49 protein-coding genes (1 of these 49 only partly in view) are annotated in these 57,222 nt (G+C 68.3%); 16 read left to right on the top strand and 33 right to left on the bottom strand.

Going from position 1 to position 57,222, the window contains the following annotated elements; all coding sequences use genetic code 11:
* Positions 1-716, bottom strand: the 5' portion of a protein-coding gene (locus WMN78_RS20290) for an MFS transporter (RefSeq protein WP_340535559.1). The gene continues 664 nt to the left of window position 1, outside the view; only the first 716 of its 1,380 coding nucleotides appear in the window; the start codon lies at positions 714-716; the stop codon falls past the left edge of the window.
* Between the two features lie 134 nt (positions 717-850).
* On the opposite strand from WMN78_RS20290, the gene WMN78_RS20285 reads away from it, so the two are divergent.
* A complete protein-coding gene (locus WMN78_RS20285; RefSeq protein ID WP_340535558.1) occupies positions 851-1,747 on the top strand; it encodes a LysR family transcriptional regulator in 897 nt (298 codons plus the stop codon).
* A 178-nt stretch (positions 1,748-1,925) separates the two neighbouring features.
* On the top strand, positions 1,926-2,666 hold the full coding sequence (locus WMN78_RS20280; RefSeq protein WP_340535557.1) for a GAF and ANTAR domain-containing protein: 741 nt from the start codon (positions 1,926-1,928) through the stop codon (positions 2,664-2,666).
* Between the two features lie 203 nt (positions 2,667-2,869).
* Here WMN78_RS20280 and WMN78_RS20275 read toward each other — a convergent pair whose 3' ends face one another.
* Genes WMN78_RS20275 through WMN78_RS20265 form a run of 3 tightly spaced genes read right to left on the bottom strand, consistent with a single transcriptional unit; the run spans position 2,870 to position 6,807 of the window.
* Positions 2,870-3,784, bottom strand: coding sequence for a fused MFS/spermidine synthase (locus WMN78_RS20275; RefSeq protein WP_340535556.1), 915 nt, complete (start codon positions 3,782-3,784; stop codon positions 2,870-2,872).
* Positions 3,785-3,817: 33 nt separating this feature from the next.
* On the bottom strand, positions 3,818-5,395 hold the full coding sequence (gene rfaE2, locus WMN78_RS20270; RefSeq protein ID WP_340535555.1) for a D-glycero-beta-D-manno-heptose 1-phosphate adenylyltransferase: 1,578 nt from the start codon (positions 5,393-5,395) through the stop codon (positions 3,818-3,820).
* The gene (locus WMN78_RS20265; RefSeq protein ID WP_340535554.1) at positions 5,392-6,807 is read right to left on the bottom strand and encodes an aldehyde dehydrogenase family protein; all 1,416 of its coding nucleotides are present in this window, start codon (positions 6,805-6,807) and stop codon (positions 5,392-5,394) included. The genes rfaE2 and WMN78_RS20265 overlap by 4 nt, the downstream gene beginning before the upstream one ends.
* Positions 6,808-7,154: 347 nt before the next feature.
* Between WMN78_RS20265 and WMN78_RS20260 the strand changes: the two genes are divergently transcribed.
* Positions 7,155-8,348 (top strand): glycosyltransferase family 9 protein, encoded by a 1,194-nt coding sequence (locus tag WMN78_RS20260; RefSeq protein ID WP_340535553.1) that lies wholly within the window; start codon positions 7,155-7,157, stop codon positions 8,346-8,348.
* On the opposite strand, the gene WMN78_RS20255 is transcribed toward WMN78_RS20260, so the two are convergent.
* From WMN78_RS20255 to WMN78_RS20225, 7 genes are read right to left on the bottom strand one after another with little or no spacing between them, the layout of a single operon-like run.
* Entirely contained in the window at positions 8,302-9,027 is a 726-nt protein-coding gene (locus tag WMN78_RS20255) for an SDR family oxidoreductase (RefSeq protein WP_340535552.1), read from the bottom strand. The genes WMN78_RS20260 and WMN78_RS20255 overlap by 47 nt on opposite strands.
* Positions 9,028-9,060: 33 nt before the next feature.
* A complete protein-coding gene (locus tag WMN78_RS20250; RefSeq protein ID WP_340535551.1) occupies positions 9,061-10,449 on the bottom strand; it encodes a PfkB family carbohydrate kinase in 1,389 nt (462 codons plus the stop codon).
* Positions 10,446-11,141 (bottom strand): SIS domain-containing protein, encoded by a 696-nt coding sequence (locus WMN78_RS20245; RefSeq protein ID WP_340535550.1) that lies wholly within the window; start codon positions 11,139-11,141, stop codon positions 10,446-10,448. The genes WMN78_RS20250 and WMN78_RS20245 overlap by 4 nt, the downstream gene beginning before the upstream one ends.
* Positions 11,138-12,388, bottom strand: coding sequence for a glycosyltransferase (locus WMN78_RS20240; protein WP_340535549.1), 1,251 nt, complete (start codon positions 12,386-12,388; stop codon positions 11,138-11,140). Before WMN78_RS20240 ends, WMN78_RS20245 begins: the two co-directional genes overlap by 4 nt.
* A complete protein-coding gene (locus tag WMN78_RS20235) occupies positions 12,385-13,401 on the bottom strand; it encodes a glycosyltransferase family 4 protein (protein WP_340535548.1) in 1,017 nt (338 codons plus the stop codon). The genes WMN78_RS20240 and WMN78_RS20235 overlap by 4 nt, the downstream gene beginning before the upstream one ends.
* A complete protein-coding gene (locus WMN78_RS20230; RefSeq protein ID WP_340535547.1) occupies positions 13,398-14,471 on the bottom strand; it encodes a glycosyltransferase family 9 protein in 1,074 nt (357 codons plus the stop codon). The genes WMN78_RS20235 and WMN78_RS20230 overlap by 4 nt, the downstream gene beginning before the upstream one ends.
* A complete protein-coding gene (locus tag WMN78_RS20225) occupies positions 14,468-15,034 on the bottom strand; it encodes an HAD family hydrolase (protein ID WP_340535546.1) in 567 nt (188 codons plus the stop codon). Before WMN78_RS20225 ends, WMN78_RS20230 begins: the two co-directional genes overlap by 4 nt.
* Before the next feature lie 107 nt (positions 15,035-15,141).
* Here WMN78_RS20225 and WMN78_RS20220 point away from each other — a divergent pair, with 107 nt between their 5' ends.
* The gene (locus tag WMN78_RS20220) at positions 15,142-16,080 is read left to right on the top strand and encodes a glycosyltransferase family 9 protein (protein ID WP_340535545.1); all 939 of its coding nucleotides are present in this window, start codon (positions 15,142-15,144) and stop codon (positions 16,078-16,080) included.
* On the opposite strand, the gene WMN78_RS20215 is transcribed toward WMN78_RS20220, so the two are convergent.
* Entirely contained in the window at positions 16,038-16,865 is an 828-nt protein-coding gene (locus tag WMN78_RS20215; RefSeq protein WP_340535544.1) for a sigma-70 family RNA polymerase sigma factor, read from the bottom strand. The two genes, WMN78_RS20220 and WMN78_RS20215, sit on opposite strands and share 43 nt — an antisense overlap.
* 186 nt (positions 16,866-17,051) lie before the next feature.
* Here WMN78_RS20215 and WMN78_RS20210 point away from each other — a divergent pair, with 186 nt between their 5' ends.
* The 7 genes from WMN78_RS20210 (at position 17,052) to WMN78_RS20180 (ending at position 23,478) form a co-directional block, all read left to right on the top strand.
* A complete protein-coding gene (locus WMN78_RS20210) occupies positions 17,052-18,089 on the top strand; it encodes an NAD-dependent epimerase/dehydratase family protein (protein ID WP_340535695.1) in 1,038 nt (345 codons plus the stop codon).
* Positions 18,090-18,265: 176 nt separating this feature from the next.
* Positions 18,266-19,198: a hypothetical protein gene (locus WMN78_RS20205; protein ID WP_425341185.1), complete on the top strand. Its 933-nt coding sequence runs from the start codon at positions 18,266-18,268 to the stop codon at positions 19,196-19,198.
* The gene (locus tag WMN78_RS20200) at positions 19,195-19,617 is read left to right on the top strand and encodes a phage holin family protein (protein WP_340535542.1); all 423 of its coding nucleotides are present in this window, start codon (positions 19,195-19,197) and stop codon (positions 19,615-19,617) included. Before WMN78_RS20205 ends, WMN78_RS20200 begins: the two co-directional genes overlap by 4 nt.
* Positions 19,618-19,650: 33 nt before the next feature.
* The gene (locus WMN78_RS20195) at positions 19,651-20,247 is read left to right on the top strand and encodes a DUF3618 domain-containing protein (RefSeq protein WP_340535541.1); all 597 of its coding nucleotides are present in this window, start codon (positions 19,651-19,653) and stop codon (positions 20,245-20,247) included.
* A 71-nt stretch (positions 20,248-20,318) separates the two neighbouring features.
* Positions 20,319-21,452, top strand: coding sequence for a YihY/virulence factor BrkB family protein (locus tag WMN78_RS20190; protein WP_340535540.1), 1,134 nt, complete (start codon positions 20,319-20,321; stop codon positions 21,450-21,452).
* 67 nt (positions 21,453-21,519) lie between these two features.
* Positions 21,520-22,398 carry a universal stress protein gene (locus tag WMN78_RS20185; RefSeq protein WP_340535539.1) on the top strand — a complete coding sequence of 293 codons (879 nt, stop codon included), beginning with the start codon at positions 21,520-21,522 and terminating at the stop codon, positions 22,396-22,398.
* A gap of 78 nt (positions 22,399-22,476) precedes the next feature.
* A complete protein-coding gene (locus tag WMN78_RS20180) occupies positions 22,477-23,478 on the top strand; it encodes a zinc-dependent alcohol dehydrogenase family protein (protein ID WP_340535538.1) in 1,002 nt (333 codons plus the stop codon).
* Here the strand turns inward: WMN78_RS20180 and WMN78_RS20175 are convergent.
* Together WMN78_RS20175 and WMN78_RS20170 are read right to left on the bottom strand one after the other, a co-directional pair.
* A complete protein-coding gene (locus WMN78_RS20175; protein ID WP_340535537.1) occupies positions 23,475-26,672 on the bottom strand; it encodes a beta-phosphoglucomutase family hydrolase in 3,198 nt (1,065 codons plus the stop codon). The two genes, WMN78_RS20180 and WMN78_RS20175, sit on opposite strands and share 4 nt — an antisense overlap.
* Positions 26,673-26,778: 106 nt before the next feature.
* Entirely contained in the window at positions 26,779-27,807 is a 1,029-nt protein-coding gene (locus WMN78_RS20170) for a polysaccharide deacetylase family protein (RefSeq protein ID WP_340535536.1), read from the bottom strand.
* Positions 27,808-28,032: 225 nt separating this feature from the next.
* On the opposite strand from WMN78_RS20170, the gene WMN78_RS20165 reads away from it, so the two are divergent.
* On the top strand, positions 28,033-29,991 hold the full coding sequence (locus tag WMN78_RS20165) for a heavy metal translocating P-type ATPase (RefSeq protein WP_340535535.1): 1,959 nt from the start codon (positions 28,033-28,035) through the stop codon (positions 29,989-29,991).
* Here the strand turns inward: WMN78_RS20165 and ppsA are convergent.
* The 8 genes from ppsA to WMN78_RS20125 form a co-directional block, all read right to left on the bottom strand.
* The gene (gene ppsA / locus WMN78_RS20160; protein ID WP_340535534.1) at positions 29,943-32,324 is read right to left on the bottom strand and encodes a phosphoenolpyruvate synthase; all 2,382 of its coding nucleotides are present in this window, start codon (positions 32,322-32,324) and stop codon (positions 29,943-29,945) included. The two genes, WMN78_RS20165 and ppsA, sit on opposite strands and share 49 nt — an antisense overlap.
* A complete protein-coding gene (locus tag WMN78_RS20155) occupies positions 32,317-35,052 on the bottom strand; it encodes a cation-transporting P-type ATPase (RefSeq protein ID WP_340535694.1) in 2,736 nt (911 codons plus the stop codon). Before WMN78_RS20155 ends, ppsA begins: the two co-directional genes overlap by 8 nt.
* A gap of 105 nt (positions 35,053-35,157) precedes the next feature.
* Positions 35,158-35,994, bottom strand: coding sequence for a glycosyltransferase family 2 protein (locus WMN78_RS20150; RefSeq protein ID WP_340535533.1), 837 nt, complete (start codon positions 35,992-35,994; stop codon positions 35,158-35,160).
* Positions 35,995-36,007: 13 nt separating this feature from the next.
* The gene (locus WMN78_RS20145; RefSeq protein ID WP_340535532.1) at positions 36,008-37,375 is read right to left on the bottom strand and encodes a bifunctional PIG-L family deacetylase/class I SAM-dependent methyltransferase; all 1,368 of its coding nucleotides are present in this window, start codon (positions 37,373-37,375) and stop codon (positions 36,008-36,010) included.
* Positions 37,369-38,550: an acyl-CoA dehydrogenase family protein gene (locus WMN78_RS20140; protein ID WP_425341184.1), complete on the bottom strand. Its 1,182-nt coding sequence runs from the start codon at positions 38,548-38,550 to the stop codon at positions 37,369-37,371. The genes WMN78_RS20145 and WMN78_RS20140 overlap by 7 nt, the downstream gene beginning before the upstream one ends.
* A gap of 17 nt (positions 38,551-38,567) precedes the next feature.
* Positions 38,568-39,047 carry a DNA starvation/stationary phase protection protein gene (locus WMN78_RS20135; RefSeq protein WP_340535531.1) on the bottom strand — a complete coding sequence of 160 codons (480 nt, stop codon included), beginning with the start codon at positions 39,045-39,047 and terminating at the stop codon, positions 38,568-38,570.
* Between the two features lie 84 nt (positions 39,048-39,131).
* On the bottom strand, positions 39,132-39,809 hold the full coding sequence (locus WMN78_RS20130; RefSeq protein WP_340535530.1) for an O-methyltransferase: 678 nt from the start codon (positions 39,807-39,809) through the stop codon (positions 39,132-39,134).
* Positions 39,810-39,875: 66 nt separating this feature from the next.
* Positions 39,876-40,226: a thiamine-binding protein gene (locus tag WMN78_RS20125; protein ID WP_340535529.1), complete on the bottom strand. Its 351-nt coding sequence runs from the start codon at positions 40,224-40,226 to the stop codon at positions 39,876-39,878.
* 112 nt (positions 40,227-40,338) lie between these two features.
* Between WMN78_RS20125 and WMN78_RS20120 the strand changes: the two genes are divergently transcribed.
* Positions 40,339-40,974, top strand: coding sequence for a helix-turn-helix domain-containing protein (locus WMN78_RS20120; protein WP_340535528.1), 636 nt, complete (start codon positions 40,339-40,341; stop codon positions 40,972-40,974).
* Between the two features lie 58 nt (positions 40,975-41,032).
* Here WMN78_RS20120 and WMN78_RS20115 read toward each other — a convergent pair whose 3' ends face one another.
* The 5 genes from WMN78_RS20115 to WMN78_RS20095 all read right to left on the bottom strand — a co-directional run bounded on the left by WMN78_RS20115 (position 41,033) and on the right by WMN78_RS20095 (position 43,890).
* A complete protein-coding gene (locus WMN78_RS20115) occupies positions 41,033-41,770 on the bottom strand; it encodes a GAF and ANTAR domain-containing protein (protein WP_340535527.1) in 738 nt (245 codons plus the stop codon).
* Between the two features lie 150 nt (positions 41,771-41,920).
* Positions 41,921-42,283 carry a hypothetical protein gene (locus WMN78_RS20110; RefSeq protein ID WP_340535526.1) on the bottom strand — a complete coding sequence of 121 codons (363 nt, stop codon included), beginning with the start codon at positions 42,281-42,283 and terminating at the stop codon, positions 41,921-41,923.
* A 52-nt stretch (positions 42,284-42,335) separates the two neighbouring features.
* Positions 42,336-42,647, bottom strand: a complete 312-nt coding sequence (locus WMN78_RS20105) for an AzlD domain-containing protein (protein WP_104173786.1) — start codon at positions 42,645-42,647, stop codon at positions 42,336-42,338.
* Complete coding sequence (locus tag WMN78_RS20100) at positions 42,644-43,435, bottom strand: AzlC family ABC transporter permease (protein ID WP_340535525.1); 792 nt, start codon at positions 43,433-43,435, stop codon at positions 42,644-42,646. The genes WMN78_RS20105 and WMN78_RS20100 overlap by 4 nt, the downstream gene beginning before the upstream one ends.
* The gene (locus WMN78_RS20095; protein WP_340535524.1) at positions 43,432-43,890 is read right to left on the bottom strand and encodes a hypothetical protein; all 459 of its coding nucleotides are present in this window, start codon (positions 43,888-43,890) and stop codon (positions 43,432-43,434) included. The genes WMN78_RS20100 and WMN78_RS20095 overlap by 4 nt, the downstream gene beginning before the upstream one ends.
* A gap of 108 nt (positions 43,891-43,998) precedes the next feature.
* Between WMN78_RS20095 and WMN78_RS20090 the strand changes: the two genes are divergently transcribed.
* A complete protein-coding gene (locus WMN78_RS20090; RefSeq protein ID WP_340535523.1) occupies positions 43,999-44,907 on the top strand; it encodes an ABC transporter ATP-binding protein in 909 nt (302 codons plus the stop codon).
* Positions 44,904-46,556, top strand: coding sequence for an ABC transporter permease (locus WMN78_RS20085; protein WP_340535522.1), 1,653 nt, complete (start codon positions 44,904-44,906; stop codon positions 46,554-46,556). Before WMN78_RS20090 ends, WMN78_RS20085 begins: the two co-directional genes overlap by 4 nt.
* A 36-nt stretch (positions 46,557-46,592) precedes the next feature.
* Here WMN78_RS20085 and WMN78_RS20080 read toward each other — a convergent pair whose 3' ends face one another.
* Positions 46,593-47,492 carry a glycerophosphodiester phosphodiesterase gene (locus WMN78_RS20080; protein ID WP_340535521.1) on the bottom strand — a complete coding sequence of 300 codons (900 nt, stop codon included), beginning with the start codon at positions 47,490-47,492 and terminating at the stop codon, positions 46,593-46,595.
* 50 nt (positions 47,493-47,542) lie between these two features.
* Here WMN78_RS20080 and WMN78_RS20075 point away from each other — a divergent pair, with 50 nt between their 5' ends.
* On the top strand, positions 47,543-48,895 hold the full coding sequence (locus WMN78_RS20075; RefSeq protein ID WP_340535520.1) for a DUF445 domain-containing protein: 1,353 nt from the start codon (positions 47,543-47,545) through the stop codon (positions 48,893-48,895).
* Between the two features lie 109 nt (positions 48,896-49,004).
* On the opposite strand, the gene WMN78_RS20070 is transcribed toward WMN78_RS20075, so the two are convergent.
* From WMN78_RS20070 to WMN78_RS20050, 5 genes are read right to left on the bottom strand one after another with little or no spacing between them, the layout of a single operon-like run.
* Complete coding sequence (locus WMN78_RS20070) at positions 49,005-50,228, bottom strand: MFS transporter (RefSeq protein ID WP_340535519.1); 1,224 nt, start codon at positions 50,226-50,228, stop codon at positions 49,005-49,007.
* A gap of 31 nt (positions 50,229-50,259) precedes the next feature.
* Complete coding sequence (gene narI / locus WMN78_RS20065) at positions 50,260-51,126, bottom strand: respiratory nitrate reductase subunit gamma (protein WP_340535518.1); 867 nt, start codon at positions 51,124-51,126, stop codon at positions 50,260-50,262.
* 2 nt (positions 51,127-51,128) lie between these two features.
* Entirely contained in the window at positions 51,129-51,749 is a 621-nt protein-coding gene (gene narJ, locus WMN78_RS20060) for a nitrate reductase molybdenum cofactor assembly chaperone (RefSeq protein ID WP_340535517.1), read from the bottom strand.
* A complete protein-coding gene (narH, locus tag WMN78_RS20055) occupies positions 51,746-53,437 on the bottom strand; it encodes a nitrate reductase subunit beta (RefSeq protein ID WP_340535516.1) in 1,692 nt (563 codons plus the stop codon). The genes narJ and narH overlap by 4 nt, the downstream gene beginning before the upstream one ends.
* Positions 53,437-57,147: a nitrate reductase subunit alpha gene (locus WMN78_RS20050; RefSeq protein ID WP_340535515.1), complete on the bottom strand. Its 3,711-nt coding sequence runs from the start codon at positions 57,145-57,147 to the stop codon at positions 53,437-53,439. Before WMN78_RS20050 ends, narH begins: the two co-directional genes overlap by 1 nt.
* Between the last annotated feature and the right edge of the window lie 75 nt (positions 57,148-57,222).

Raw genomic sequence — 57,222 nt, 5'->3', positions numbered from 1 at the left:
ACGGCCTGCTCCTGCTCCAGCTGGGCTTTCGCTTCCAGGAAGATCGGGGACTCGGAGACGTTGGTGCGGATGTAGTAGCCGACGAACACGATCACCGCGGAGAGCCAGAACGCCACGCGCCAGCCCCAGGCGAGGAAGTCCGCGCTGCTGAGGACGTTGGACATGATGAACAGGACCAGGGTGGCCAGCAGGTTGCCTACCGGAACCGCGGACTGGGGCCAGCTGGACCAGAATCCGCGGGACTTGTTGGGGCTGTGCTCGGCAACGAGCAGGACGGCGCCGCCCCATTCGCCGCCCAGTGCGAAGCCCTGGATGAAGCGCAGGAACACCAGGAGTGCCGGTGCCAGGTAGCCGATCTCGGCGAAGCCGGGGAGGCAGCCCATCAGGAAGGTGGACACACCGATGATCACGATAGTGAGCTGAAGGGTGGGCTTGCGGCCGAGCTTGTCGCCGATCTGGCCGAAAACGATGCCGCCGAGCGGGCGGGCAACGAACCCGACCGCGTACGTGACGAAGGCCTGGATGATGCCGTCCAGCTCATTGCCGGTGGCGGGGAAGAAATACTTTCCGAACACCAGGGTTGCTGCGGTGGCGTAGAGGAAGAATTCATACCATTCCACTACGGTGCCAACCATGGAGGCTGCGACGATCTTCTTGAGGCCGGCGCCCTGTGGGGCGGAAGCGGCCGGTGTTGCAGAGCGTTGTTCTACGCTCATATTTGTTTCTCCTTTAGTGTCCACGTCGACACGTGCTGTGATCCACAGCACTGAATGGGCTCAGATGAGTATTGCCGCAGAAACTCAGTGGTTCAATGGCCAAACCGGCACTCCTTGTGTGCAGAATTGCAGATATGGACACTAACCCTGATGACCTGCTGGTCCTGCTCGCCGTCTCGCGGTCGGCAAAATTCACGACGGCGGCGCAGGCTCTGGGGCTGAACCACACCACGGTTTCGCGCCGGATAGCGGCCCTGGAGAAAACGCTGGGCGGCCGGGTCCTCTCCCGTTCCGCCGGCGCGTGGGAACTGACGGAGCTCGGCGCGGAGGCGGTGCTGGTGGCCGAGCAGGTGGAAAAGGCCGTGCAAAGCCTGGGCCAGCCCGGCAAGGCACCGGACCCCATCACGGGAGTCGTCCGCATGACGGCCACGGACGGCTTCAGCGCCTACATCGCTGCGCCCGCGGTTGCAAGGCTGCGCCGCAAGCACCCCGGGCTCAGCGTGGAGATCGTGACCGTCACCCGTCGGGCCCTTCAGCAGCGCTCCGGACTGGACATCGAGGTGGTGGTGGGCGAGCCCCAGGTGCATCGCGCCGAGGCCTTCAAACTCGGCGAATATGTGCTGGGCATGTACGCCTCGCGGGCCTACCTGGCCGAGAACGGGACGCCGGCAACGGTGGAGGAACTGACGGAACATCCGCTGGTCTATTTCGTGGATTCCATGCTCCAGGTGGATGACCTGGACGCCCCGCGCAGGCTGGTCCCGGCCATGAAGGACGGCCTGAGCTCCACCAATGTGTTCGTCCACGTGGAGGCGACCCGCGCCGGCGCGGGCATCGGTTTCCTGCCCTGCTTTATGGGCGACCTGCACCAGGACCTGGTCCGGCTGCTTCCCGAGGTTTTCTCGGAACGGCTGCCGTACTGGATGGTGCTGCGGCCCGATTCCATGCGGCGGCCGGCGGTTGCGGCCCTGGTGCAGGCCCTCCGGGACCAGACGCTGGAGCAGCGGGAGTCCCTGCTGGGCCGGCGCTGAGGACTATGTTCAGGACCTCCGGCACGGCGTAGTGTCAAAGGAAGGAGATGTCGGAGAGCCTTCGCTGGTGTGAGCGCGTCGAATCTGTGTATATCCACCATCGTGGTTGCGGGCGATCAAGAGTCCGCGGCTTCCGCCCGGCCCCAAAGGGCCCGGCATCTGAAGGATCGAGGCCGTCATGGCTCCCGGCACAGGCGACGTCCCAACCATTGAGCACCTCCAGGACCTGCTTCTGGAAAGCCCGGGATTCACGGAGTTCCTCCTGGGCCTGACCACCATCTCCGCCTCCCGCCTGGGCGGGGCCAACCCTATGCTGTGCGCCATCACGGTGGAGCGGAACGGCAGCCCGGCAACGGTGGCCAGCAGTGACGAAGACGCTCTGCGGATGGACGAGAAGCAGTACGTCTTCGACGACGGCCCGTGCCTAACGGCCCTCCGGCAGCAGCACACGGTGTTGGTCCCGGACCTGGGGAATGACGACCGGTGGAAGCGCTATGCGGAGGCCGTCTCGGGAGAGGGGATCCGGTCCGTCCTGGCCGTTCCCATCCGCACCGATGCCGGCTCCGCCGCCGCCCTGAACTGCTATTCCCGGAGCACGGACGCCTTCGACGACGCCACCGTCGCCTCCGTCGAGGCGCACACGGACTCGATTTCCCGGATCCTCCGCCTTGCGCTCCGTGTGCATCCGGCGGAGATCTATCCGGAGCATCTCCGGTCGGCCCTCAAATCGCGGGCTGTTATCGACGCAGCCGTCTCCTTGGTGATACTCCAGAACCGCTGTAGCAGGGATGAGGCCATGGAACTCCTGCACCTTGCGGCGCAGGCCACCAACGCCAGGCTGCACACCATTGCCTCGGATATCCTGTCCGGCGCAGAACTGCCCGGCGGAGACGTCCGCCAGGACCGCCGGTCGGAATAGAAGTCGGAATATCGGTAAAACTGAAGGAAGCCCCCGCGCGAGTCAGGGAACTCAAGCGCGGGGGCTTCATGCCCTCCGGTCTTGGGGGAAAGCGGAGAGCTTCCACAAACTTACAGCGTGCTCAGGGTCCGGACGGCAAGAACGGCCGCAAACGCCGATTCTTGAGGCAACGTTGCGCCTTTGTTGCGGGCCGGGCGGCTGTCTTAGTCCGCTGGCCCCTGCGACGCCGGTTCGGGGTCGTGGCGGACGGGCGCGCCGGCAGCAAAGGCACGCACCTTCGCGTCATCCCAGATATGCGCCGGGACGCCGCCGCCGAGGAGCCTCCGGGCAAGCGCCGGGTCGTCGTCGAACGGCTGGTCGCTGCCCGCCATCACCATGTTGCCGTAGCGCCGGCCCTTGAGCATGGCGGGGTCGGCGATGATCAGCGTGTACTCGAAAACGGCCGCGATGGTGGCCGCATCCTCGCGGGCGTTCTTCAGATCAGGTGCGTCGCCGGAATTGACCACATAGATCCCGCCGGGAGCCAGGACCCGCCGCGCATGTTCATTGAACTGGGCGGTGGTCAGCGGCCGCGGAGTGAGGGCACCCGCAAACACATCGCGGATGATCACATCCCGCGTCGCCGGCGTCAGCGATTCCGTGACCTCACGCGCTTCGCCCACACGCAGCCGCAGCAGCGGGGCTTTGGGCAGGTCGAACCAGCCGCGGACGTACTCGGCCAGCTTGCCGTCAAGCTCAACCACAACCTGGCGGGCTTCCGGGTACGCGGCGTGGAAGTAGCGCGCCAGCGAGCACGCACCCCCGCCCAGGTGCAAAGCCCGCAGTTTGGGCCTTGTGTCCCGGGGCCACCGCGATTCCACCAGCGCCGACATCCACCGCATGTACTCGAAGTCGAGGAAGAGCGGGTCCGCCAGGTCGATGTGCGAGCTCATCACGCCATTGATGCGCAGGAGCCAGCCGTTCGAATTGTCCTGGTCCGCGATCAGTTCACAGTCCCCGGTGTCGATGTAGTACACACCCTCAACCGGCCCGTCGGGGCGGGTTCCCTTCGGCACTTCCACGACTCCCGGCGTCGAACGTTCAGCGTTCCTGCCGGCAGACCGGCCCTTCCGCGCCACTTAGCCGGCCACCGCGATAATCATGCATCAACCCTAGTTGACCGGCGCCTCGCCGACTGCCGCTCCCTCGCCATTGCGGATGCGCTGCACGACGCCGGAGGTGGACTGGTCCGGGACGTAGTCCAGGATGGTGACCTTGCCGCCGAAGCGTTCCACCGCCTCGGTTTCGGCCAGCATCTCCGGCGTGTAGTCCCCGCCCTTGGCGTAGATTTCCGGCCGGATTTTCTCGATCAGCGGTATGGGGGTCGGGGTATCGAACACCGTCACGTAATCCACGCAACTGAGTGCCGCGATGACCGCTGCGCGGTCAGCCACGGAGTTGATGGGCCGCTCCGGCCCTTTCAGCCGGCGCACTGATGCGTCGCTGTTTAGGGCCACCACCAGGATGTCACCGAGTTGCTTGGCCTGGTTGAGGTAGCGCGTATGGCCGCGGTGCAGCACGTCGAAACAGCCGTTGGTCAGCACGATCCGGCGCCCCTCGGCGCGGTCGCCCTCGATATGGCGGGCGAGTTCGTCGGCGCTGAGGGCCGTGTCGGCGAAACTGGCCAGGTACCGGGTGAGGTCCTCGGAGCTGCAGACAGACGTCCCGGGGTGGTGCACCACCACGTCCGCGGCGGCCTGGGCAAGGTCCACGCTGGTGGTCAGGGGCAATGCGGACGCCCTGGCAACGGTCAGGGCCGCGACGAAGGTGTCCCCCGCCCCGGAGGCCTGCTTCTCCGCGGCCGGCCTGGCCCATGTGCGGTGGACATCGCCGGCCGAGGGCAGCAGCAGGGTCCCGTCCCGGTCCAGCGTGACCACCACCGCGCGCGCACCGGTGGCCTTGGCCAGTTCGTCCCGGCAGGCGGCCAGGAACTCCGCACGGTCCGCGCCGGCGGGCAGCGTCAGGCCCAGCGTCCTGGCAGCTTCCTGCGCATTCGGCGTGGCCAGATCCGGCTGGAGCACCGCCCAGGGCCGCGGATCGTGGGCATCGACCACCGTGAGCGGAGAGCCCTTGCGGCTGCTTGCGGCACCCCCCAGCGCGGCGATGAGGGCACTGCGGACCGGTCCGGCCAGGGCGCCAAGGCCGTAGTCGCAGACCACCACGGCATCCTGCCCCTGCAGGGCTGCGGGGAGGGTGACGGCCAGCGCGGCGAGGGCGTCCTGCGGAACCCGCTGCACCACGTCGTCGAAGCGCAACAAAACCTGGCCGGCGCTGCTGATGCGGGTCTTGGTGGTGGTGACCATGCCGGGGTGTTCCTGGAGGTAGCTGACGTTGACGCCCGCGGCACGGAGCTGCCGCCGCAGTTCCAGGCCGGCATCGTCGCAACCCACCACTCCGGCGATGCGGACGCGTGCCCCCAGGGCAGCCAGATTCATGGCAGTGTTGGCGGCCCCGCCCGGCGCGAAAGCCCGCCGGCTGATGTCCACCACCGGCGCCGGCGCCTCCCGGCAGAGCCGCGCGATGGACCCGTGCCACCAGCCGTCCAGCATGACGTCGCCAACCACCGTCACGGATGGCGCCATGGACGCCAGCCGCCCCGGCAGCCAGTCCGCCAAGGCGCGCTGCCCGGCCAGGCCCTGCTGGTCGTTGCGTGTGGCCTCGCCGGCCTTTTCGGGCGAAAGATTGCTCATGGCTGTCCGCTTTCGCTGCCGGCGGGCGGCGCCGCCACGTGCACCACCTTGACGCGGGTGAACTCGTCCAGCAGCTCGGGCCCGTACCCAAACCCGTGTCCGCTGTCACCGCGCGGCTGGGCTGCCCCTCCGGGCGCGCCGCCGAACACCGCGTTGATTTTCACCGTGCCCACGGGAAGCGAAGCGATGGCCTGCTGCGCGTGCGCGATCCTGCCGGTCAGGACCGTTGCCGCCAGGCCGTAGCGTCCCTCGGCAGCCAGCCGGAGGCCCTCGTCGAAGCTGTCCACCACCTGTACGGGTGCCACCGGGCCAAACGTTTCCTCCGTCATGATGTCCATGTCCGCAGTGCAGTCCAGCAGGACCGTGGCCGGATAATGGGCGCCGGGCCCGGCCGGCACCGACCCGCCCTCGACGGCGCGCGCGCCCTCCCGGAGCGCGTTTTCGACCTGGCGGTGCACTTCATCGCGCAGGCGGACGTCAACCAGGGGTGCCAGCGTGCCCTCCCGGTTCCGTCGGCGGGCTGCCTGTTCGAGGGCCTCACAGAAGGGGGCCGCGATTGCCCGGTGTACATAAATCCGCTCCACGGCCGTGCAGATCTGGCCGCTGTTGCTGAACGCGCCCACGGCCGCCTGCTCCGCCGCCCAGGCGGGGTCCACGTCGTCATCCACCACCAGCGGATCGTTCCCGCCGTTTTCCCGGATGACATGCGCCCCGGTCAGGTTTGATGCCTTGGCAATCCGCACACCTGCCGCAGTGGAGCCGACGTGGGCCACCACATCCACGCCGGCCTGTTCTGTCAGCAGGGCACCCACACCGGAACCGCCGGTCAGCGAAATCAGCACATCGGGCGGGAAAGCCGCACCCAGGATGTCCCCCAGCATGGTCCCCAGGTGGGGGCACCGCTCGCTGGCTTTGTGCACCACGGTGTTACCGGTGACCAAGGCAGCGCCGATGAGCCCGCAGGCCACTGCCACGGGATCATTCCACGGCGTCAGCACCACCGCGACTCCGCGGGGCTCGGCCACGGTGTAGTCCGACGCAAGAGGGTGCCCCCGGAGGCTGTGCCCGCGGTGGACCGGCCCAAGTTCCGCATACTGTTCCAGCGTGGCGATGCCTGCCTCGATTCCGGCCAGTGCCTCGTCCACCGGGCGTCCGGTCTCGCGGTTGTTCATGCGGGCGAGTGCCGGTGCCGCTTCGGCCAGCGCACGTGCGGCGGCCCGGAGGGACGAACCCCGTTCGGCCGGCGGAGTGGCGGCCCATGACTGAAGGGCCGCCCGCGAGGCATTGACAGCCTTGCGGACGTGAAGGGGCAAAGCTTCGGGCACGGCACCCACTTCCTCACCGGTGCGGGGGTCGCGGATGACTATCAATTCATTGGCGCCATGGTGCATGCGCTGGACGATCGCGGACATGGGACTCCTTCCGAAGAGACGGCCGTGGCACCCTTCCGGGCAGGTGCCGGGCCAGACAGGCGGACTGGCCCCTATGAGCAGTCCCGTACCCCGGTACAGTCCCGTTTACACCCGTAGGCCGCCCCGGGTTTTCCCCGGCGGGTTTGCCCGGCGGGTTTGCCCGGCGGTTTTGCCCGGCGGTTTTGCCCGGCGGGCCTTGACGGCGGCGATAGCCATGCGCCCTGATCCGAACTATGGTGGCCCCCACACACCATCGCCGCTCAGGCCACGGACGGCAGCGCGCGGGGTCGTCGGTCAGCGGGCGGCAGCGCCGGCGGCAGCGCCGGCGGCAGGAGAGGAATAACGACTTGGACGGAACTAGTACGGACGATGCGGTGCGCCGGGGCGTGGGTCCCGTGCTCGGAAAGTTCCACGGCGTCTCCCGCATCGCCGTGCTGCGCGGCGGCGGGCTCGGCGACCTGATGTTCGCCCTCCCGGCGGTTTCCGCGCTGAAGGCGGCCTACCCTGGTTCCACGGTGACTGTCCTGGGGACGCCGTTGCATGCCGCACTTGTGCAGGGAACAGCTGGGCCGGTCGACGACGTCCGGGTCCTGCCCTACTCAGAAGGCGTCCGTCCCGGGCAGGAGGATCCGGCCACCTTGGACAGTTTCTTCGCCGACATGCGGCGGGAGGCATTCGACCTGGCGCTCCAGCTGCACGGCGGTGGCCGGTATTCCAACCCGTTCCTCCTGCGGCTGGGTGCCCGCCACACTGTGGGCACGCAAACGCCGGACGCCACTCCGCTGGAGCGCAATCTGCCCTACGCGTACTACCAGCACGAGCCGCTGCGGGCGCTTGAAGTGGCCGGCCTCGCCGGTGCGCCGCCCGTGGTGCTGGAAGCCAGCCTGCGACCTCTGGCCCGGTTCGCCGTCGGGGCCGGGGAGCTGCTGGCTGCGGCAGCAGCCGAAGCGGCCGGAACAGCCGGCTGGAAGGCGAGGCCCGTCGTCGTGATCCATCCCGGGGCGACGGATCCGCGGCGGCGCTGGCCCGCCGGGCATTTCGCCGAACTGGCAGCCGCCTGCGTCGCAGATGGTTGCCTGGTGCTGGTAACCGGCGACCACAGCGAGCGCCAGCTGGCAGCCGACATCGTGGCCGGCGCCGAGTCCGCCGGCGCCGGGCCAGGCCTGGTCCGGTCGATTGCCGGCGACGCGGACCTCGGCACACTGGCAGCGCTCCTGGTCCGCTGTGACGTGATGGTGGCCAACGACAGCGGTCCGCGCCACCTGGCCCAAGCCCTGGGAACACCCACCGTGGGGATCTACTGGGCAGGAAACGTGATCAACGCCGGCCCCCTGGGCAGGGCCCTGCATCGCGTCCAAATCTCCTGGCTGACGCACTGCCCGGAGTGCGGGGCGGACGTCACGCAGGTGGGCTGGACCGCTCCTCGCTGCGCCCACGACAGTTCGCTGGTGGCCGGGGTCCGGCCTGCAGATGTCTACAGCGACGTTCGCCTGCTCACGGCCATGAACCCTCGTCTTCGTGGCAGATCAGCATCTCCCTGACCTCACAACCGCGCGGTTGGGACAAGGCGAAAAGGATCGCCTGCGCCACGTTGGCGGGGTCGTTCAGCCGGGAGTCGTCCTGGGGCTTGTACTTGTCCGCACGATCGTCGAAAAACCGGGTCTTCATGCCTCCGGGGATCATCGTGGTCACGCCGATTTCGCCTCCTGTTTCAGCGGCCAGCGCATGGCTGAAGCCCACCACGCCGAACTTTGAGGCGCAGTACGCGGATGCTTCGGGGAGGGCCCGTTTGCCCAGCGTTGAGGCCACGGTGACCACCCGGCCGCCGGAGGCTTTGAGGTACGGCAGTGCCGCGCGCACCACGGAGACGGTGCCGAACAGGTTCACCAGAACCACCTGCTCCCAGTCCGCAGCCGGGACGTCCTCCAGCTTGCCGCAGCGGTCTATGCCGGCAGCCGTCACCACGGCGTCCAGGCCTCCCAGCGTTTCGGCCGCCTCCTGCACCGCCGCGGTGACTGCAACGCGGTCCGCGACGTCCACCTCAAAAGCTTTCGCGGCAGCGACATTCCGGATCTCCCGGTCCAGAACCACGGGCGTGCCGCCCGCCTGCAGTACAGCCTCGACGACGGCGGCACCGAGGCCGGAGGCTCCTCCCGTCACCAGCACCCTTCCGGGACGGAAAACAGACGCAGCAGAATTGCGGAAAGTCTCGTCGGTCATGGTGTTCCTCTCATTCGGGGTTGGCTTCATGATTCAGCCGACGCGCGACAGCGCGTCAGCGAGGTCGGTGGTGGAGCGCGACGGGTGATAGGGCACAGTGGTGCAGCGTCCGCCCCAGCTTTCCACCAGGGCTGTTTCCGGCAGCTGCGTGACGTCGTAGTCGCCGCCCTTCACCCAGAGATCGGGCTGCAGCGCGGCCAGGCAGGCTTCAGGCGTGTCCTCGTCGAACACCATCACGGCGTCCACGAACTCCAGGGCCAGCAGCAGCTCCGTCCGGTCACCCTGGTTGAGGATGGGCCGTTCCGGGCCTTTGATCCGGCGCACGGAATCGTCAGAGTTCAGGCACACGATGAGGCAGTCGCCGAGGCTGCGGGCGGCGGCCAGGGCACGCGTGTGGCCGGCGTGCAGCAGGTCGAAGCAGCCGCCCGTGGCTACGACGATCCCGCCGGCCTCGTGCACGTTGCGGGCCAGTGCCAGCGCGTCCGTGTACCGTCCGTGCAGCTTGACCGGCTTCGGTTCACCGGCCATTCCGTTAACCCCGCCGTGCCGGAGGAAGGACGCGGCCTCCCGGACGGCCACCACCGCCGCGACATCGAGCGTGTGGCCTTCCATCAGGTGCACGGCAAGGCTGGCCGCCAGCCTGTCCCCGGCGCCGCAGGGATCCGTCACAGTGGTCTTCGGCGCCGGTATGGGCAGGGCAGGCTGGCCGTCGTCGCCTCCGTGTACCAGCAGCGCCCCTTGGCTGCCCATGGTGATCATGACTGCTTTGCCCTGCCATTGCTCCCGGAGGGCCCGGGCGAGTGCCTCGGGGTCATCGTCGCCTTCGGCCTTGCCCGCAGCCAGGGCGAAGCTTCGGGCAAAGGTTCTCGCCTCCGTCAGGTTGGGCGTCACCACAGCCACGCCGGGCACAGGTGGAGCGCCCGCCCGGTGGGGATCCCACACGATGGGAATACGCCCGGCGAGCTCAGCCAGCACGGCCCTCAGCTCCACGTTGGAGGCAAGGCCCCTGCCGTAGTCCGCCACCACGATCACCGCTGCGCGTTCCAGTGCGTGCAGCATGGCGGGCGAGACAACGGGGGGTGGCGGCGGGGCGCATCCTTCGTCGAACCGGACCACCGGGTGGCCCTCGGCCCGAACCCGCGTCTTGACCGGGGTGGGGGCCCCTGAGGCTCCGGCGACCACGGTGATGCCCTCAAGCGCGCGTTCGAGGTGTAAAGCCGCATCGTCGTCGGCGAGGACGGTCAGGAGGGTGACGCTGTGCCCGTCACCGGCCAGCATCCTGGCCACGAGCCCGGCGCCGCCGGCCCGCCGTCGGACGTTCGAAACGTCCACCACCGGGACCGGCGCGTCAGGGCAGAGGCGCGTAGCGTCGCCGTCGATGTCGACGTCCAGCAGCACGTCTCCCACTACGACGATTTTCATGGCATGCTCCCCGGGCAGGAAATGTTCCGGCCCCGCCTCGCCACCTCCGCGTCGAAGGCCCGGCAGACAGCATGCAGGGCAATGAGGTGGCCCTCCTGGGCGTTGGCGGAAAGGGCGTCAATGGTCACGGCCTCGTCGCAGCGGGATGCCAGGGGGTTTGGTCCCGGCCCGGTCAGAGCCCACGTGGTCACGTTCAGTTTGGCTGCAACGTCGGCGGCGCGGAGGAGGTTGGGACTCTTTCCACTCGTGGACAGCAGGATCAGCACGTCGCCCGAGCGCCCGTGGGCCCGGACCTGCCGGGCGAAAAGCTCCTCGAAGCCGTAGTCGTTCGCTATCGCGGTCACGGCGGAGGTCTCGGCATGGAGGGAGATCGCGGAGAACGGCACCCGCTCGCCGTCGAAGCGACCCACCAGTTCCGCCGTCAGGTGCTGGGCTTCCGCGGCCGAGCCGCCGTTGCCGGCAGCGAGCAACCGCTGTCCCCGCAGCAGCCGGCGTGCCAGTTCCTCACCCCATGCCGCCAGGTGGTACGTCTGGCTGCGCAGGGACTCCAGCGCCGGAATCAGGTTGTCGAGGTGTTCCTGGACGGCGCAGACCGAGTCGGGCCTGATGCTTGCTGACACGGCAGGCTGCCGGGCGCTGCGCGGCGGCAGGACCGGAAGTTCGTCCGTGCGGAGGGGCCATTCGGTGGTCACAGCGCCGCCCCTTCCATAGGTTCCAGCCGGGCATCCGCAGTTTCCGCAAGAGCAAGCTGGTAGGCCTTCTCTGTTTCGGCAGCGACGCGGTCCCACGAGTAGCGCGAGCGCGCCCGTTGCTGCCCGGCCCGTCCCAGTTCCTGCCGGAGCTCCCGGCTGGCCAGGAGTTCGCCGACGGCGCGCGCGATGGCTGCAGGATCCCGGGACGGGACGTGAAGGCCGGTGGCCCGGTCCACCACGGTGTCGGTGAGTCCGCCGACGGCGGCAGCCACCACAGGGACGCCGCAGGCCATTGCTTCCAGCGGAACGATGCCGAAGGGCTCGTACCAGGGAGTGCACACCACGGCGTCCGCGCTGCGCAGGATGCCGGGCATGTCCTCGCGGGGCACCTGGCCGCGGAGGGTCACTTGCTCCTGCACGCCGAGCTCCCGGGCCAGTTCGTGGAGGCGCCGCGCTTCCGGATCCGCGCCCAGCACCGCGGCTCCGCCCCCGCCTCCCACAATCAAAAGCTCGACGTCGGCGAACCCCGCCTCACGCAGGAGGGGCAGGGCACGGATCACCAGGTCCACACCCTTGCGCGGAACAAGCCGGCCGACGGTGAGGATCCGGTGGCTGCGCGGCCGGTGTTCGGCGGCTCCGGACGGGCGGAACAGATCCAGGTCCACGCCGCAGGGGGCAATGGAAATTTTGGTGGTGTCGATGCCCATCGCCCTCAGCTCAAACACTTCGTCCGAACAGGTGGCAATGATGCGGTCGGCGGATCGTCCCACGGCCGGTTCCAGCCAGCGCCGCTGCTGGGGGCTGGTGTCCTCCGTTCCCTGGTGGCGCCGCTTGACTGTGCCCAGTGCGTGGAAGGTCTGCACTACCGGCACATTTGTCCCTGTGCGGCGGGAGGCGTCCAGCGCGGCCAGGCCGGACATCCAAAAATGCGCGTGCACGATGTCGGGAGGTGTGGTGGCCCAGTCGTCCGCGATCCCGTCGGCAAGCCTGTCCATGTAGGGAAGAAGCTCATCCTTGGGCACGTGGCGTGCCGGACCCGCCGCGACGTGGACAACCTCAAGCCGCGGCAGGATGCGGACGCGGGGCGGCAGCCCGGCGTCGTCCTTACGGGTGTAGACGGTGACGTGATGACCGAGGCGGGCCAACGCCGTGGACAGGGCGGCAACGTGCACGTTCTGGCCGCCGGCGTCTACCCCTCCCAGTGCCGCCAACGGGCTGGCATGTTCGGAAACCATGGAAATTCTCATAAGAGCTTCCTTTCGTGCGCAGGAATGAGGATCCGGGATTTTCGGAACCGTGGCGAGACCAGATCATCAAGAAGGGCGTCCCAGGCGTCGAGGAACGGAGCCAGGCTGTAGCGTTCCAGGGCTGCCTGGCGGGCAGCCTGCCCCCGCGCCCGGGCTTCGTCCGGGTCGCTGACCAGGATCCCGGCCTGCCGGACCAGCTCCCGGACATCCGTGGAGATTGCACCGGCTTCGGGCGGAACCGCCCGCGCGGCTTCGGTGGTTGCCAGGACCAGCACCGGCATGCCAAGGTGCATGGCTTCGAGCAGCGCCAGCCCCAGGGAGGTCCAGCGGAGGGGGTGGACGTACACCCGGCATCGTGCAAGCTCCCGGTGGAGCGCGGCCGTGGCCAGGTCGCCGCGGACGGTCAGCCGGGAGGGAGGCAGGCCCGTGTGCCCGGGGAGACCGTCCCCGCCCATGCCGAAAACCTGCAACGGCGCGGCCGAGGCAAATTGCGGGAGCAGGTCCGTTCCGGTGACGCGCCCTCGGCGGACGGGTTCGTTGACCACAACGGCGAGCTCCGGAAGCTCTCCGCTGTAGAGGTAGCCGGGGTCCGGCACGCCGTGTTCAATCACTGTGGTGCTGGCTGAACCGCTGTCCCAGAAGAGGGCGTTGAAATGCGTGACGTGTACCAAGGGGATGGCGTGCTGGTCCGCGAGGGGGTGCACGGTAAACGGCACATCGCCCTTGGGGGTGTTGTGTTCGAGGTACACCGCGGGGAGCTCTGCCCCCGGGCGCCGGCCAAGGGCGCGGCCCACCTCGGCTATTTCTTCCGGCCGCTGCAGCACCACGGCGTCGATGCTGTCTGCGTCAAGGCTGTCCAGCGCAACCTCCCGGACGGACGCGGGCCAGTTCCGGCCCGCGCGGCCCAGCCCCCAGGGTCCGCCGCCGGGAAGGAGCGGAAGGAGGTATTCGTGGGGTCCGCGGACGAACGAATCAGTCCAGGACCCGTGCACATGCCATAGCAGGATCCTCATTGGCGAACCTTCCGCCGGGTGGACAGGGAAGAAACTCCGCTGATGAGGCGCTCCACGGCGTCCACCACGTCTTCCGGGGAAACTGACGCGAGGCAGGGATGGCCCGGCACCGGACAGTCGCGGGCCCGGGTCAGTCTGCAGGGTGCGTTCTGGTCGCCCAACAGTTCAAGGGGGACGCCGTAAGGGGCCCACCTGACCGCGGGGACTACAGGCGAAAACAGGCAGGCAACAGGAGTGCCGACCGCAGCCGCGATGTGCGCAGGACCGGTGTTCCCGGTTATGAGGGCGCGTGCCCCGGCAATGACGCCGCTGAGGGTGCGCAGGTCCGTCCGTCCGCCAAGGTCCAGCCCTGACGGGCCGGCCACGGTGGCCGTCAGCTGCGTCTCCCCGGGGCCGCCGGTCACCACCACCCGGTGGCCCGCGCCTTCGAGGAGCTCGACGGCGGCGGCGTGGTGAAGCGGGGGCCAGGTACGGGACGGCGCCGAGGACCCCGGGTGCACCACGATGTAGGGTTCGTCGCCCACGAGTTCACGGGCATCGGGATGGTCCGTTATCCGGAGCCGGCCGTCGTCACCGGGCGGCAGCGCGAATCCGGCGGCCCGGGCGATTCGCAGGGCGCGCTCGGCCTCCGGCTGGTCTTCGGAAAAGTCTTCCCCGGGCCTGAGCCGGAGATCCAGCAACGCGCCGGCGTAGTCCACTGAGGCGCCGGTGATGTGCAGGACCCCCGCCAGCCGGAGCAGCAGGGCCAGCGGAAGGGGCGACTGGTGGAACGACGTCAGGATCACCGCCTCGGTGACCCTGGAGTGTCGGATGAAGGTGACCAGCCGGTCCACGCTCTCCGCGTCGACCGCCGGGGCGGGGCTGACGATCCACGGGCACGCCCAGCTGAACACCTCGGACACGCCCGGCAGCATGCACCCCGCCGCTTCACCCTGCGGGCCGCACAGAAGCACGACGTCGTTCGCGGCTCCGCCGTCGGCCCGCCGTCCGTTGGCTACAGCCCGCACGGCCGGTCCGGCCAGCAGGACGTCCCCCACGCTGTCGAGCCTGGCCACGAGCACCCGGGTCATCGCCGGCTCCCCACGGGCGCTTGCCCCACGGGCGCCGGACCCAGCAGGAGCGCCACGGCGGCGGACAGGTCCGCCGCCACTTCCGGGGCATCCTGCACTTCCTGGTGCCGGGTGAGGGGGTTGGGCACCAAAATCCCCCTCAACCCGGCGGCTTCCGCGGCTTCCATGTCGCTGCCGATGTCGCCAATGTAAACGGCTTCGGCCGCGGCGATGCCGAGGCGCCGGCAGGCGCTGAGGATCATTCCGGGCGCAGGTTTACGGCAGCCGCACCCGTCTTCGGTGCCGTGCGGGCAAATTTCCCAGACGTCGAAGGGACCCAGCAGGGCTTCAATGCGGAGGTTGACGCTGTCCACCTGGCTGCGGGTGAGAAGGCCGCGGGCTATCCCCGATTGGTTGGTTACTACGCCGGTGGCAATGCCCCGGCGGCGCAGCTCCGCCAGGACCTTCCGGGCAGTGGGCATCGGTGCCACGAGGCGGGGATCGCCGTTGTAGGGCACATCATGGATCAAGGTGCCGTCCCGGTCGAAGAGCACAGCCTTGGGTGGATTGCTGGAAGGTCCCATACCCACCTTGTTCCCCTCCGAGGGGCCGCTCAAACACCCCCACGGGCAGCTTTCGGGATTAGACTCCCGAACCAAGGTGTCAGCGCGGACTGGAAAGGAGGGGTTACATGGATTCCACCGGAGCGCCCGACGCCCGGCCAACGCTGCTGGTACTTCGGGCCCTCAAACTCGGCGACCTCCTGGTGGCTGTCCCCGCCCTCCATGCCCTCCGCCGGGCCTTCCCCGGCCACCGGCTGGTGTATGCCGGTCCGGCGTGGCTGGCGGACATCCTTGAACTGGTGGGAGGTTTCGAGCTTCTAAACGCCGCCCTTGACAAGCCGCTCGGCGTGACGCCGGGCACTGTGGACATTGCCGTCAACCTGCATGGCCGCGGACCGGAAAGCACCTCGCTGCTGGAGTCCGTTGGGCCCCGGCGGATGATTGCCCACGGCACCGCAGGCGGCGGACCTCCGTGGGTGGAGCAGCTGCACGAGCGGGAACGCTGGACCCGCCTCCTGCGCTGGCACGGCATCGAGGCCGATCCCCTGGAAGTCCGCTTGGCGCGGCCCAAGGCCGCGGCCAGTGCGCAGCCCGCGGCAGTGGTGCATGTGGGCGCGGCTTACGGCAGCCGGCTGTGGCCCGAAGAACGATTCGCGTCGGTAGCTTCGGCGCTGGACGGCGCGGGACATGAGGTGGTGTTCACCGGCAGTGCCGACGAACGGGACCGGGCCCTCCGCGTGGCCCGGCAGGCCGGGCTCCCGGACGCAGCCGTCGTGGCAGGAACGCAGCTTCTTGCGGATTTCGCCGCCACGGTGGCCGACGCCGGAGTGGTGGTTTCCGCGGACACCGGCGCGGCACACCTGGCCACGGCCTACTCCCGGCCGTCGGTTGTCCTTTTCGGCCCGGCGCCCCCGGAGCGCTGGGGACCGCCGGCCGGCCCCCATGTGGTGCTGACCCGCGCGGAGCTGCGCCGCGGGGACGTCTTCGCGGACGAGCCCGACCCTGCGCTGCTGGGGGTGGGCGTTCAGGATGTGCTCGCTGCACTCCGCGGGCTGGGACTGCTCTGAACTCCTCCTTCCCGTACGCCGTCTTCCCGCGTGTCGCAGTCCTGCAATAGCCGCTGGAGCCGCACCAGGACGCGCGAAAGGCGCCTTGATACCTGCATCTGCGAGACACCGAACCGGCGTCCCAGCTCGGCCTGGCTCTCCTCGCAGAAATAGCGCCGGTACAGCAGCTCCTGCTCCTCCGCAGTGAGCTCGTGGATGGCCTGGTTGAGGCAGATCAGTTCCTCGAGCCGGGCCATCGGATCCTCGCCCGAGGGGAGCGTTTCGGAAAGCGGGGCAGCGTCAGAGTGCGAGTCAACGGCGTCAAGGGAGTCGGGACGCAGACTGGCCGCAGCCACCATCGCTTCGCGCACCGCTACAGGCGAAACGTCCAGCTCCTTGGCCAGTTCCGCCGCCGTCGGGGGCCGGCCCAGCGCCTGTGCCAGTGCCGGTTCCGTCCGCAGGAGCTCCGAACGCAGATCCTGCACCTGGCGCGGCGGCCTCACCACCCAGCACCGGTCCCGCAGGTACCTCTTCAGTTCCCCGGTGATGGTTGGCGCCGCGTAGGACGGGAAGCTGGGTCCGCGGCCGGCGTCGAACCCCCGGGCCGCCTTGACGAGGCCGAGATACGCAACCTGGTTGAGGTCGGCCCGCTCCCGCCCGCGGGCCAGGAAGCGCGCAGCGAGTGCCTCGGCGAGGTCCAGGTGATCAAGTACCAGCTGGTTTTCGAAGGTTTGCCGGATCCGGCCCTGGTGGTTGTGCTGCTGTTCCAGTTGCTGGATCTGTGACGAGTACTGGGATTCCGCCATGGGTGGCTCATTCCTTTGCCCGTGGAGCGACCGAAAGCCTGTGGCAAGACTTAGATCAGTAGAAAACCATAAGGTTGCTTATTAAACAATGGCCGGTACCGTTAAAGCCGAACCACAACGCGCTGGCCGGCTCCGACCGGAAAGGTCGGTCGGGTGCTTTCCAGCCTCTCGGAAGGGCGGACGGGCATGCGGATCGCGATCACTGGCGCCAGCGGAAATGTGGGCACGGCCCTGCTGCGGCGCCTCCAGCAACAGCGGGTAGAGAGGCCGGACACCCTGGAGCTCGTTGGCATCGGCCGGCGGCCGCCGAACCAGACGGCCGCGCCGTACGCCGGCGTGGAATGGCACTCCGTGGACATTGCGGACGACGGCGACGCCGGGTTGTTGCGCGCGGCGCTCGCCGGAGCGGACGCCGTGGTGCACCTCGCGTGGATCCTCCAGCCGAACCACGACCTGACTGCCCTTCACCGGACCAACGTGACGGGAACGGCCAACGTCCTCCGGGCCGCCAAGGAAGCCGGGGTGGGACACGTAGTGTGCGCTTCCTCCGTGGGCGCATACAGCCCCTCGAGCAAGGAAACGCGCCGGGCCGAGGACTGGCCGGCCACCGGCATCCGGGAATCGCACTACAGCCGGCACAAGGCCGAGCAGGAAGCCTTACTGGACCGTTTCGCGGCCGAGAATCCGGCCATCACCGTCTCGAGGCTGCGTCCTGCGCTCACGTTCCAGGCGGAGGCGGGCAGCGAAATCGGCCGATATTTCCTCGGCCCGCTGATCCCCCGGCTCCTGCCGGCGAACCTCAGGCTGCCGATCATTCCGCTTCCCCCCGGGCTGGCTTTCCAGGCGGTGCATGCCGACGACCTCGCGGACGCGTACTGGCGCGTTCTCGACCGCCGCGCGGCCGGTGCGTTCAATATTGCGGCCGAACCCGTCATCACAGCCGTGGAACTGGCGCGGATTTTCCATGCGAGGCGGTGGCTTCCCGTTTCCTTCAGGCTGATCCGCGCGGCCGCGTCCCTCAGCTGGCAGCTTCGCCTGCAGCCAACGGACGCCGGCTGGATTTCAATGGCGGAAGGTGCCCCCGTCATGGACACCAGCCGTGCCAGAGAGGTGCTCGGCTGGGAGCCGCGCACCTCCTCTACTGACGCCATCCGGGAGGTACTGCAGGGGATGGGAGCCGGGCGCGGTACGGCCGGCTCTCCCCCGCTGCACCCGAGGGCATGATCCACGAGCCACATTCAAAAAACCAACAGGCCCGGGAAAACGCCGAAAAAGGCCGGGTCCAAAAAGTAATACACCAAGGGTGCTTACTATTTGATAGTAATCATGCTTACTATCTAAGTGCCAGTTATTTGCTGGTTCTTGATCAGCAGCCGACCTTCTGGAAAGAGAGCGCGAAGATGACAGAGAACCGATGGCCACAGGACGGTAGCTACGGCACCCCTGGGGTTACAGAGCAAACGGCCGTCCCGGTGACGCCGGCAACCGACACCGCCTATCCGGCAACGCCGGGCACACCGTCGAAAACGGAGACGGCAAAACATGAGGCCGGGGATATTGCCCACCAGGCAACGGACTCCGCCCAGCACGTGGCGCAAACGGCCAAGGCCGAGGCGGCAAACGTCGCCGGCGAGGTCAAGGCAAACGCCAAGGACCTGCTCTACCAGGCGAGGACAGACCTGACGGACCAGGCCGGCGCCCAGCAGCAAAAGGTAGCCCAGGGCCTCCATTCCATTTCCGGCGAACTCCGCACGATGGCTGACGCCTCCGACCAGCCCGGCGTGGCCACGGACCTGATCCGCCAGGCTGCGGAACGGTCCGCCTCGGTGGCATCGTGGCTTGAAGGCCGGGACCCCGGCTCGCTGCTCAACGAAGTGAAGTCCTTCGCCCGGCAGCGCCCGGGAACATTCCTGATGCTGGCGGCCGGAGCGGGAATCCTGGCAGGACGGCTCACACGCAGCCTCAGTGCAGGGGCACCGGATTCCACCAGTGCTACGGTCAGCGGCCGCACCAGCGTTCCCGGATATGTTGCCGACACGGGGACAGCGGTTCCGCCGCCGCCGGTGCAGATGCCGGCCCCCGACGCAACCACTGCGGGCCTGTCCGCCGCCGGAGCCGGCGCTGGCGCCTATGCAGGCACCGGGGCTTATGCCGACTCCCGGACCGCTACCGGCGGATACCCGGCGGACACTTACCCGCCCAACCCGTTGGACGACGACGGAACGCAAAAGGATGAGTGGGCAGCAGATCCGCTGGCCAAGGATCCCCTCGCCACCGACCCCCTTGCCGACGATCCGTACCGTGATGATCCCCTCCGCGGAGGGCAGCGATGAGCAGCCAGTATCCCGAAACACCTCCCACGGCCGCGCACGCGAAGGCCGACACAAATTCCCTCGGTGACCTGCTCGGCGATGTGACGCGGGACCTCTCCACGCTGATGCGCCAGGAAGTGGAACTTGCCAAAGCCGAGCTGAAGCAGTCCGCCTCCCGGGCGGGGAAAGGCACCGGAATGCTGGCGGGGGCCGGCGTGGCCGGGCACTTCGTCCTCCTGTTCCTCTCCCTGGCCCTGTGGTGGGCGCTGGGTACGGTCATCGGCCTCGGCTGGTCCGCCGTCGTCGTCGCCGTTCTCTGGGGCATCGTCGCCGCCATCCTGGCATCCGTCGGCCGCAAGCAGCTCAACGCCATCAAGGGCATGCCGCAGACGGCCGAGACGCTCCAGGAAATACCCCCCACCCTCAAACCCAGTCACTAGACCCAGGTACACAGAGAGCTCGAGGTACACACGATGAGTGAAAACCCGGACGCCATCCGCGCCGACATCGAAGCAACCCGCGCGCGGCTCGGCACCAATGTCGACGCCGTGGCGGACAAAGTCACCCCGTCGAACATCGTCCACCGGCAGACGGACAAAGTTAAGGACGCCGTGTTCGGAGTGAAGGAGAAAGTCATGGGAGCAGCGGATCACACCACTGACCGGATGCATTCCGGCGCCGGCGGTGCCGGAGCACACCTGTCGGACGCCGGCGCAGCCATCGGGGACGCGCCCCGCCAGGTACGCACTAAGACGCAAGGCAATCCGCTCGCGGCAGGGCTGATCGCCTTCGGTGCCGGGATGCTGTTCTCGTCCCTGATCCCGGCGAGCGAAAAAGAGCGCGAGGCTGCCGAGGCACTTAAGGTCAAGGCTGAGCCGCTCACCACCGAGCTGACCGAAGCTGCCAAGGACGTTGCCCAGGGCCTGAAGGCACCGGCGCAGGACGCCATGGAGAACGTCAAGGCCACCGCCGCCGAAGCCACCGAGCACGTCAAGGCCGAAGGCCAGGGCGCCGTTGGTGACGTGAAGTACCGCGCCCAGGATGCCAAGGACAACGTCCAGCGGTCCTAACCAAACCGGATCCTGGCCGGCCTGCCCCGTCGCGGGGCAGGCCGGCCCCGGCAGATTTGAGGATATTTCCCATGGCCAAGAACCCCCCTACCGAGCATGGCAGCGCAGCCCGCCCCGATGCTGAAACGGACGAGAGCAGCACCGCCAAGGCCCGTACGGCGCCCGCACCGGATGATTCCCGCAAGCCCGACAGCCCCGGCGACGTCACCAAGCCCTCGTGGAAGTACATCGCGAAGAAGACCCTGCGGGAGTTCACGAAGGACCAGTGCCCGGACCTTGCTGCGGCCCTCACCTACTACTCCGTGCTTTCAATCTTCCCGGCGCTGTTGGCGCTGGTGTCCCTGCTCGGAATTTTCGGAGACGCCCAGAAAACCACCGCCGCACTGCTCGACATCCTCCAGGGCATCGCGCCGGGCGACACCGTCAACACGATGCGCCCGGTGGTTGAAGATCTGGCAAGCTCCTCGGCTGCCGGCTTCACGCTGGTCCTCGGCCTCCTCACCGCCCTTTGGTCCGCGTCTGGCTACGTGGGGGCCTTCGGCCGGGCCATGAACCGGGTCTACGAGGTCGATGAAGGCAGGCCCTTCCTCAAGCTCCGGGGCACCATGCTCGGCGTCACTGTCGTCAATTTGCTGATCGTCGTCGTGCTGGCCGCGATGCTCGTACTCAGCGGACCGGTGGCAGAGTCCGTCGGCAACGTCATCGGCTTGGGCGGGGCGTTCCTGACTGTCTGGAACATCGCCAAGTGGCCGGTGATGCTGGTGCTGGTCATCGCGGCGATCGCTATCCTCTACTACGCCACCCCAAACGTCAAACAGCCGAAATTCCGCTGGATGAGCATGGGATCCGCCATCGCTGTTGTGGTGTTCCTGCTGGCTTCCCTGGCGTTCGGCTTCTACGTGGCCAACTTCAACAGCTACAACAAGACCTACGGCGCAATCGGTGGAGTCATCATCGCGTTGCTCTGGCTGTGGATCCTGAACATGTCGCTGCTCTTCGGCGCCGAGTTCGACGCCGAGACCGAGCGTGGCCGCCAGCTGCAGGCAGGCATCGAAGCGGAAGAAACCATCCAGCTCCCGCCCCGGGACACCAAGCAGAGCGACAAGCTGCAGGTCAAGGAAGAAGAGGACATCCGGCGGGGCCGCGACCTCCGGGAGCGCCACGATCGCGAGCGCCGGGACAGGGAACGGGACCAAAGCCCCTAGCGCGAACGTCCGGTCCGGTCTCTACTAGGTGGACATTGCGCCGCCACCGCCTAGGAGGGGAGGCACCATGCCGGCTGCAGCAGGAAATCCGGACGGACCCGTCGCGGTAGGCTACGACGGATCCGAACCGTCACAGCTGGCCGTCCGCTGGGCCGTCGGGTACGCCGCCGCCACGGGACGGCAGCTGAAAGTCATCCATGCATGGGTGTGGCCCGTCTTCACCAAGAACCTTGGCCCCGTCAAGGGCGTTGAAGGCAGCGGGCTGCGCCACGCTGCCGAGGCCACCCTTCAGGAAGGCGTGGACCTCGCCCGCTCGGTGGCGGCCGGGCTTGAGACCGGACCGGCCGCCGGACCAAAGGCCGGGCTGCGTATTGACGGCGTGATCGAGCCTGGACTTCCGGCCCAGGTTCTTCGCGCTGCAGCCCACGGCGCGAGTGTCCTCGCCGTGGGCCACCGCGGCATGGGCCGATTCCTGGGCCAGCTCGTGGGTTCCGCCTGCCTCGACCTCGCCGTCCACGCCCCGTGCCCCTTCATGGTGGTCCGCTACCCGGACCGGCCCGGCCAGCCCATAGCGGCGGGAATCGACGAGAAACCGCGGCGTGAGCAGGTGGTAGCGGAAGCGGCCCGCATGGCGGCCGCCCTCAACGTGCCGCTGCAACTAATCCACATGGCGGAAGAGCAGCAACACGCACCGCACGGTCGCCACGCACCGCTCCACGGCAAGGAACTGCTGGACCAGGCCGTGGAACTGGCCCGGAGCCTGGCCCCCGCCGTCCCGGTGGAGGGCGTCCTCCTGGAGCGCCACCCCGCACCCAAGGACCTCCTGACGGCCGCCGCGCAGGCGGATGTTTTGGTCCTGGGCGCCCATCACCGGGAGGGCCATCCGGGAAGCACCGTCTCCTCGGCATTGGAGCGGGCGCTGTGCAACGTGCTGATCGTGCGGTGACGCCCGTTCCGGATAGGTGACGCCCCGTCCCGGACCTGGGTGAGGCCCGTTCCGGATTAACAGAACAGGAAGTGTGCCGTGCGAGCTTGGTGGGTTGGCAGGCCGGGTCCCGTATCGGGGCATCCGCTGATATTCGGTGAACGCCCTGATCCCAGCCCCGGGCCGGGCGAGGTCCTGCTGGCAGTCCGGGTGTGCGGAGTCTGCCGCACTGACCTCCATCTGGCCGAAGGCGACCTTCCGCCCCGCCAGACCGGCATCATTCCCGGCCATGAAGTGGTGGGCGAAGTGGTGGAACTCGGCGAAGGCGCGGCCAGGTTCCGGGTCGGGGAACGCGTGGGGGTCGCCTGGCTGGGCGGCACCTGCGGACACTGCCGCTTCTGCCTCGGCTCCCGGGAGAACCTGTGCCTGTCCCCCACTTTCACGGGCTGGGACCGGGACGGCGGCTATGCGGACCGCGTAACGGTCAATGAGGACTATGCCTACCGGATACCGGACATCTTCCCGGACGAGCAGGCCGCGCCCCTGCTGTGCGCGGGAATCATCGGTTACCGCGCCCTGAATCGGGCCCAGGTCCCTGACGGCGGACGCCTCGGCATCTACGGTTTCGGCGGGTCCGCCCATCTGGCCGCCCAAGTGGCCATGTATCGCGGAGCCAGCGTGTATGTCATGACCCGCTCCGAGGAGGCCCGGCGCCTCGCCTTGGAGCTCGGGGCCTCTTTCGCCGGGGACGCCGACGACGAACCTCCCGTGCCGCTGGATTCGGCCATCCTTTTTGCACCGGTTGGCTGGCTGGTGCCGCAGGCGCTGCGCGCCCTGGACCGCGGGGGCACGCTGGCGGTGGCCGGCATCCACCTGAGCGACATCCCGCCGCTGCACTACGGGTCGGAGCTCTTCCAGGAGCGGCAGCTGCGGAGCGTCACTGCAAATACACGGAACGACGGCGAAGAGTTCCTCCGCGTCGCCGCGGAAATTCCGCTTCGCCCCACCACCGTCCCCTACCGGATGGAGAATGCAGGGCGGGCGCTGCAGGACCTCGCCGCGGACCGCATTACCGGGGCCGCCGTCCTGCATATGGCTTAGGCGTCCATGACAGGCGCAACCGCTCCCTGGGATCCGGTTCCCAGCCGGAATTCGTGATCCTGCCCGGCGTGCAGCAGGACGTGTTCGGTCCCTAGCCGGACCAGCACCGGGGAGGCGTCCCCCGGTGTCGCGGACACCCGAAGCCGGCCCTTTTCCAGGAATACCGCCAGCAACTGGTCCCGGTACCGCACATTGAACGTGACCCGGCGGAGTTCCTTGGGAAGGCGGGGCGAGAAAACCAGGGCGTCCCGCGTGATGCGCAGGCCGGCAAAGCTGCGTTGGACGACGTCGATGGATCCCGCCATGGCGCCCAGGTGGATGCCCGCGCGCGTGGTGCCGCCCTGGGTGTCGTCCAGGTCCGCGTCCAGGGCCTCGCGGAACGTTTCCCACGCCCGTTCCGGATCGATCTGGGCGAGCACCGAGGCGTGCGCCACCCGGCTCAGCGTGGATCCGTGCGCGGTCCGGGCCAGATAAAAGTCAACGGTCCTGGCGATCTGCCCGGCTGTTACGGCGTATCCGAGCCGGTCCAGGAAAGCAATGAGCTGGTCCTCGCCCAGTACGTAAAGCAACATGAGGACGTCCGCCTGCTTGGCCAGCTGGTAGTGGTTGGTGCTGCTGCCCTCCGATTCAAGGATGAGGTCCAGCCGCTGGACGTTCCGGTACGTGCGGCGGTAGTGCTCCCAATCCAGCTCCCGGAGGTTCTCATAGCCGGCGAACTGGCTGATGATTCCGTCGGCGTGAAAGGGAACAAACATCCTGCGCGCCAGTCGCATCCAGCCGTCGATTTCGGTGTCCGTGACGCTTAGCCTTTTCCGGAAATCGTCCATGTCGAAGCCTCGCACTGAGCTCATGATCCACACCGCCTGGTCGCACACCCACGCCGCCATGACATTGGTATAGGCGTTGTCGTCCAGGCCGCCGCCGGGGTTGTCCGGGTAGCCGGTGTGGTACTCGTCGGGACCAACCACGGCCCGGATATGGAACCTGTCCCCGGCAGGGTCGTACTCGGCCATCGAAGCGAAAAGCCGCGCCACCTCCACGATGATTTCCGCGCCGTGGTGCGTCAGCCAGGCCCGGTCCTGGGTGGCCTCGAAGTACTGCCAGGCGTTGTAGGCGACCGTGAGCCCCGAGTGGCGTTGCAGGTGGGAGTAGTCCGGCACCCAGCGGCCGGAGCGGGAGTTGAACAGCAGCTTGGGGGTCTCCTCCCGGCCGTCGCTTCCGCTCTGCCACGGAATCAGGGCGCCCGCGAACCCGGCGGCCCTGGCAGCATCCCGTGCTGTTCCCAGCCGCCGCCAACGGTAGTCAAGGAGTGCCCGCGTCACTGCGGGAAGCCTGGATGTCAGGAGGGGCAGGACAAACAGTTCGTCCCAGAAGATGTGGCCCCGGTAGCCCTCGCCGTGCAGGCCGCGGGCGGGGACACCGGCGTCCAGCTCCGCCGTGTGCGCCGAAATGGTCTGGAGCAGGTGGAAGACGTGCAGGTTCAGGATCAGCTGCGACTCGGTGGAGTTGTCGACCTCGATGATGAAGGGCGTCAGCAGCCCGCCCCAGGCCGCCTCGTGGCTGGCCAGCAGCACCTCGAAGCCTCCCCCGGAGCGGTTGAGGACATCAACGGCGGCAGTCCGGGGCGAAGAAATGGCGTGGTCGCGGGAGGTCGCCACTGCCACGGTTTTGGTGACAGTGGCCGGTTCGCCGTCCCGCAGCTCCACGTCGAAGCGGTGCACGAACAGTCCGCCAAGCTCTTCGGGCCTTGCCGGATGCAGGCTGGCGGGGACCTCTGTCCTGATGGCTACTGCAATGCCGATCCGGCTCTGGCTCGTCCGGACCAGTACAACCTGGGTGGCTGCGCCGGGCCCGTCATCGCCCCCGGAGACCGTCACCCCTGCCAGGTGCCGGTTGGACAGGAGGGCTTCCACCGGCACGTTCGAGTTGGTGACGTCCGTGTCGCAGCCGCTGCGGATGCCCACCGGGCCGCCCCAACCGACGGCTGTCAATGTCATCTCGAGTGCGGCGAGGTGCGGTTCCGCCATGGATACCAGCCGGCGCTGGACCACGTTCAGCCGCCGCCCGGCGTCGTCCTCCAGCGCAGCTTCCCGCGTCAGCAGGGCGCGCTTCAGGTCCAGGGTGCGCCGCTCGCTGCGGAGCCGCAGTCCGCCCTCGGACCACCATTTTCCGCCTTCCACACAGAGGTCCAGCGGAAGCCAGTCCGGCATGTTCACCATGTGCTCGTCCTCGGTCTCCTGCCCCTGGATCACACTGGTGAGCCGGTTGTAGACGCCGGCCAGGTAGGTTCCCGGATAGTGCACACCGTCCTTGCGGTGTTCGGGGGCCGCCCCCCGCGTGGCCATGTAGCCGTTGCCCAGCGTGGTCAGGGCCTCCCGGTGGCCTTCGTGCGCGGGGTCGAATCCCTCGTAGACCAGTTGCCAGGGGTCCGCGATGACCAGGCCGAGGTCCAGTTCACTGACGTCGTCAAGGACGACGTCGGCGCCCGCGGCTTCCAGCTCAGCCCGGTGCCCGGCCCGGTCAATTCCCACCACCAGGCCGAAACCGCCGCGGTGGCCGGCCGCCACGCCGGCTACGGCATCCTCGATGACCACCGCCCGTTCCGGCTCCACCTTAAGTTCCCTGATGGCGTGGAGGAACAAGGCGGGGTCGGGTTTGCCAGCGAGTCCCAGCTGCGCTGCGGTGTTCCCATCGACTACGACGTCGAAGGCGCCCTTGAGGCCCGCGGCGGCCAGCACCGCGTGGGCGTTGCGGCTGGCAGTCGCCAGGGCCACCGGGACCTGCCCTGCCCTGAGCCGTTCAAGCAGGGCCTGAGTCCCGGGGAAAACGGCGACGGGCCTGAGGCCCAGCAGTTTTTCGAAGATTCCGTTTTTGCGTGCCCCCAGCCCCGCCGCCGTCCACTCCGCCGGGCCGTCCTCGGGGCCGCCTGCCGGCACTTTGACTCCGCGCGAGTGCAGGAACGACGCTACTCCGTCCTCCCTGGTGCGGCCGTCCACATAGCGCAGATAGTCGGCGTCCGTGAAGGGGTCCCGCCGTGCAGCCGGCGGAATCCGGGGGTCCTGGAGGACGTCGTCGAACAGTTCCTTCCATGCTTCGGCGTGCAGCTCCGCGGTGTCCGTGACCACACCGTCAAGGTCGAAAACCACGGCGTCAACCGGGGCCAGGGCGGCGGCAGCGGTTGGGGACTCAGTCATGGCTCAGTCCTACCAGCGCTTGCCCGGCCTGCCCAGTGACATTGGACCCGTCTTCCGCTGGCGGCGGGACGCTCTGCGGCCGCCTACCGGCCGGTCATCCTGCAATCTACCCGGCGACCAAGCTGTCCAGCGTGACGAAGCCGTACCCGGCCTGGCGCATCCTCTCGATCATCTGCGGCAGGGCATCAGCGTCCAGGGTTGAGCCGTCGTCCGGGTTCGACCCGATGTGCATCAGGACGATTTCGCCGGGTTGCAGGGCGGCGAGCGCACGGTCCGCTACTTGCTGCGCGGTGACGCCGCCGCTGGTTCCTTTCCAGCCGAGCGTGTCCACAGACCACCGCACCGGCACATAGCCCAGGTTGTTCACGGCGGCGATGGTGCGCGCGTCCCGGGCACCGAACGGGAAGCGGAACAGCGGCCGGGGATCCGCTCCGGCGGCAACGATTGCCTGCTGCGCCGCGCGGACCTGGTCCCCAATTCCGGCGTCCGGCAGGCCGGTGAAGTCCGGGTGGGTCTGGGAGTGGTTGCCCACACGGTGTCCGCCGGCCACGATGGCTGCCACCCCGGCAGGATTGGCCGCGGCCCACGCGCCGGTCAGGAAAAACGTCCCGCGGACTCCGGCACCCGCCAGGGTCTGCAGGATCGAAGGGAGCGCGGCCGAGTTGGCGCCGGCGTCGAAGGTCAATGCCACAGAAGGACCGGCGCCGGGGACCACCTCTACATCCTGGCCGGCCAGGCCAAGAGGAAACGGGGCAGCCGGCGGCGGGTCCTGCGGCGCGGGCAGAGTTTCCGGCGGCGGCGTAGGGCCGGGGGCAACAGGAGGCGGGGCAGTCGCTTCGCCCGGAGCATCGGAGGTCTGGCTTGTTTCAGAGGACTGGGACTCCGACGGCAGGGGCTCCGACGACTGGCTTTGTGACGGTGCCGGGGCGGCCTGCGTCGAAGGCGGCGAAGTGGAGGACGCCTGGCTTTGCATCGGCTGGGCAGTTTGCGGGCCCGCTTCCCACGGCGCACCGGACAAGATCACGGCCAGCACCACCGCGGCGACGGCGGCCGCCGCCACGAGGGCCATCGCCACCAGCCGGCGGCGTTCGCGCGGGTCGCGAGTGCGCGGGTCAGCGGACGGCTCCCCGGCCATGTTGGACACCTTTCAACCATGACAGCCGCGGCACGGACCCTGCTAGGGCTGAAAGGCCCGGCGGCCCCGCCACCGGCCCGCTCCCCGGTGCATCAGGGACCTATTCCCCTAGCTCCACAGCCCGGGTTGAATGGAGTGTTAGCCATAGGTGTGCCCTGCAGGGGGTGCCGTTGGCGCATCAGCTAACCAGCGTGCCAACTGTCCAGACAAAGGCGGGATTTACCTGTGAAACTTGTTCTCCGGTATCCGCTCGTTGCCGGCACGGTGCTGGCGTTGCTGGCTGTCGCCGTCCTGCTGACATCCGGCCAGCCAGTGATCGCCCGGTTTGCCGCGAGCGGCTATGCCCTTGCCGTGGCTGCGTATCTGTCCCTCGGAATGCTGCGGCGCCTGCGCCAAGGGCACTGGGGCATCGACATCCTGGCCGTGACGGCGATTGTCAGCACCGTGCTGGTGGGTGAGTTCATTGCCTCCATGATCATCGTGCTCATGCTGGCCGGCGGCACGGCCCTTGAAGACTATGCGGCCGGCAGGGCGAAGGGCGAACTCAGTGCCCTGCTGGCGCGCGTACCGCAGACCGCCCACCGGGAGCGCAACGCCGCCGGAACCGGCACCAGCCATAACGGCACTAGCCCCAACGACCCCGCTAACGGCGCTACCAGCCCAGCGGAAAACGGCGCCCACGAGGACGTGGCGGCCACGGACGTCCGGGTGGGAGACATCCTGCTGGTCAAACCCGGTGAGGTGGTGCCGCTGGACGGCGTGCTGCTTTCCGACGCCGGCACGTTCGACGAATCGTCCCTCACCGGCGAAAGCCTGCCGGTGGAGCGCTCCGCGGGCGAGGGCATCATGAGCGGCTCCGTCAACGGCGAGGCAGCTGTCCGGATGCGCGTCACTGCCGTGATGGAGGATTCCCAGTACAGCCGGATCGTGGCACTCGTGAAGGAGGCCTCGGAGAGCCGCGCCCCCATGGTGCGCCTGGCCGACCGCTACGCCATCCCCTTCACCGCGTTCGCCTACGCACTGGGCGCCATCGCCTGGATCGTCAGCGGCAGCCCCACCCGCTTCGCCGAAGTCCTGGTGGTGGCCACTCCCTGCCCGCTGCTCATCGCGGCGCCGGTGGCATTCCTGGGCGGGATGAGCCAGGCGGCCAAGTCCGGCATCATCGTCAAGTACGCAGGGGTCCTGGAACAACTCGGCAAGGTCCGCACCGCTGCCTTCGACAAAACCGGAACGCTCACCTACGGCCGGCCCTCCCTGGTGGCCATCGTGACGGCCAACTCCATGGACCAGGACGAACTTCTCCGGCTGGCAGGCTCCGCGGAGCAGTACTCCTCCCACGTCCTGGCAGCTTCCGTCATGGAGGCCGCCACGTCCCGTGACCTCCGTTTCGAGGCGGCCAGTGAGGCGCTGGAACATGCCACTCACGGGGTGCGCGCCGTGTTCGACGGGCGGGAAGTGGTGGTGGGCAAACCCTCCTTTGTGGCCGGATATGCGCCCGGCGTGGTGGAAACGGACCTCCACAGCGGCCAGCTGGCCATCTACGTGGGAGTGGGCGGGGTGTACGTCGGGGCCCTGGTGATGAGCGACCCGCTGCGCGCCGAGGCGCGCCGGACGCTGGCTGAGCTCTCGGAGTTGGGGGTCACCGAAACGGTGATGCTGACCGGCGACGCCCTTGCCACAGCAAAGCACATCGCGGCCGAAGTCGGGCTCACGGACGTCCGTGCCGAGTGTCTTCCGCCGGACAAAGTGGAAGCGGTAAAGTCCCTGAAGCGCCGTCCCGTGATGATGGTGGGTGACGGCGTCAACGACGCCCCCGTCCTGGCCGTGGCCGACGTCGGAATCGCCATGGGTGCGCGCGGTTCCACCGCGGCGGGCGAGTCTGCCGACGTCGTGATCATCCTTGACGATCTGTCCAAGGCGGCGCATGCGGTGCGGATCGGACAGCGCACGGTCCGGGTGGCGATGGAAAGCATCTGGATCGGCATAGTGCTGAGCGTGGGGCTCATGCTGGCGGCCGCGGCGGGCTACGTGCCGGCCATCGCCGGCGCCCTGTCGCAGGAGCTGGTGGACCTGGCCACCATCCTCAATGCGCTGCGCGCGCTGAGCCCGGGCCGGCACCCGGCACCGCCCAAAGGTCAGGCTGAGGCCTCCACGTCAGCGATCACCCGCACGGTCTTGAGGTAGCTGTCCGGGTTCAGCGAGATGGAATCGATGCCTTCGCCCACCAGGAAGGCCGCGAAGTCCGGGTGGTTGCTCGGCCCCTGGCCGCAGATTCCAATCTTGATTCCCGCTGCGTGCGCCTTGCGGATGGCTTCGCTGATCATGGCCGTCACGGCCTCGTCCCGTTCGTCGAACAGGGCGGCCAGCTGCTCGGAATCCCGGTCCACGCCAAGGACCAGCTGCGTGAGATCGTTGGAGCCGATGGAGAAGCCGTCGAATTTGGGGGCGAACTTCTCGGCCAGGACCACGTTGGAGGGGATCTCGCACATCATGTACACCTGCAGGCCGTTTTCGCCGCGTACCAGGCCATTCTCGGCCATGACGGCCAGCACGCGGTCCGCTTCGTCCGGGGTGCGGCAGAACGGGACCATCACAACCACGTTGCTGAAGCCGATGGTTTCCCGCACCCGTTTGAGGGCGGCGCACTCCAGCGCGAAACCCTCCCGGTAGCGCTCGTCGTAGTAGCGGGATGCGCCCCGGAAGCCCAGCATGGGGTTCTCTTCCGGCTGTTCGAAGGAGCCGCCGCCGATGAGGTGCGCGTACTCGTTGGTCTTGAAGTCGCTGAGCCTGACGATCACCGGGTGCGGGTGGTATGGCGCGGCGATCTTGGCGATGCCCAGTGCCAGCGCCTCCACGAAGTACTCCCGGGGGTCCGCGTAGCCGCTGGTCAGCTCCTTGATCTGCCGGGCTTCGTCCGCGTCCGTGACCCGCTCCGGATGAACCAGCGCCATGGGATGGACCCGGATCAGGTTGCTGATGATGAACTCCATCCGGGCCAGTCCCACCCCCGCCGCCGGCAGTCGCCACCACTGGAAGGCGGCTCCCGGGCTGGCGATGTTCACCATCATGGCCGTACGGGTGGCGGGAAGGGCGCCGAGGTCCACGTCCTCGGTGTCGAACGGCACGGTGCCCTCGTAGACCCGGCCCAGGTCCCCCTCCGCGCAGCTCAGCGTCACGGCCTGGTCCTCGCCCAGGGCGCTGGTTGCGTTTCCGGTGCCGACGACGGCGGGTACCCCCAGTTCGCGGCTCACGATGGCCGCGTGGCTGGTGGTCCCGCCGTGGTCCGTGACGATCCCCGAGGCCCGCTTCATAACCGGCACCCAGTCGGGGTCCGTCATTTCGGTGACCAGGATGGCGCCGTCGCGGAAGGTGTCGATATCCCGGGTGCTCCGGATGACACACGCCGTGCCCTGCGCGATGGAATCCCCGATCGCGGCACCGGAGGCCAGGACCTTTCCCGTGCCGCGGAGGTGGTGGATGGTGAAGCGCGTCCCGCTTTTGAGCGCCTGGACGGTTTCGGGCCGCGCCTGCACCATGAACAGTTCCCCGGTGGCGCCGTCGCGGGCCCACTCCATGTCCATGGGACGGCCGTAGTGCTCCTCCACGGTCACCGCCCAGCGCGCCAGATCCAGGATTTCGGCGTCGTCCAGCACGAACGAGCTCCGCTCCTCCGCGGACGTATCCACCGTCCGCGTCCGCGCGTGGCCGCCGTGGCTGTAGACCATCTTCCGGGCCTTGGAGCCAAGGGTCTTTTCGATGATCGGGGCCAGGCCCTTGTCCGCCAGCAGCGGCTTGAACACCACGTACTTGTCCGGGTTGATGCTGCCCTGGACCACGGTTTCGCCCAGGCCCCAGGCCGCGCTGATCACGGCCGCGCGGGGGAAGCCCGAATCAGTGTCGATGGAGAACATCACTCCGGAGGCGCCGACGTCGGACCTCACCATCCGCTGCACCCCGATGGAAAGTGCCACATCAAGGTGCTCGAATCCCTTCACCTCCCGGTAACTGATGGCGCGGTCAGTAAATAGCGATGCGTAGCAGCGCCGGCAGGCGTCAAGGAGTTCACGTTCACCGGAAATGTTCAGGAACGTCTCCTGCTGCCCTGCGAAGCTGGCGTCCGGGAGGTCCTCTGCGGTGGCGCTGCTGCGGACGGCAACGGACAGCCGGTCCAGTCCGGCCCGCTCGGCCAGCGTGCGGTAGTGGCTGCGGATGGACTCGGCGATGTCCTCCGGGAATTCACTGGACAGGAACAGCTCACGGATGGCCTCGCCCGTGGCCCGCAGCGACGTCTTGCCGGCACGGTACTCCGCGATCCGGGCCCGCATGGCGGAGTCGATGCCGTTGACTTCGATGAAGGTTCGGTAGGCGGCCGCCGTGGTGGCAAAGCCGTCCGGCACGCGCACTCCGCGGGACTTGAGCGAGCGGGTCATCTCCCCCAGCGACGCGTTCTTGCCGCCCACCTGGGGCACATGCTCCATCCCGATTTCGTCGAACCACACCACATGGCTTTCAGTCATGGCTGCTCCCGCTGCTTGGTCCTCCATGGATTGATCCTCGTTTGCCTGGCCGCCGCGGGTCAGAGGCTTTGGACCTCACCTGCCGGTGCACGGCCGGCGCCGCACGCGGGGCGGTCCGCGGGGCGGCAAGCAGCGCCGGAGCGGCAGTGCCGGTCCGGCGGTGCCGGGCCTCCTTGTACAGCCAGTCCGCGACGACGACGGCGGGAATCGCGGCGAGCGCCACGGCCAGGCCCCCGGGCGACGGCGGGGCGTGGCCCAGCAGGGTGGCCAGCGGCCCGAGGAACAGGAACACCGCCAGCAGCCCCAGCTCGGCCAGTACCGCCCAGAGCAGCAGCCGGTTACTGAACCAGCCGAGCCGCCACGGCGGTACGGAAGCGCTGCGGCAGGCGAAGGCGTTGGCAAGCTGGGCCAGGACCACTGTGGTGAAAGCGGCACCCGAGGCGGCCATCAGGACGTCTGCCGCCGGAAGCTCCGCGCCCGGGCGCCAGCCCGCACCCAGGAGCACGGCAGTGTAGGCGGTCATTTCGAAGACGGCTTCCACCGGACCCAGCAGCCCGAAGACCCGGAACATCAAGGCACGGTCCATCAGGTGCCTCCGCTCCGGCGGCCGTTTGAGCGTTCCTTTGCTGGGGGCTTCGCTGCCCAGGGCCAGCGCCGGGAGCAGGTCGGTGCCGATGTCGAGGGCGAGGATCTGCAGCACGCTCAGGGCCAGCGGGAACCGGCCGCCGGAGAGGGCCCAGATCACGAACGGGGTGAGCTCGGCGACGTTGTCCGTCAAATGGTAGGTCAGGAACCGCCGGATATTCGCGTACGTGGCACGGCCCTGCTCCACTGCGGCGATGATCGTGGCGAAGTCGTCATCCAGGAGCACCAGGTCCGCCGACTCGCGGGCTACGTCCGTGCCGCTCAGCCCCATGGCCACGCCGATATCGGCCTGCTGGAGCGCCGGGCCGTCGTTGACGCCGTCGCCGGTCATCGCCACCACGTGGCCCCTGAGCTGGAGCAGGCGGGCCACCCGGAGTTTTTGTTCAGGCGTGACCCGGCTGACCACCACGCCGTCGCGGTCCAGCAGGGCGGTCAGGACGGCGTCGTCCTCCGGCAGTGTGTGTCCCTCCAGCACCAGCTCGGGTGACCCGATCAGTCCGGTTTCCCGGGCGATGGCGGCCGCGGTGAAGGCGTGGTCGCCGGTGACCATGGCCACCTTGATCCCCGCCTCGCGGGCGGCTTCGAGCGCCAGGCGGACTTCGGCCCGGGGCGGGTCGTGGAGGCCGATCAGCCCCAGCAGCGTCAGCCCGGTCTCGACATCCTCGAGCTTGAAGCTGGCCCCGGGCAGGCCGGGCAGGCTTCGCTCGGCCACGGCCAGTACCCGCAGGCCGTGGGAGGCCATCTGGTCCACCATGTGCAGGGCCCGGTCCGCGCCGTCCCCGCCACACAGCGGAATCACGGACTCCGGCGCACCCTTGACGAAGAGCGTGGTGGCGACGATCGCCGACTCCCGCAGCCTGCGGGGATCGAAGGCGAAGCGGTGCGACACCACGGGATCATCGGGCGGCTGCCCCGGGCCCGCCAGCCGGGCGGCGAGCGCATCAATGGCAGCCTCCATCGGGTCGCCCTCGGCAATCCACTGCCCCTCGTGGAGCACCGCGCGCCCCGCCGAGGCAGCCCGCGCAGCGGTGCTGAGGTGCCGGGCTTCCCCCGCTCCCGTCCCGGTGACCTCGGCCTGTGGCCCGTAGCCGGCGCCGATGATGCTGAGCAGCCCCGCCGGGGTCCAGACCTCGACGGCGTTCATCCTGTTTTGAGTGAGCGTGCCGGTCTTGTCCGTGCAAATGAACGTGGTGGAGCCGAGGGTTTCCACCGCTTCCAGGTTCCGGACCAGTGCGTTGCGCTGTGCCATCCGCTGCGCCCCGACCGCCAGGGAGAGCGTCACGGTGGGCAGCAGGCCTTCGGGCACGAGGGCAACCGCCACTCCGATCGCGAAGAGGAAGGCGTCGCGCCAGGAAATACCCACCAGCAGCGAGAGCACAAAAAACAGCACGCCGATCCCCAGCGCCACGGCCGCGACAACACGGACAATCCGCTGCAGTTCCCGCGCCAGCGGGCTGGCCGGTGCCTCGACCTTCCCTGACAGTGCCGCGATCTCAGCAAGGCGGGTGGCGCCGCCGGTGCCTGTGACGGTTCCCTCCGCCTCGCCGTTGACCAGGAATGTCCCGCCGAGCACGGAGTCTCCCGGGGCCTTGGCTACGGCTTCACTTTCACCAGTGAGCATGGACTCGTCCACCGAGCAGCCGGCGGCCAGCACCAGCCGGAGATCGGCCGGGACCCTGTCACCGGCCACCAGCACCACCACGTCGTCGGGCACGAGCTCAGTGGTGTGGACTTTCACAATGCGTCTGTCGCGGCGGACTGAAACCATGGCCGGGAGCAGCTCGCGAAGCTTGGAGGCAGCCCGTTGTGCACGCTCCTGCTGGATATAGGCGAACAGACCGTTGACCAGGATCACCACGACGATTGCCACGGCCAGCTGGGGCATGCCGGCCACGTAGGCGAGCCCGGCCGCGACCCAAAGCATGACGGCGAAGAAGTGGGTTAGTTCGGCCAGGAGTTTGCGCCAGCGCGGGACCGGGTGAGCCTCCGGCAGCCGGTTCGGCCCGACCTGCCGCAGCCGGAGGGCAGCCTCCTCGGAGCTGAGGCCGGCAGTTTCCGGCAGGGAGCCGGCGCCAGGGATCACGGCTGCGGCCCGTTGTTCACGGGCAGCGCCGGACACACGAAACCACGGCCCTGAGGGGTAACCCCATGGATCGAGGATGCGGCCTGGAAGGTCAGCGTCCTAGGGTCAAAGGTCACCACTGCGGGGGTCTGGTACCGGCAGGTCTAGCGCCAGTGCGCGAAGGTACGCACCGAACCCCTGCGGGGCGCGGGCATGCGTGCGGCCTGAGGTCAGCACCCGGATAGTGTCGGTGGCCAACACCGTGTACGCGCGCCGGCGCAGGTTCTCCACCAGGACCCGGTCCTCGTGCACGCGCATCCGGGGAAACCCGCCAGCTGCAAGGTAGGCAGAGGCGCGGACGCCGAAGTTCGCGCCATAGATGTGCGGGTGGTCCTCCGTGAACGGGTGGCGCGCCAGCCACCGGCGCAGGATCGCAGGATCCGTGCCCGCGGGATCCGGCTCCACGGATCCCAGGACGGCGTCCGCCCCGGCATCGGCCAGGTCAACCTGGCGCACCAGCCAATTCAGCGGAACGGCGGAGTCCGCATCGGTATTGGCCAGCCAGACGCGGCCCGCCCACAGCTCCGTGGCCGCCAGGACGGCGGGCCCGGGGTCCCCCATGGTGATTCCGGCAGCCCGGACCCCGGCCGCGCGGCTGGCCCCGGTGCTCCCCAGCCGCACGGCTACAGCCGCAAACCGCCTGTCCGAGGCAACAAAACCGGCGGCGATGTCCGCTGAACGGTCGGTGCAGCTGTCCAGCACCACGGTGATGGCAGTCTGCACTTCGGGCCGTTCGTCCTGCAGCGCGTCGGCGGCGGCACGGAGCGCAGCCAGGGCGCGGTCAAGGTGCTGGTCCTCATTGTGGGCGGGCACCACCACCTCTACCCGGTCGATGCGCTGCCGGGCAAAGACCTCCCCGGGCACGGCCGCGGCGGCAGGGCACCGCGCTGCCCGTTCCGTCATCTCACCGGTCATCTCACTGCCGGATTCCGGCCGGGGCAGCGAAGACTTCCAGGACGAAGTCCTTCTCCACGTAGAGCCCTTCCGTGGGCCAGCGGAGCTGCTGCCGGGCCATGGCGTGGACGGAGTCCCCGTCCAGTTCCCAACCGGATACCGGATGCCGCCAATGGCAGAGCAGCAGGGTCCCCCCGGGGTTCAGCGAGGCCTTAATCCGCGTGAACAGTCCGGCCAGCTCCTCCGGTGTCAGGTAGTACCCCGTCTCGGAGACCACCACGAGGTCGAAGCTGCCCTCGGGCCATTGCTGCGGAACGGCTAGGTGCAGGGTCCGCGCGGCAGCGTGGCCGGAGAGCCGCTCCGCAGCCTGGACCAGAGCGGTGCTGCTGGCGTCAATTGCCACGAATTCCTGGCAGCGGGCGGCGAGTTCCACGCTCAGCGTGCCGATGGAACAGCCGATTTCAAGGCCGGAGCCGTAGGCAGGTTCCGGAAGGATGGCCAGGGTCAGCGCCCGCTTGCGCCTTTCGTACCAGCTGGTGGTGTAGCTCCACGGGTCGGCATCCCCGCCGTGCACGGCATCGAAGATCCGCTCGGCGTCCTCCGCACTGTTGGTCCCGCCGGCAGGACCGTGCCACGCGAACGTTTCCCAGGGCCGGGAAAAATGCTCGATGAAGCTGCCGGCGAGAAGAGCCTCGTCGCCGGGCTGGTCGGACAGCGGCTGCGTCTGCGAGGAGTGGGCCAGGAGCGCCGCCGCTTTGGCCCGCAGCTCGTCCGGGGTCAGCTGCACGCGGACCCACGGCTGCCAGGCGGGATCCGCCGGCGAGGCCCACAACCAGTACCAGACAGGGTATTCCAGCAGCCCGTGGCCGCCCTGGGCCGCCACCTCGGCGGCCACGGCGCCCAGGACGTCGTGGTCGGTGTGACCGTCGGAGCGGTAGGGCGCCACGATAACCACCTGGTCCGCCGGGCGTCCGGCCGCTGCGATCGATTCCCTGACGGCGGCGGCGACGCGGTCCCGGTCGGCTGCAAGGTGGCCGTCCCGGAAGTGCAGGAACTGCCGGGCGGCTCCGGGGGCCAGCCCGGACACAGCCGCCCTGAACTCATTGAGCCGGACGGCGGCGAGCTGGTCCGGCGTCGTCGTCGGAGACTCCGGGTGCGAGGCCTCCCCCGCCGTGCACAGCAGCACTTCGATGGCCGCGCCGGCGGCGTTCAGCCGCGCAAGGAGTCCTCCCGCGCCCAGCGTCTCATCATCCGGATGGGCAGCCAGCACAATGAAGCTCATGGCCGCGAGCTCGTCAGGATTGAGGGGAAGTTCGGGGAGTACGGCCAGGCCGCTGGCCTCCCATTCGGACTCGGCGGTCCCGGTGTCCGCGTGTGAGAAAGTCACCATGAGCGGTCCCCTTTCAAGGTCAGTGCACCCAGCTGGGCGTCGTCCCGCATGGCGTGGTGCTGCCGGATGTACAACGACAGGTCCGCAATGCGTTTTCCGTAGGCCTCGTTGAAGGCAAGGGGGCCGGGGCCCAGGTTCTGGGCCACTACAGCCTGGATGCGTTCGGCGGCGGCAGCAACGGTTCCGCGGACGCGCAACGCCTCGCTCCACGCACCGGAGCCGGAGAGTTCGCCGGCGTCGATCCGTTCGGCCGTCCGTGCCAGGTAGCCGGCCACAGAGGTGACAATCCGGTCCGTTTCGCCCAGGTGGGCCAGCGCTATCTGGTCCGGCTCCCGCCCCTTGTCCGCGGCGGCGGCCAGCGCGGAGCTGAAGTCACGTGCCAGGGCAACGGCTCCGCCGAACCAGCAGGCCGCAACGCCCATTCCGCCCCAGGCGAAGCCCGGACGCTGGAAGTACCAGCCCGCTCCGCCCACCGGCACGGCGCTGACGCCGTCGAAGTGGACAGTGCCGCTGGGGATTTCGCGCAGGCCCCGGCTGGTCCACTGCGGCGTCTCGCAGGAAACACCGGGTGCGTGCAGGTCGACGGCAAAGGCTGCCCTGCCGCCGGGCTGCTCTTCGGAGCCGGCCTCATGGTCTCCGACTACCACGTGGGCGGTCAGCACGGCCCCGTCCAGCTGGGCCGCCAGCGAGCACCAGGGCTTGGAACCGTTCAGGATGTACTTCCCGGAGCCGTCCGCAGTGGCCTCCAGCCGCAGTCCCGGCCCTTCCGCGGCGAAAACTCCCCATGCTCCGTCCGCGGTTCCGTCACCAGGCCCAGCGCCGGCCAGTGAGCCGGAGTGGGAACCGGCCTGGGCCAGGATGGCGACGGCGTCAAGGTGCGGTTCGAGGATCCGGCCGGCGGCCACGTCCACGGACGTCACGGACGCCAGCAGTTCCCAGAGCCGGGCCGTATTACCCTCCCCCGGCCGGGGTGCTGTCCGTCCGATGTCCCGCGCCAGTGAAAGCAGCGCCGGCACATCTCCTGTGCCTTCTCGCACGGCGGCCAGCAGCGGAGCCAAGGCGACCGGGCCGTCTGGACTGTCCGGGCGGGGCCTGATCCGCACCGCCCGGGCCTCCGGCTGAGGCGAACTTCGGTTGGTTAAAGGCTGGTTGGAACCATGCCTGTCGGGATCCATTCTGCCTGCCGCTGCGTTCAGTTTTCTTCAGGCACCGTGACGGGGGCCGCCGCGGTCATGGTCTCGGCGTTGACCATCCAGGCGAGCTGCTCCAGCCGCGAGATCCCGGCGTGGAGCAGGTCCGCGCTGGTGGGGTCTTCCTCATCCACCTCGTCATGGACGTCACGCATGGTCTTTACGGTGCGCTCCAGACGGGCGGTGATCAGCTTGACGGCGTCCTTGGTGGAGGTGAGGCCTTCCGGGAACTGCTCCAGCCGGGTGTCGGCGGATATCGTGGCGCTCCTGCCGTCGGGGAGGGCATGCAGGGCGCGCATGCGTTCGGCCGTTTCATCCGCGAACAGCCGGACGCTGGTGACGATTTCATCGAGCTGAAGGTGGAGGTCGCGGAAGTTGGTTCCCACGATGTTCCAGTGCGCCTGCTTGCCCTGTACGTGAAGTTCGATCAGGTCCGTGAGGACCATCTGAAGATTGCTGGCAAGGGTCGGTGAAGCCTTCATTTCTTCCTCCACTGCAGGCGATACGGACGGGCTCGTCCGGCGTTAGCTTATTCTAAGCATACTTAGCATCTTGCCGGAGTGAAGTCACTTGACGAGCGCCAGCGCGAAGCCGTCCCAGCCCTTCGACCCCACGGTCTGCATGACCGTTCCGTCCAGCCGGGGATCCGCTCCCATCATTTCCAGAGCGGTGATGATTCCCGGCGCGTTGACCTCGTCCATGGACGGATCGAGCAGCGCACCCTCCCACACCACGTTGTCCATCACGATCACAGTGCCCGGCCGGCCCAGCCTGATGGCCCATTCCAAGTACTGCGGGTTGTTTTCCTTGTCCGCATCGATGAACACGAAATCGAACGGTCCGCGGCCGTCATCCTGCAGCCCCGGAAGGGTTTCCAGCGCGGCTCCCACCCGGATGTCCACCTTGTGCCCGAGGCCCGCGGCGTCCACGTTCCCGCGCGCCACGCGGGCATGCTCGGGGAGGTATTCGCACGTGACGAGGTCGCCGTCGTCGGGCAATCCCTGGGCCATCCAGATGGTGCTGAAGCCGGCCAGCGTCCCGATCTCCAGCACGCGCCGGGCGCCGGAAAGCTGCACCAGCAGCTTGAGGAGCTTCCCGGCATTCGGCGCCACCTCTATGGGCGGCATGCCGGCCTCAATGGCGGATGTGACCGCCCGCTTGAGCGGACTGCCGGGACGGACCACGACGTCGGTCAGGAACCTCTCCACGGAGACCCACTGGGGTTCGGGCCGGTGCTCAATCATGGGCCCAGTCTGGCAGCCGGCGATGCTCCGTGGGAAGGAGAGTGCCGCAGAAACGGGAAACGGAAATTAGCCGGCGTCGGCGATGGCGTTTTCCAGCCGCTCCACTTTGCCGGCCAGCTCGCCGGAATAGCCGGGGCGGATGTCCGCCTTGATCACCAGCGACACCCGGCTGCCAAATCGGCCCACAGCCTCGGTGGCCGCCTTCACCACGGCGAACACCTCGTCCCACTCACCCTCGATGGTGGTGAACATGGAATCCGTATGGTTGGGCAGCCCGGAATCCCGGACGATCTTGACGGCGGCAGCGACGGCGTCGTGGACCGAAGCGTCAGCAGGTGCGGCAGTGGAATTAGCGCCGGAATCACCGGCCGGGTGGGCCGGCTGGCCGGACGGTGCAACTGAGAATGCGAGCAACATGGACCCAGTCTCCCACAGCGGAATTCCTCGATGCATTCGTCACATACGGGTACATTCGCGGCTACCAATCAGTAACCCGGGCGCTCAGCCCCAGCGTTGCTAACCTTGAAAAATGAACCTCGCAGTCGAACGCAAGCCCCTCCGTGCGGATGCTGCGCGCAATGTGGACAAGATCATCACCGCCGCCCGCAAGTGCTTCCGTGAATATGGCCCGGACGTGCCGTTGCAGACCATCGCCGTCACCGCCGGCGTGGGACCCGCGACCCTCTTCCGGAACTTTGCGGACAAGGAACAGCTGGTCCTGGCCGCACTCAACCGCCAGCTCCGCCTGATGGTGGACCCTGTGATCGACGACGCCCTGGCCGGACCGGATGCCGCCGACGGGCTGTTCCGCGTGATCGATTCGCTGATGGGAGCGGCCAGCGAGGATGCCAACCTGCTCGGCGCCGTGGCCGGCCGCCGCGGCCTGCTGACCGGAATCACCGGCAGCCTCTTTGAGTCCGTGGCCGTCCTGCTGGGCCGCGGCCAGGCTCAAGGAACGCTGCGCACCGACATCTCCATGACCGACGTCATCCGCCTTCTGGCAATGCTGATCGGCGTTGTGGACACCATGGAAGCCGGATCCGACGCCTGGCGGCGCCCCGTGGCACTGGTGGAGGACGCCATCCGCACGGAGCGGCCCCGCCGGCCGCTGCCTCCCCAGTCGCCCCTGCCGGGCACGGCCTTCGATTCAATCATCCTGCCCTGATTCGTCCGCCGGCCGTTCCCTGTCGTCGGGCGGCCGGTCTTCGTGCAGCCGGCCGTCCCTAGCCGTGGAAATGGGCGGCTCCCGGCTTCGTATCGAACCTACGCAGCAGGTCCTCGGCCACGACCCGCAGCTTGACGTTGCGGTTACTGGAGACCCGGCTCAGGATCGCAAACGCTTCGGCCTGCGAGCAGCGGCTCTGGCCCATGACAATGCCCGAGGCGAGATTGATGCTGGTGCGGGACTTCAGGGCCTCAAGGAGGTCGTCATTGAGGTCCTTCGAGGCCGCGATGCGGCCGGCCAGCCGCATGGCTTTGCCGGCACGGGCAGCGAACGCCTCGCAAATCACGATTGCCTCGTCGTCGAAAGCCCCTGCCTCCGGCGCGAAGAATGAGACGGACGCGGCGGCTTCCGGATCCAACCGTAGCGGGAGGGACAGAGCGCTGAGCTGGCCGGTCTTCATCACGGCCCGGCTGTAGCGCGGCCAGCGCGTGTCCGTCCTGGCATCCGGTACGGAAACCGTAGTTCCTGACTCCAGTGCCGCCAGGGACGGGCTTTCGCCGGTGGCCCGCTGGACTTCCCCCAGTAGCATTGCCGCGGGTCCGCTCCCCGCGGAGGCCGCAGGCCGCCGGGCGCGCACCAGCGTGACGGCGCACAGCACGGGAAGCCCGGTTGCCTTCCCGATGAATCCGGCCGAGAACTGGCACAGCTCCTGAAGGAAGTCCTGCAGATCGGCACTTTCAAGGACCAGGTCCTGCAGCCGTTCCGCAAGGTACTGGCCCAGCCGGGTGCCCGTCACTTACGGCCCCCGATGCTCGTGGACCGCGACTGATACCTCGTCTCACCGGAAAAATCTGAAAACAGAAACAACGGAGCCTCCCCACAGGCCAACGGCTTGATCTCACATTTGTTGTGGCGCGCATTTGTTGTGGCGCGGCCAGGGCCGGGGTCACTCCGCCGGTTTGGTGCCGGCTTCCCCCTGGTCCGGGGCCTCCCCCTCGGAGGCACCGCCTTCAGTAGCGGTCCCTTCTGCGGGCGCCCCGCCCTCATGGTGCCCGCCCTCATGGTGCCCGCCCTCATGGTGCGCGCCCTCATCGGCAAGTTGCGTCTCCCGTTGGTGGGCCTTCATGTGTTCCTCGTGCAGGTGGTCCGCTTCCTGCAGATGCTGCTGGAGCTTCTCCTCGGCGTCCCTGCGGCGGCGGGACATCTCGCGCATTTCACGGGTGGATTCGGATCCCGGCGAGGGCAAGTAGGGCCTTGATTTGGCGTCCTTCTCGGTAGCAGGAACGGCTGACGCTTGTTCTTCGCTCATATTCGAATCCTGCCACACCACGGGCGGGGTCACTAGGGCCTGGTGGCCGTCGTCAACTCCAGCCAAGCAGCCGAAGCCCGGCGGCCGCGCCGGCCCCGGCGAGGACTACCACCAGGAAGGGCGCCCGGAGCCACAGGGCGATTCCCGCCGCAGCCAGGGCGCCCATTCTGGCGTCAAACGCGAGCGCCTGGCCCGACGCCACCGCGTTCACAATGGTGAGCGAGGCCAGCAGTCCGATGGTCATTGTGCCTGCGATCCGGGACATCCGCGGATTGCGCAGGAGGCTGGCAGGGACCAGATAGCCCAGCAATTTCCAGGCGTAGCCCAGGAGGCAGGCAAGCAATAGCCACATCCAAAGATTCATTGCCCACCACCCGAACGGGGGCGCCGGCCGGAGTGCCGGTGCTCGCCGTGAGTGTCGCCGTGAGTGCTCTCGTGCTGGTGGTGCTCGGCATACGGGTCCACATCCGGCTCCAGCCCCTCGTCGCTGCGGCCATGGCTGAACCAGCCGATTGCCGCCGCCACGAAAGCCGCTATCAGGATGGGAACCCCCGCGGGCACGAAGGGCACGGCCAGTACCGTGGCGAGGGCGCACACCACGGCGATGGCCACCGGCTCGCGGCCCTTGAGCCGCGGCCAGAGCAGGCCGAGGAAGGCCGCCACCGCGGCGCCGTCGAGCCCCCATTGTTTGGGGTCCCCCAGGGCGCTCCCTGCCAGTGCCCCCACGGCAGTGAACACGTTCCAGAGCACAAAGATGCCGATGCCCGCGGTCCAGAATCCCCGCCGCTGCTCGGCCGGGTCCGTCTGGCCGGTGCTGGTGGCCGTTGATTCGTCGATGGTGACGTGGGCGGCGGCGTACTTGCGCCACCCGCGCGGCTGCAGCAGCGCGTTGAGCTGCATGCCGTAGATGCCGTTGCGCATGCCCAGGAGAGTGGCCGCCCCCATGGCTGCCACCCCTGATCCGCCGCCCGCCACCACGCCGATGAACGCGAACTGGGAACCGCCGCTGAACAGCAGCAGGCTCAGAGCCATGGTCTGCCAGAAATCCAGCCCTGACGTGACGCCGAGTGCCCCGAAGGAAATCCCGTACAGCCCGGTGGCGATGCTGATGGACAGCCCCACCCGCACGGCCGGGGACTGCAGGAGCTTCATTGCCGGTGCCGGGCAGCCTGGCCCGGTTTCCGCAGGCTCCAGGCCCAGGCGATCAGCGGCAGCTGCAGTGGCAGCCGCGCAGTATGCATTTTCCGCTGCGCCGCAGTTCCGGCCGGGCCGTACGCGCGGCGGAGGGCGTCGGCGTGCCCGGCAAGGAACACCGTGAACATTGCGGTCACGCCCCATGCGGCGGCCGGGCGGGTGGCCGGGATCATGAGCCCGACGGCGGCACCCGCCTCCAGCAGGCCGCTGAGCGCCACCCATTCATCCCGGGTCATCACGGCCCACGCGCCGTTGGGGCGGTCACCGGAGTCGTCACGGCACAGGAAATCGGGAACTACCTGGTGGAAAAACGCAGGGTCGCGGAAGTGCTTCATGGCGCTGGTCAGCAGCAGTGCGCCCATGGCAGCCGCTGAGAGGGTCTGGGTGGCCCGGCCGGACCAGGTGAATGGCATGGATCCATGCAACCACAGCCGCAGACGCGCCCGGTAACCGCGGGCATCGCGCACGTTCAGGACCTTTCGCCCGGGTCAGGACCGGCAACCGGGCGTAGCTTTGTGATTATGAGCAGCGTGGTGGAAATGACCGGCGTCGTGAAGCGCTTCGGAAGCGTCACTGCCCTCGACGGCCTCGACTTCAGTGTGGCGGAGGGCGAGGTGCACGGCTTCCTGGGTCCCAACGGGTCCGGCAAGTCCACCACCTTGCGGCTGCTGCTGGGTATGCTGCGGGCCAATTCCGGGTCAATCCGCGTGCTGGGCCTGGATCCCTGGCACGACGTTGCCACCCTGCACCGCCGGCTGGCGTATGTTCCAGGGGACGTTGCCCTGTGGCCGAACCTGACCGGCGGGGAGGTGATCGACCTGCTGGGCCGGCTCCAAGGCGGACAGGACCGCGCCCGGCGGGACGCGCTGCTGCAGACATTCGACCTTGACCCCACGAAAAAGTCGCGCACGTACTCCAAGGGCAACCGGCAAAAGGTTGCCTTGGTGGCGGCACTGGCCACGGACGCCGAGCTCTTCCTCCTGGACGAGCCCACCAGCGGCCTGGACCCGTTGATGGAGGACGCCTTCCGCGGCTGCGTCCGTGAGTTGCGCGGGCAGGGCCGCACGGTCCTGCTGAGCAGCCACATCCTGAGCGAGGCCGAGGCCCTCTCGGACCGGGTCAGCATCATTCGCGCCGGCAGGGTGGTGGAGTCCGGGCCGCTTGAGCAGCTGCGGCACCTTACGCGGACGTCGGTCACGGCCGACGTCGCCCGCGTACCTCCTGGCCTGGACCTCCTTCCCGGTGCCCACGACATTGTGGTGACCGACCACCGTGTGACCGCCCAGGTGGACCCCGCGGGGCTGGGGCCGTTCCTGCAGGCCCTGACGGCTGCCGGGTTGCAGGCGCTGACCAGCCAGCCGCCCACCCTGGAGGATTTGTTCCTGCGCCACTACGGCCCGGCAGGATCGTTCGAAGCGGCCCGGCGATGACCGGCACCGCGCCCAGGACGGCAGCCCGGACGCAGGCCCGGACGCCATCCGGGGCCATGACCGGAACGCTGGCCGGAACCGGTGTCCTGGTCCGGCTCGGCCTGCGGCGGGACCGCTGGCTGCTGCCGCTCTGGATAGCGGGGTTCGCCCTGATTGCCTACTCGACGGCGGTGGCCGGCGCAGAGCTGTACCCGGATGCGGCCAGCCGGGTGGAGGCCTCTACCGCGCTGAATGCCACGGCATCCATGGTGGCGCTCTTTGGCCGGATCTACGATCCCGCCTCTCTCGGCGCCCTCTCCCTCATCAAATACACCGCCTTTATGACAGCCATCCTTGCGGTCCTCATGGTCATCCTCACCATCCGGCACACGCGGGGGGACGAAGAAAGCGGACGGCTGGAACTGCTTGGCGGGGGCCGGCTGGGACGCGACGCCCCGCTGGTGTCCGCGCTGGCAATCAGCTTTGCTACCAGCATCCTGACCGGGCTGTTCTCGGCGGCCGCCCTCGCCGTCGGCGGTTTGCCGGGGAACGGGTCACTTGCCTTCGGCCTGGGCTGGGCAGCCACTGGGATGGCATACAGCGCGGTGGCTGCCCTGGCGGCCCAGCTAACGGCCAGCGCCCGCGCCGCGACCGGGTTCAGCATCGGAGTCATCGCTGTGACCTACGGGCTGCGGGCGGTGGGCGACCTCGCCGAACCCGGCCCGTCGGTGTGGTCCTGGCTTTCGCCGATCGGGTGGAACCAGCAAATCCGGGCCTATGCCGGCGACCACTGGTGGGTGCTCTCGCTGCCCCTGGCGCTCTGCGCTGCGCTGGTTCCCGTCGCGTTCTTCCTGCGGTCGCGGCGCGACCTCGGCGCCGGCCTTCGCGATGAGCGGCCCGGCCCCGCCCGCGGCCACCTGTCGGGCGTGCTGGGCCTCGCCGTGCGGCTGCAGTACCGCGTCCTGGTGGCGTGGTGCGTGGCGTTCGTCCTTTTCGGAGTGGTGATCGGCTCGCTGGTGGGCAATGTGGCGGACTTCCTGAGTTCCCCCGGCGCCCAGGACCTGATGCGGGCGCTGGGCGGCCGGCAGGCCCTGACCGATGCGTTCCTAGCCGCCGAGATCAGCATCATGGGGGTCATCGCTGCCGCGTACGGCATCTCCGCGGCCAACCACCTCCGCAGTGAGGAGGCTGCCGGGCACACCGAGGCCCTGCTGGGCACTGCCACCACCCGCATCCGCTGGGCCAGCAGCCACTACGCCGTGGCACTGGCAGGCGTTGCGCTGCTGCAGCTGCTGACCGGCGTCTCGATCGGCATCGGGGCCGCGTCCGCCGTCAATGACGCGGAGCTGGTGGCCCGGTCCACCATGGCGGCGCTGGCCCAGATTCCGGCTGCCTGGGTGCTCACCAGTGCCGCGCTGGCGGTGTTCGGCTGGGTGCCCCGGATGGCCGGTGCCGTGTGGGTGCTCCTGCTGGGCTTCATCGCGCTGGGTGAATTCGGAGTGCTGTGGAACGCTCCGGAATGGCTGATGGACCTCTCGCCGTTCCGGCACACCCCGTTGCTTCCGGTGGACGCTGAAGCAGTTCCGGCGCTGGTGGCCCTCACGGCCGCCGCGGCACTGCTTGGCGCTCTGGGCTACGCCGGCTGGCGGCGCCGCGACCTGGCGGCGTGAGCTGCGCTGATCAGCGACAGTGCCTGACCGGACTGCTCAGCCGACGGGATGACTGCTTTCCGTGAGCCGGGCCAGCACCTGCGCCGGCCGGTTGGTGGTGATTTCGTGGATGCCCAGCTCCTGGCACAGCGCCACGTCCTGATCCGAATCAACAGTCCACACCCTGAATCTCCGGCCGGAATCCAGCCAGCGCTTCACGGTGCGGGCGTGCTCGCGGACGTAGTTAATGCCTGGTCCGGCCAGCCTCACTTCGCAGTCGTTCAGGATCCGTTCGCCTTCCACCTGGGCCGCCCGCATGACGTTCGCCACGGCCCCGCCCGTGATAATTCCCAGCCCCAGTTCCTCACGCACTTCGTCCACGTTGATGTCGTCCACCAGCTGGCAGACGAACTCGGCCGGAACAGTCTTCAGCAGGTGCTTCACAGCGTCCGGGCTGAAACTCATGAAGGAGACGGAGATGTTGTCCACCCTTGAAGTGCGGGGATCCCAGCCTTCAGCTTCCAGCACCTCCAGCACGCGGTCCTCCAGCTGCAGCAGGTAAGGGCTGGGATGCTTGAGTTCAATGGCGAGCCCGATCTCCCGGCCCGCCTCCCGGAGGATGTCCAGCAGCTCCGGCAGCGTCAGCAGCTGGTCGAACTTCCCGCCGTATTCGAGGGGGATGCGGGCGCCCTTCCACGAGGAAAAATCCAAGAGCCGCAGCTCCTCAAGGGTCCGGTCCGCCACAGGGCCGGTTCCGTCCGAGGTGCGGTCCAGGTTCGCGTCATGCAGCAGGACGACGTGCTGGTCGCGGCTGAGGTGGACGTCGCATTCCACACCGTCGGCCCCGTCCGCGAGGGCCTGGAGATAGGCGGCCCGCGTGTGCTCGGCGAAAGCGGCGCTGGCTCCGCGGTGGGCGTAGACCAGCGGCCGGGAAGAGACGGTCTCGTCGGTAGTCATGGAGACACGTTAGCGGACACCCGTGGCGGTTGCGGGGCTAGGCTGGGCACATGCAGGTGAACAGTGATCAAACCACCCGTCCCGCTGCAACCGGTCCGGCGAATGCCGGCAAGCCAGGCGGCGCACCCGAGTCCGGTGCCGCCGTCGTCGACCGGGACCTGGGCAGTGACGCCGAAAAAGCCGCCGCGCTGCGGAAAATGAAGCTCCTGGCGCTGGCCCTGCTGATTCTCATGGCGGTGATTTTCGTCTTTGCCTTCGCCCTGCAGAAGCAGTACCCATGGCTCGAATACGTGCGGGCGGCGGCGGAGGGCGGCATGGTGGGCGCCCTCGCGGACTGGTTCGCCGTGACGGCGCTGTTCAAGTACCCGATGGGGATTAAGATCCCGCACACGGCCATCATTCCGCGCCGCAAGGACCAGATCGGCGCCTCGCTGGGTGAGTTCGTGGAGACCAATTTCCTCTCTGAACAGGTGGTCCAGGAAAAGCTCGCCTCCGTGGACATCGCGCGGAAAGCAGGGGCGTGGCTGTCCGGTCCCGGCGGCGCCGAGCGCGTGGCCAAGGAGGGTGCCGCCGTCATCCGCGGCGCGTTCAAAGTATTGAACGACGACGACGTCCAGGCCGTGATCGAGTCGATGGTCCGCAAGCACCTGCTCACTCCGCCGTGGGGGCCTCCGGTGGGCCGGCTCGCCGAGCGGATCTTCGCCGACGGGCACCACCACACGCTGGTGGACCTGCTGGTGGACCGGACCGTGGACTGGGTCCGGGACAACCACGAGACTGTCAGCAGGCTGGTTTCGGACCGGTCCCCGCAGTGGGTCCCGCAGTTCGTGGACGGGCTCGTGGGAGACAAGGTGTACGTGGAAATCCTGAAGTTCACCAAGGCCGTTCAGTCCGATCCGGACCACCAGGTCCGGCAGTCCATCGACACCTACCTCACCTCGCTGGCGCAGGACCTGCAGCACGATCCCGTGATGATCGCCCGCGCCGAAGGCATCAAGGCACAGGTCCTGGGCGACCCCGAAGTCCGCGAACTGGCATCCCGCACCTGGGGCACCATCAAAGCGGCGCTGCTCAGCGCCGTCGACGATCCGCACAGCGAACTGACCGTGAAGTTCAAGGCCGCCGTGCACGACTTCGGCACCCGGCTCGTGGTTGACCCTGAGCTGGCCGGGAAGGTGAACGCGTGGATCGGAGATGCCGCGGGCTACCTGGTGAAGACATACCGCTCGGACATCGCCGGCGTGATCACGGATACGGTGGCGCGCTGGGATGCCGAGGAGACATCGCAGAAGATCGAGCTTCAGGTGGGCAAGGACCTGCAGTTCATCCGGATCAACGGCACGGTGGTGGGAGCCCTGGCCGGCCTGGCCATTTTCACGGTGGCACACCTGGCCTTCGGCTGACCCCCAAGCCCGAACGGACACTTGAGCACCCTTCCCCAAGCCCGAACGGGCACTTGAGCACCCTTCCGAAGGGCCGCAAGTGTCCGTTCGCGCTCAAGTGGGAGCGAAGCTACGCGGGCACGGCCTTTGCCTTGGTCCGTCCCTGCACTGCGAACACCGTGAAAGCCAGTGCCGCGAGCGCCGTGACCACCAGCAGGAGCAGCCCGATCGAGTAGCTGTGGGTGGCGGCGTCGTACGTTGCCCCCATCACGAGCGGCGGAAAGTAGCCGCCGAGGCCGCCCGCAGCGCTGACCACACCGCTGATGCTGCCCACTTTTCCCTGCGGTGCCAGCACACCCACCCAGGCGAACACCCCGCCCGTGCCCAGTCCGAGGGCCGCCGCCATGGCGACGAAGGTCAGGCCCGCCGGGACCTCGCCGTCGGGCTGCAGGTTCACCACCCACGCCAGGACGGCGACGGCGGACAGCGAAACGATCACCACCGGTTTGGGCCCCAGTTTGTCTGCCATCACGCCGCCCACCGGCCGTGCCAGCACCGCCGCGAGGGCGAACCCTGCGGTGCGGGCACCGGCGCCGCTGGGATCGAAGCTGTACACGTCCCGGAGGTAGGTGGGCAGGTAGGTGGCGAAGGAGACGAAACCGCCGAAGACGACGGCGTAGAGGAAGCACATCTTCCAGGTGACCGGCGTCTTGGCGGCGTCCAGGAGCTTGGGCAGCACCGGGGCATTGTTACGGGTCCAGCCCGGGGATTCCTTCATCAGGAACCAGACCAGGGCAGCCATCACGACTAGGACGCCAGCGATCAGCAGATGCGTGGGGAAGTACCCGATGGCGGCAACGAGCCGGGGGTTGAGGAAGGCGGCCAGCGCCGTTCCGCCCATGCCGGCGCCAAAGACGCCGGTGGCGAAGCCCCGCCGGGACGGCTCGTACCAGGCGCTGACAAAGGGGATTCCGACGGCGAAGACGGTTCCGGCAACGCCGAGCAGCAGGCCGGCGCCCAGCACCAGCGGGAAGGAGCGGAGGGTGCCGCCGACGGAGACGAGCAGGATCGGCAGGATGGCGGCGAGCAGCACGAAAGTGAACATCACCCGGCCCCCGTACTTGTCCGTCAGGGTGCCGACCACGATCCGCCCCAGCGAGCCGACGAACACCGGCATAGCGACCAGCACGCCGGTGGTGGCCGGGTTCAACTGCAGGTTCTGCGTGTAAAAGGCGCCTAGGGTTGCCACGGAGTTCCAGGCCCAGAACCCTGCCACGGACGCCGCTGTGGCCAGCACCAGGTTCAGGGTCCGGCCCGTGGAGGCGGACGTTGGGGACGGTGCTGTTCCAGCCACTGTTCACTCCTTCGGATTCAGCTAGCCACTTTCAGCGGTTACGGGTATCTCTGTCCTTGGTTCCCACGGGCGACCAGCCACGCCGGGCCGGAACGCCTGAGGTGGTGGACCCTGCCGGCCGGTCCGGTGCTTTCCCTCCCGCCGCCCGGCCGGCTGCTTTTCCTCCGGCCCGGTCCCGGTCACGCGAGCGGTAGACGATGTAGGGGCGGAAGAGGTAGTGCAACGGCGCCGTGAAGGCGTGGACCAGCCGGGTGAACGGCCAGATGACGAACAGTGCCATTCCCACCAGGGTGTGCAGGTGGAAGGAAAACGGCGCCCCGGCCATGGCCTCGATGTCCGGCTGGAAGATGAACAGCGACCGGAACCAGGGCGCCACGGTCTCGCGGTAGTTGTGGCCGTGCTCGCCCTCGAAAACGCTGGCCAGTGTAGTCCAGAGGCCGAACACGATGGCGGCAGTGAGCACCACGTACATGGTCTTGTCGTTCGTGGTGGTGGCCATGAACACAGGCCCGGTGGTGCGGCGGCGGTAAATGAGCAGGATGATCCCGCCGAGCGTCCCCACGCCCGCAATCCCGCCCACGAACAGGGCGTTGAAGTGGTAGAAGTCCTGGCTCATTCCAACTGCCTGCGTCCACGCCATCGGGATGACCAGGCCAAAGAAGTGGCCGGCGATCACGGCCAGAAGGCCGAAGTGGAACAGTGGCGAGGCAACCCGGAGAAGCTTCGATTCGTACAGCTGGGATGATCTGGTGGTCCAGCCGAACTGATCGTACTTGTAGCGCCACACCAGGCCGCCCACCAGCACCACCATCATGACGTACGGCAGGACGCCCCAGAGCACGATGTCCATGGTGGAAATTTCGACGGCGGATGCGGGCTCGGCTTCGGTTGCCGGCATGGTCAGGCCCCCTTCACGGGCAGGAGTCGCGGGTCGTACGGGTCCAGGCCCACCGATTCGACGGGAGGCCCGTAGCCGGCCATCCGCATCACGGCCTGCTCATCCGCCGGCGATTTGCCAGGCAGCGTGGCGCAGACGGCTTGGAGGATCCGGGCGTGCGGAAGCTCGTCCCGCAGCAGCCCGAACCGGAGCATCTCCAAGCTGGCCCGGAAACGGGTCAGCAGTTCGCGTCCCGCCGCCAGGTCCACCACGGCGGCGTATTCCAGGACCATCGGCAGGTAGTCCGGAAGTTCCCCGTGGGTGTCCACCAGGATGTCGCTTTGCCGGTAGGTCTTCTTGAAGTTGCCCAGCACTTCACCGCGGCGCCGGGTGTCCCCGTCGGTCCAGTAGCTCAGGTGGAGCGCGTGGCGCTTGCCGAGGTCGAATTCGCGCACGTAGTGTGCCTGCACTTCCATAGACGGCGTGGATTCCAGCAGATCCAGCACCCCGGCGAAGTCCGGCAACGCACCGGGGAACTCGCCCAACGCAGAACGCATGAGCGGCACCCTGCCGATCAGTTCCTCATCCGGGTAGGACAGGCACCAGGCCGCCGCCAGGTAGACCACCTGCTGGCGCCGGCTCAAGGCAGCTCTCCCGGCGTGCGCTGGTCAGGGAACAACCCTTTTTCCGGGAACAACCCCGGCGGGGCCCCGGTGCCGTCCCAGTTCAGCAGGTTCACGCGCCCCCGCAGGGTTGTTTCACCGGGAGCCTCGGCTGAGGTCTGCCGGTCCCGCAGGGCGTTGAAGGTTTCCACCGCCACGGGGACCGGGCGGCCGCTGGCCTCGCCGAAGTGGGCTGTATCCTGCATGCCCGGGCCGCCCTCGAAGTCCAGCGAGCAGCCCATCTCCTCGAGGTCATGGGCCTGTTCCACGTGGGCCTTGGGGATGACGTAGCGCTCGTCGTACTTCGCGATCGCCATCAGCCGGTACATCTCGTACATCGTCTGGCCGTCCATGCCCACCGCTTCCGGGATGGAGTCGTCGGGGTCGTTGCCCAGGCTGATGCCGCGCATGTAGGAGCGCATCGCCGCAAGCTTCTTCAAGACGGCGGTGACCCGCTCCGCGTCCCCGGCCGTGAACAGTTCCGCGAGGTATTCCACCGGGATGCGAAGCGCCTCAATGGCGCCGAAAAGGTTGCCCTGATCCTCGCCGTCGTGCCCCTGGTCCCGCAGCAGATCCACCACCGGTGAGAGCGGCGGCACGTACCAGACCATCGGCATGGTCCGGTATTCCGGGTGCAGCGGCAGGGCCACCTTGTAGACCTTCGCGAGGGCGTACACCGGCGAGCGCCGGGCGGCGTCTATCCAGTCCTCCGGGATGCCCTGGGCGCGGGCGTCGGCCTGGACGGCGGGGTCGTTCGGGTCCAGCAGCACGTCCATCTGGGCGTCGTAGAGTTCCTTCGGGTCGGTGACGGCCGCCGCCGCGGTGACGGCGTCGGCGTCGTACAGGAACAGCCCCAGGTACCGCAGCCGGCCCACGCAGGTCTCCGAGCAGACCGTCGGCAGCCCCACCTCCACCCGCGGGTAGCAGAAGGTGCACTTCTCGGCCTTCCCGGTCTTGTGGTTGAAGTAGATCTTCTTGTACGGGCAGCCGGTGACGCACTGCCGCCAGCCCCGGCACTTGTCCTGGTCCACCAGCACAATGCCGTCCTCCACCCGCTTGTAGATGGCGCCGGACGGGCAGGACGCCATGCAGGACGGGTTCAGGCAGTGCTCGCAGATCCGCGGCAGGTAGAACATGAAGGTCTGCTCGTAGGCGAACTTGATCTTGTCCTCTGATTCGCGCCGCACTTTTTCCACGATCGGGTCAAGGTGCCCGTTCTCTGTGGAGCCGCCCAGGTCGTCGTCCCAGTTCGCGGACCACGTGATTTTCGTGTCCTTGCCGGTGATCAGGGACTTGGGCCGGGCCACCGGGAAGTCGTCGCCCAGCGGCGCATCCACGAGGGTCTTGTAGTCGTAGGTCCACGGCTCGTAGTAGTCCTTGAGCTCGGGCTGGACGGGGCTGGCGAAGATCCCCAGCAGCTTCTTCACGCGTCCGCCGGCCTTGAGCACCAGCTTGCCGCGCTTGTTCAGCACCCAGCCGCCGTGCCACCGCTCCTGGTCCTCGTAGCGGCGCGGATACCCCTGCCCGGGACGGGTTTCCACGTTGTTGAACCAGACGTATTCGGTGCCAGCACGGTTGGTCCAGGCCTGCTTGCAGGTCACGGAACATGTGTGGCAGCCGATGCATTTGTCCAGGTTCATGACCATGCCCATTTGAGCCATTACTCGCATCAGTACTGCACCTCCTGGGAACGACGGCGGACGGTGGCAACCATGTCGCGCTGGTTTCCGGTGGGGCCGAGGTAGTTGAACGCGTAGGCCAGCTGGGCGTAGCCGCCGATCAGGTGCGAGGGCTTGACCAGCAGCCGGGTGACCGAGTTGTGGATGCCGCCGCGCCTGCCGGTGGCCTCGGACTTGGGCACGTCGATGGTGCGCTCCTGGGCGTGGTGGACGTAGACCACGCCGGCCGGCATCCGGTGGCTGACGATGGCCCGGGCCACCAGGACGCCGTTGATGTTCAGGCACTCCACCCAGTCGTTGTCCTTGACCTGGATGGCCTCGGCGTCGGCGGGGCTCATCCATACCGTGGGACCGCCGCGGGACAGCGAGAGCATCAGCAGGTTGTCCTGGTATTCGGAGTGGATGGACCATTTGGAGTGCGGGGTGAGGTAGCGGACCACCACCTCCATGGACCCGTCGCGGCCGAGTTTGGGTTCACCGAAGAGCCGGTGCATGTCCAGCGGCGGCCGGTAGATCGGAAGGGCCTCGCCGATGTCGATCATCCAGTCATGGTCGAGGAAGAAGTGCATCCGCCCGGTCAAGGTGTGGAAGGGCTTGAGCCGTTCGATGTTGATGGTGAACGGGGCGTAGCGCCGGCCGCCGGTTTCGGAGCCCGACCATTCCGGCGAGGTGATCACCGGGACCGGGCCGGCCTGGGTCTGGGCGAAGGTGATGAACTTTTCCTCGGAGCCCTCAGACAGGTCCGCGAGTTTCCGGCCGGTGCGGACTTCCAGGTCCTTGAAACCCTGCACGGACAGCGCACCGTTGGTGGTGCCGGAGAAGGCCAGGATGGCCTCGGCCATTTTCGCGTCGGTGTCGATCGCCGGCCGGCCGTCCGCGGCGCCGCCCAGCATCACGCCGTTGGACCGGCTGAGCCGGTCCAAGGCTCCGGCAAGTTTGTAGGTCACGTTCTTGACCGTGAAACCCAGTTTGTCGGCAAGGGGTCCGACGGCGGCCAGTTTGTCCGCGATCGCCGTATAGTCCCGCTCCACCACGGAAAAGACGGGCATGTTCTGGCCGGGTACTGCGGGGATGGACGCGTCCCGCCAGTCCCGGACGATCCCGCCGGGCTGGGCAAGCTGGCCCGGGGTGTCGTGCTGCAGCGGCACACTGACCAGGTCCCGCCTCACCCCTAGGTGGGCCTTGGCCTGCCGGGAGAACTCGCGGGCCAGCAGGTGGAAGGTGTCGAAATCGGTCTTGGTCTCCCACGGCGGGTCGATCGCCGGGCTGAACGCATGCACAAAGGGGTGCATGTCCGTGGAGGACAGGTCATGCTTCTCGTACCAGGTGGCAGCCGGGAACACGACGTCGGACAGCAGCGTGGTGGAGGTCATCCGGAAGTCCGCGGAGACCAGCAGGTCCAGCTTCCCCTCCGGCGCCTGCTCATGCCATTTCACGTCCCTGGGCTTGAGCCCTTCGGCGTGGTCCTTGCCCAGCACGTTGTTGTGGGTGCCCAGCAGGTTCCGCAGGAAGTACTCGTTGCCCTTGGCCGAGGAGCCGAAGAGGTTGGAGCGCCACAGCACGAGGGTCCGCGGCCAGTTCTCCGGGGCGTCCACGTCCTCGATCGCCGGGTTCAGGGTGCGGTTCTTGAGCGCGTCCGCGATGTAGCCGGGAGTGTCCGGGGCGGTTCCGGCGGCGACGGCGGCCTCCGCCTCGTCCGCGAGGTCCAGCGGGTTGCGGTCGAACTGCGGGTAGAACGGCATCCAGCCGAGCCGTGCGGACTGGGCCAGGGCGTCTGCGGTGTGCATGCCGTCCAGGGCTCCCGTGGAAAGCGGGGATTTCAGCGCGTCTGCGGAGTACCCGTCCTGCCGCCACTGGTCCGTGTGCATGTACCAGTAGCCGGTGCCGATCATGGTCCGCGGCGGCCGGGACCAGTCCAGCGCGTTGGCCAGCGACAGCCAGCCGGTGACGGGGCGGGTTTTTTCCTGCCCCACGTAGTGCGCCCAGCCGCCGCCGTTGCGGCCCATGCAGCCGGTCAGCATCACGAGCGCCAGGACGGCCCGGTAGGTGGTGTCGCCGTGGAACCACTGGCAGATCCCGGCGCCCATGATGATCATGGACCGGCCCTTGGACTGCTCGGCATTCCGGGCGAACTCCCGTGCCACCCGGATGCAGGCCTGCGCCGGAACTGACGTGATCTCCTCCTGCCAGGCCGGGGTGTAGGGCGTCGCCGCGTCGTCGTAGCCGGCGGCCCACTCCCCCGGAAGTCCTTCCCTGCCCACGCCGTACTGCGCCAGCATGAGGTCGAACACCGTGGTGACCAGGTGGCCATCCACCTCGATGACGGGCACGCCGCGCCGCAGCACGCTGCCCTCGCCGCCGGCGTCCTCGAAGCACGGCAGCAGGATTTCGGCGCTCTCAGCGGAGACCTCCCGGAGCGACAGGGCCGGGTCAATCCCCTCGAGATCGAGGTTCCATTTGCCCTCGCCGCTGCCGGAATAACGGAAACCCATGGAGCCGTTGGGGACGGCCGTCCGGCCGGTCTTTTTATCGAACAGCACGGTGCGGAACGCTGCGTCCTCGGCCCCGGACTCCGCCGGGAGGTCCTGGGCGGTGAGGAATTTCGACGGCGTCAGCCCGCCGTCGTCGTTCTTCACGAGCCGTACGAGGAACGGCAGGTCCGTGTACTGCCGGACGTAGTCGGAGAAGAAAGGCACGTCACGGTCGACGAAGAATTCCTTGAGCATGACGTGGCCCATGGCCATGGCGAGCGCGGCGTCCGTTCCGGCCTGGGCGGGGAGCCATTCGTCGGCGAACTTGGTGTTGTCCGCGTAGTCCGGGCTGACCGTGACCACCTTGGTGCCGCGGTACCGCACCTCGGCCATCCAGTGCGCGTCCGGCGTCCGGGTGACCGGGACGTTGGAACCCCACATCATGAGGTAGCGCGCGTCCCACCAGTCGCCGGATTCCGGCACGTCCGTCTGGTCACCGAAGACCTGGGGGCTGGCCACGGGCAGGTCCGCATACCAGTCGTAGAAGGACGTCATCACCCCGCCGATCAGCTGGATGAAGCGGGTCCCCACGGCATGCGACACCATGGACATCGCGGGGATGGGCGAGAAGCCGGCGCAGCGGTCCGGGCCGTAGGTTTTGATTGTGTTCACGTGGGCGGCCGCTGCGATCTCGACTGCCTCCTGCCAGGAGACGCGCACCAGGCCGCCCTTGCCGCGGGCCTGCTGGTAGCGGCGGCGGCGCTCCGGGTCAGCCGCTATTTCTGCAAAAGCGAGCACCGGATCGCCGAGGCGGGCCTTCGCTTCGCGGTACATTTCGACGAGGACGCCCCGGGCGTACGGGAAGCGGACGCGGGTGGGCGAGTAGGTGTACCAGGAGAAGGCCGCCCCGCGCGGGCAGCCCCTGGGTTCGTATTCCGGACTGTCCGGGCCCACCGAGGGGTAGTCGGTCTGCTGGGATTCCCAGGTGATGATGCCGTCCTTGACGTACACCTTCCAGGAGCAGGAGCCGGTGCAGTTCACCCCGTGCGTGGAGCGGACCACCTTGTCGTGGCTCCAGCGGTCGCGGTAGAAGATGTCGCCCTTGCGGCCACCCTCCCGGAACACCGCCCTGCCGTCGTCGGTCTGGTCCCATTTGGTGAAGAAACGGCCCAGCTTCAACATTGCATCTGATGCGGGTCCATCTAACCCCGCATGGGGTCCGGCAGCCATGCCCTCAAGCTAGGTTGTCGCGTGAAGCCCCGGATAGGGCCGAACGGCACTGGCTCCGCGCGGCAACAGCGCGAA

Source organism: Arthrobacter oryzae (genome assembly GCF_037911235.1).
GTDB lineage: Bacteria > Actinomycetota > Actinomycetes > Actinomycetales > Micrococcaceae > Arthrobacter > Arthrobacter oryzae_E.
Note: the sequence above shows the minus strand (reverse complement) of the source record. Positions and strands in the feature narration are given on the sequence as shown.

Coding starts and splice junctions, on each gene's coding strand:
- WMN78_RS20120 (WP_340535528.1), top strand. CDS start 40,339: ATGAACCTCGCAGTCGAACGCAAGCCCCTCCGTGCGGATGCTGCGCGC.
- WMN78_RS20250 (WP_340535551.1), bottom strand. CDS start 10,449: ATGAAAATCGTCGTAGTGGGAGACGTGCTGCTGGACGTCGACATCGAC.
- WMN78_RS20240 (WP_340535549.1), bottom strand. CDS start 12,388: ATGAGAATTTCCATGGTTTCCGAACATGCCAGCCCGTTGGCGGCACTG.
- narI (WP_340535518.1), bottom strand. CDS start 51,126: ATGCCGGCAACCGAAGCCGAGCCCGCATCCGCCGTCGAAATTTCCACC.
- WMN78_RS20255 (WP_340535552.1), bottom strand. CDS start 9,027: ATGACCGACGAGACTTTCCGCAATTCTGCTGCGTCTGTTTTCCGTCCC.
- WMN78_RS20130 (WP_340535530.1), bottom strand. CDS start 39,809: ATGATTGAGCACCGGCCCGAACCCCAGTGGGTCTCCGTGGAGAGGTTC.
- WMN78_RS20140 (WP_425341184.1), bottom strand. CDS start 38,550: ATGGATCCCGACAGGCATGGTTCCAACCAGCCTTTAACCAACCGAAGT.
- WMN78_RS20110 (WP_340535526.1), bottom strand. CDS start 42,283: ATGAGCGAAGAACAAGCGTCAGCCGTTCCTGCTACCGAGAAGGACGCC.
- WMN78_RS20235 (WP_340535548.1), bottom strand. CDS start 13,401: ATGAGGATCCTGCTATGGCATGTGCACGGGTCCTGGACTGATTCGTTC.
- WMN78_RS20080 (WP_340535521.1), bottom strand. CDS start 47,492: ATGACTACCGACGAGACCGTCTCTTCCCGGCCGCTGGTCTACGCCCAC.
- WMN78_RS20145 (WP_340535532.1), bottom strand. CDS start 37,375: ATGGTGACTTTCTCACACGCGGACACCGGGACCGCCGAGTCCGAATGG.
- WMN78_RS20280 (WP_340535557.1), top strand. CDS start 1,926: ATGGCTCCCGGCACAGGCGACGTCCCAACCATTGAGCACCTCCAGGAC.
- WMN78_RS20150 (WP_340535533.1), bottom strand. CDS start 35,994: ATGACGGAACGGGCAGCGCGGTGCCCTGCCGCCGCGGCCGTGCCCGGG.
- WMN78_RS20285 (WP_340535558.1), top strand. CDS start 851: ATGGACACTAACCCTGATGACCTGCTGGTCCTGCTCGCCGTCTCGCGG.
- WMN78_RS20075 (WP_340535520.1), top strand. CDS start 47,543: ATGCAGGTGAACAGTGATCAAACCACCCGTCCCGCTGCAACCGGTCCG.
- rfaE2 (WP_340535555.1), bottom strand. CDS start 5,395: ATGAGCAATCTTTCGCCCGAAAAGGCCGGCGAGGCCACACGCAACGAC.
- WMN78_RS20205 (WP_425341185.1), top strand. CDS start 18,266: ATGACAGAGAACCGATGGCCACAGGACGGTAGCTACGGCACCCCTGGG.
- WMN78_RS20195 (WP_340535541.1), top strand. CDS start 19,651: ATGAGTGAAAACCCGGACGCCATCCGCGCCGACATCGAAGCAACCCGC.
- WMN78_RS20135 (WP_340535531.1), bottom strand. CDS start 39,047: ATGAAGGCTTCACCGACCCTTGCCAGCAATCTTCAGATGGTCCTCACG.
- WMN78_RS20085 (WP_340535522.1), top strand. CDS start 44,904: ATGACCGGCACCGCGCCCAGGACGGCAGCCCGGACGCAGGCCCGGACG.
- WMN78_RS20190 (WP_340535540.1), top strand. CDS start 20,319: ATGGCCAAGAACCCCCCTACCGAGCATGGCAGCGCAGCCCGCCCCGAT.
- WMN78_RS20225 (WP_340535546.1), bottom strand. CDS start 15,034: ATGGGACCTTCCAGCAATCCACCCAAGGCTGTGCTCTTCGACCGGGAC.
- WMN78_RS20215 (WP_340535544.1), bottom strand. CDS start 16,865: ATGGCGGAATCCCAGTACTCGTCACAGATCCAGCAACTGGAACAGCAG.
- WMN78_RS20185 (WP_340535539.1), top strand. CDS start 21,520: ATGCCGGCTGCAGCAGGAAATCCGGACGGACCCGTCGCGGTAGGCTAC.
- WMN78_RS20175 (WP_340535537.1), bottom strand. CDS start 26,672: ATGACTGAGTCCCCAACCGCTGCCGCCGCCCTGGCCCCGGTTGACGCC.
- WMN78_RS20095 (WP_340535524.1), bottom strand. CDS start 43,890: ATGCCATTCACCTGGTCCGGCCGGGCCACCCAGACCCTCTCAGCGGCT.
- WMN78_RS20050 (WP_340535515.1), bottom strand. CDS start 57,147: ATGGCTGCCGGACCCCATGCGGGGTTAGATGGACCCGCATCAGATGCA.
- WMN78_RS20210 (WP_340535695.1), top strand. CDS start 17,052: ATGCGGATCGCGATCACTGGCGCCAGCGGAAATGTGGGCACGGCCCTG.
- WMN78_RS20100 (WP_340535525.1), bottom strand. CDS start 43,435: ATGAAGCTCCTGCAGTCCCCGGCCGTGCGGGTGGGGCTGTCCATCAGC.
- WMN78_RS20220 (WP_340535545.1), top strand. CDS start 15,142: ATGGATTCCACCGGAGCGCCCGACGCCCGGCCAACGCTGCTGGTACTT.
- WMN78_RS20170 (WP_340535536.1), bottom strand. CDS start 27,807: ATGGCCGGGGAGCCGTCCGCTGACCCGCGCACTCGCGACCCGCGCGAA.
- narH (WP_340535516.1), bottom strand. CDS start 53,437: ATGCGAGTAATGGCTCAAATGGGCATGGTCATGAACCTGGACAAATGC.
- WMN78_RS20230 (WP_340535547.1), bottom strand. CDS start 14,471: ATGACCCGGGTGCTCGTGGCCAGGCTCGACAGCGTGGGGGACGTCCTG.
- WMN78_RS20265 (WP_340535554.1), bottom strand. CDS start 6,807: ATGTCCGCGATCGTCCAGCGCATGCACCATGGCGCCAATGAATTGATA.
- WMN78_RS20200 (WP_340535542.1), top strand. CDS start 19,195: ATGAGCAGCCAGTATCCCGAAACACCTCCCACGGCCGCGCACGCGAAG.
- ppsA (WP_340535534.1), bottom strand. CDS start 32,324: ATGACTGAAAGCCATGTGGTGTGGTTCGACGAAATCGGGATGGAGCAT.
- WMN78_RS20125 (WP_340535529.1), bottom strand. CDS start 40,226: ATGTTGCTCGCATTCTCAGTTGCACCGTCCGGCCAGCCGGCCCACCCG.
- WMN78_RS20105 (WP_104173786.1), bottom strand. CDS start 42,647: ATGAATCTTTGGATGTGGCTATTGCTTGCCTGCCTCCTGGGCTACGCC.
- WMN78_RS20090 (WP_340535523.1), top strand. CDS start 43,999: ATGAGCAGCGTGGTGGAAATGACCGGCGTCGTGAAGCGCTTCGGAAGC.